Origin of the sequence: Verrucosispora sioxanthis, from assembly GCF_010560025.1 — a bacterium.
Classification (GTDB): domain Bacteria; phylum Actinomycetota; class Actinomycetes; order Mycobacteriales; family Micromonosporaceae; genus Micromonospora; species Micromonospora palythoicola.
Genome location: NZ_SAIY01000008.1, coordinates 114,326 through 168,332, shown reverse-complemented (window position 1 = coordinate 168,332; position 54,007 = coordinate 114,326). Strand labels below are relative to the sequence as shown.

At 71.9% G+C, this 54,007-nt stretch carries 64 protein-coding genes and 2 pseudogenes (2 of these 66 cut by a window edge); 45 read left to right on the top strand and 21 right to left on the bottom strand.

Annotation, left to right across the window (positions count from 1 at the left end; translation table 11 throughout):
- Nucleotides 1-50, top strand: partial view of a hypothetical protein gene (locus ENC19_RS29410; RefSeq protein ID WP_166458961.1) — the end only. It extends 97 nt beyond the left edge of the window; the window shows 50 of its 147 coding nt (coding positions 98-147); its start codon lies beyond the left edge, outside the window; the stop codon is at nt 48-50.
- 211 nt (nt 51-261) lie between these two features.
- A complete protein-coding gene (locus ENC19_RS22340) occupies nt 262-1,029 on the top strand; it encodes a GNAT family N-acetyltransferase (RefSeq protein WP_164449043.1) in 768 nt (255 codons plus the stop codon).
- 37 nt (nt 1,030-1,066) lie between these two features.
- Here ENC19_RS22340 and ENC19_RS22335 read toward each other — a convergent pair whose 3' ends face one another.
- Nucleotides 1,067-1,618, bottom strand: coding sequence for a hypothetical protein (locus tag ENC19_RS22335; RefSeq protein ID WP_164449042.1), 552 nt, complete (start codon nt 1,616-1,618; stop codon nt 1,067-1,069).
- 182 nt (nt 1,619-1,800) lie between these two features.
- Between ENC19_RS22335 and ENC19_RS22330 the strand changes: the two genes are divergently transcribed.
- The 3 genes and pseudogenes from ENC19_RS22330 to ENC19_RS30535 form a co-directional block, all read left to right on the top strand.
- Nucleotides 1,801-2,802, top strand: coding sequence for an RNA polymerase subunit sigma-70 (locus ENC19_RS22330; RefSeq protein WP_373688849.1), 1,002 nt, complete (start codon nt 1,801-1,803; stop codon nt 2,800-2,802).
- Between the two features lie 153 nt (nt 2,803-2,955).
- Nucleotides 2,956-3,477: a hypothetical protein gene (locus ENC19_RS22325; protein WP_164449040.1), complete on the top strand. Its 522-nt coding sequence runs from the start codon at nt 2,956-2,958 to the stop codon at nt 3,475-3,477.
- A gap of 98 nt (nt 3,478-3,575) precedes the next feature.
- Nucleotides 3,576-4,118, top strand: a pseudogene (locus tag ENC19_RS30535) (GNAT family N-acetyltransferase); the annotation flags it as partial.
- A 12-nt stretch (nt 4,119-4,130) separates the two neighbouring features.
- Here the strand turns inward: ENC19_RS30535 and ENC19_RS22315 are convergent.
- The 8 genes and pseudogenes from ENC19_RS22315 to ENC19_RS22285 all read right to left on the bottom strand — a co-directional run bounded on the left by ENC19_RS22315 (nt 4,131) and on the right by ENC19_RS22285 (nt 9,462).
- Nucleotides 4,131-5,147, bottom strand: coding sequence for a sensor histidine kinase (locus ENC19_RS22315; protein ID WP_164449038.1), 1,017 nt, complete (start codon nt 5,145-5,147; stop codon nt 4,131-4,133).
- Entirely contained in the window at nt 5,144-5,854 is a 711-nt protein-coding gene (locus ENC19_RS22310) for a response regulator transcription factor (protein ID WP_164449037.1), read from the bottom strand. The genes ENC19_RS22315 and ENC19_RS22310 overlap by 4 nt, the downstream gene beginning before the upstream one ends.
- 24 nt (nt 5,855-5,878) lie before the next feature.
- Nucleotides 5,879-6,310: a hypothetical protein gene (locus ENC19_RS22305; protein WP_164449036.1), complete on the bottom strand. Its 432-nt coding sequence runs from the start codon at nt 6,308-6,310 to the stop codon at nt 5,879-5,881.
- Entirely contained in the window at nt 6,307-7,521 is a 1,215-nt protein-coding gene (locus ENC19_RS22300) for a molybdopterin-dependent oxidoreductase (protein ID WP_164449035.1), read from the bottom strand. Before ENC19_RS22300 ends, ENC19_RS22305 begins: the two co-directional genes overlap by 4 nt.
- Nucleotides 7,518-8,159 (bottom strand): methyltransferase domain-containing protein, encoded by a 642-nt coding sequence (locus ENC19_RS29625; RefSeq protein ID WP_164449034.1) that lies wholly within the window; start codon nt 8,157-8,159, stop codon nt 7,518-7,520. The genes ENC19_RS22300 and ENC19_RS29625 overlap by 4 nt, the downstream gene beginning before the upstream one ends.
- Nucleotides 8,156-8,437, bottom strand: coding sequence for a hypothetical protein (locus ENC19_RS31105; protein WP_328824336.1), 282 nt, complete (start codon nt 8,435-8,437; stop codon nt 8,156-8,158). The genes ENC19_RS29625 and ENC19_RS31105 overlap by 4 nt, the downstream gene beginning before the upstream one ends.
- Nucleotides 8,438-8,514: 77 nt before the next feature.
- Nucleotides 8,515-8,658: pseudogene (locus ENC19_RS31100) on the bottom strand (hypothetical protein); the annotation flags it as partial.
- A 144-nt stretch (nt 8,659-8,802) separates the two neighbouring features.
- Nucleotides 8,803-9,462: a glycosyltransferase family 2 protein gene (locus tag ENC19_RS22285; RefSeq protein WP_164449033.1), complete on the bottom strand. Its 660-nt coding sequence runs from the start codon at nt 9,460-9,462 to the stop codon at nt 8,803-8,805.
- 123 nt (nt 9,463-9,585) lie between these two features.
- Here ENC19_RS22285 and ENC19_RS31095 point away from each other — a divergent pair, with 123 nt between their 5' ends.
- The 5 genes from ENC19_RS31095 (at nt 9,586) to ENC19_RS22270 (ending at nt 12,852) form a co-directional block, all read left to right on the top strand.
- Nucleotides 9,586-10,377 (top strand): NAD-dependent epimerase/dehydratase family protein, encoded by a 792-nt coding sequence (locus ENC19_RS31095; RefSeq protein WP_328824335.1) that lies wholly within the window; start codon nt 9,586-9,588, stop codon nt 10,375-10,377.
- Complete coding sequence (locus ENC19_RS31090) at nt 10,302-10,634, top strand: NAD-dependent epimerase/dehydratase family protein (protein WP_328824333.1); 333 nt, start codon at nt 10,302-10,304, stop codon at nt 10,632-10,634. The genes ENC19_RS31095 and ENC19_RS31090 overlap by 76 nt, the downstream gene beginning before the upstream one ends.
- A 198-nt stretch (nt 10,635-10,832) precedes the next feature.
- Nucleotides 10,833-11,579 (top strand): hypothetical protein, encoded by a 747-nt coding sequence (locus tag ENC19_RS30530; protein ID WP_235945003.1) that lies wholly within the window; start codon nt 10,833-10,835, stop codon nt 11,577-11,579.
- A 168-nt stretch (nt 11,580-11,747) separates the two neighbouring features.
- Complete coding sequence (locus ENC19_RS30525) at nt 11,748-12,014, top strand: hypothetical protein (RefSeq protein ID WP_235945002.1); 267 nt, start codon at nt 11,748-11,750, stop codon at nt 12,012-12,014.
- 34 nt (nt 12,015-12,048) lie between these two features.
- Nucleotides 12,049-12,852 carry an S-methyl-5'-thioadenosine phosphorylase gene (locus ENC19_RS22270; RefSeq protein ID WP_164449136.1) on the top strand — a complete coding sequence of 268 codons (804 nt, stop codon included), beginning with the start codon at nt 12,049-12,051 and terminating at the stop codon, nt 12,850-12,852.
- Nucleotides 12,853-12,944: 92 nt separating this feature from the next.
- On the opposite strand, the gene ENC19_RS22265 is transcribed toward ENC19_RS22270, so the two are convergent.
- Together ENC19_RS22265 and ENC19_RS22260 are read right to left on the bottom strand one after the other, a co-directional pair.
- The gene (locus ENC19_RS22265; protein ID WP_208020983.1) at nt 12,945-13,526 is read right to left on the bottom strand and encodes a histidine phosphatase family protein; all 582 of its coding nucleotides are present in this window, start codon (nt 13,524-13,526) and stop codon (nt 12,945-12,947) included.
- Complete coding sequence (locus ENC19_RS22260; protein ID WP_164449032.1) at nt 13,523-14,365, bottom strand: PHP domain-containing protein; 843 nt, start codon at nt 14,363-14,365, stop codon at nt 13,523-13,525. The genes ENC19_RS22265 and ENC19_RS22260 overlap by 4 nt, the downstream gene beginning before the upstream one ends.
- A 140-nt stretch (nt 14,366-14,505) precedes the next feature.
- Here ENC19_RS22260 and ENC19_RS22255 point away from each other — a divergent pair, with 140 nt between their 5' ends.
- Entirely contained in the window at nt 14,506-15,225 is a 720-nt protein-coding gene (locus tag ENC19_RS22255; protein WP_164449031.1) for a VOC family protein, read from the top strand.
- A gap of 66 nt (nt 15,226-15,291) precedes the next feature.
- Here ENC19_RS22255 and ENC19_RS22250 read toward each other — a convergent pair whose 3' ends face one another.
- Nucleotides 15,292-15,789 (bottom strand): DinB family protein, encoded by a 498-nt coding sequence (locus tag ENC19_RS22250; RefSeq protein WP_164449030.1) that lies wholly within the window; start codon nt 15,787-15,789, stop codon nt 15,292-15,294.
- 117 nt (nt 15,790-15,906) lie between these two features.
- Between ENC19_RS22250 and ENC19_RS22245 the strand changes: the two genes are divergently transcribed.
- Nucleotides 15,907-16,134 carry a hypothetical protein gene (locus tag ENC19_RS22245; RefSeq protein ID WP_164449029.1) on the top strand — a complete coding sequence of 76 codons (228 nt, stop codon included), beginning with the start codon at nt 15,907-15,909 and terminating at the stop codon, nt 16,132-16,134.
- An 80-nt stretch (nt 16,135-16,214) separates the two neighbouring features.
- Here the strand turns inward: ENC19_RS22245 and ENC19_RS22240 are convergent, their stop codons facing one another.
- Complete coding sequence (locus ENC19_RS22240; RefSeq protein ID WP_309245990.1) at nt 16,215-16,574, bottom strand: VOC family protein; 360 nt, start codon at nt 16,572-16,574, stop codon at nt 16,215-16,217.
- A 91-nt stretch (nt 16,575-16,665) separates the two neighbouring features.
- Entirely contained in the window at nt 16,666-17,004 is a 339-nt protein-coding gene (locus ENC19_RS22235; RefSeq protein WP_164449027.1) for a hypothetical protein, read from the bottom strand.
- A gap of 158 nt (nt 17,005-17,162) precedes the next feature.
- On the opposite strand from ENC19_RS22235, the gene ENC19_RS22230 reads away from it, so the two are divergent.
- From ENC19_RS22230 to ENC19_RS22215, 4 genes are all read left to right on the top strand, one after another.
- Nucleotides 17,163-18,095, top strand: a complete 933-nt coding sequence (locus tag ENC19_RS22230) for an aminoglycoside phosphotransferase family protein (RefSeq protein ID WP_164449026.1) — start codon at nt 17,163-17,165, stop codon at nt 18,093-18,095.
- 57 nt (nt 18,096-18,152) lie between these two features.
- Nucleotides 18,153-18,683 (top strand): GNAT family N-acetyltransferase, encoded by a 531-nt coding sequence (locus ENC19_RS22225; RefSeq protein ID WP_164449025.1) that lies wholly within the window; start codon nt 18,153-18,155, stop codon nt 18,681-18,683.
- A 158-nt stretch (nt 18,684-18,841) separates the two neighbouring features.
- Entirely contained in the window at nt 18,842-19,480 is a 639-nt protein-coding gene (locus ENC19_RS22220; RefSeq protein ID WP_164449024.1) for a DUF4291 domain-containing protein, read from the top strand.
- Nucleotides 19,477-19,620, top strand: a complete 144-nt coding sequence (locus ENC19_RS22215) for a hypothetical protein (RefSeq protein ID WP_164449023.1) — start codon at nt 19,477-19,479, stop codon at nt 19,618-19,620. Before ENC19_RS22220 ends, ENC19_RS22215 begins: the two co-directional genes overlap by 4 nt.
- 67 nt (nt 19,621-19,687) lie before the next feature.
- Here ENC19_RS22215 and ENC19_RS22210 read toward each other — a convergent pair whose 3' ends face one another.
- Nucleotides 19,688-20,095 carry a nitroreductase family deazaflavin-dependent oxidoreductase gene (locus ENC19_RS22210; protein ID WP_164449022.1) on the bottom strand — a complete coding sequence of 136 codons (408 nt, stop codon included), beginning with the start codon at nt 20,093-20,095 and terminating at the stop codon, nt 19,688-19,690.
- A gap of 197 nt (nt 20,096-20,292) precedes the next feature.
- Here ENC19_RS22210 and ENC19_RS22205 point away from each other — a divergent pair, with 197 nt between their 5' ends.
- The gene (locus ENC19_RS22205; protein ID WP_208020982.1) at nt 20,293-21,477 is read left to right on the top strand and encodes a WD40 repeat domain-containing protein; all 1,185 of its coding nucleotides are present in this window, start codon (nt 20,293-20,295) and stop codon (nt 21,475-21,477) included.
- Between the two features lie 16 nt (nt 21,478-21,493).
- On the opposite strand, the gene ENC19_RS22200 is transcribed toward ENC19_RS22205, so the two are convergent.
- Nucleotides 21,494-22,609 (bottom strand): MerR family transcriptional regulator, encoded by a 1,116-nt coding sequence (locus tag ENC19_RS22200; protein ID WP_164449021.1) that lies wholly within the window; start codon nt 22,607-22,609, stop codon nt 21,494-21,496.
- A gap of 102 nt (nt 22,610-22,711) precedes the next feature.
- Here ENC19_RS22200 and ENC19_RS22195 point away from each other — a divergent pair, with 102 nt between their 5' ends.
- Nucleotides 22,712-23,164: a hypothetical protein gene (locus tag ENC19_RS22195; protein WP_166458958.1), complete on the top strand. Its 453-nt coding sequence runs from the start codon at nt 22,712-22,714 to the stop codon at nt 23,162-23,164.
- A 69-nt stretch (nt 23,165-23,233) separates the two neighbouring features.
- On the opposite strand, the gene ENC19_RS22190 is transcribed toward ENC19_RS22195, so the two are convergent.
- Nucleotides 23,234-24,247 carry a hypothetical protein gene (locus ENC19_RS22190; protein ID WP_164449020.1) on the bottom strand — a complete coding sequence of 338 codons (1,014 nt, stop codon included), beginning with the start codon at nt 24,245-24,247 and terminating at the stop codon, nt 23,234-23,236.
- 67 nt (nt 24,248-24,314) lie between these two features.
- On the opposite strand from ENC19_RS22190, the gene ENC19_RS22185 reads away from it, so the two are divergent.
- The 3 genes from ENC19_RS22185 to ENC19_RS22175 all read left to right on the top strand — a co-directional run bounded on the left by ENC19_RS22185 (nt 24,315) and on the right by ENC19_RS22175 (nt 25,845).
- Nucleotides 24,315-24,896 (top strand): TetR/AcrR family transcriptional regulator, encoded by a 582-nt coding sequence (locus tag ENC19_RS22185; protein WP_164449019.1) that lies wholly within the window; start codon nt 24,315-24,317, stop codon nt 24,894-24,896.
- Nucleotides 24,897-24,959: 63 nt separating this feature from the next.
- Nucleotides 24,960-25,457: a metallophosphoesterase family protein gene (locus ENC19_RS22180; RefSeq protein WP_164449018.1), complete on the top strand. Its 498-nt coding sequence runs from the start codon at nt 24,960-24,962 to the stop codon at nt 25,455-25,457.
- Nucleotides 25,458-25,554: 97 nt separating this feature from the next.
- A complete protein-coding gene (locus tag ENC19_RS22175) occupies nt 25,555-25,845 on the top strand; it encodes a DUF427 domain-containing protein (protein ID WP_093408718.1) in 291 nt (96 codons plus the stop codon).
- A gap of 8 nt (nt 25,846-25,853) precedes the next feature.
- On the opposite strand, the gene ENC19_RS22170 is transcribed toward ENC19_RS22175, so the two are convergent.
- The gene (locus tag ENC19_RS22170) at nt 25,854-26,447 is read right to left on the bottom strand and encodes a TetR/AcrR family transcriptional regulator (RefSeq protein ID WP_164449017.1); all 594 of its coding nucleotides are present in this window, start codon (nt 26,445-26,447) and stop codon (nt 25,854-25,856) included.
- Nucleotides 26,448-26,547: 100 nt separating this feature from the next.
- Here ENC19_RS22170 and ENC19_RS22165 point away from each other — a divergent pair, with 100 nt between their 5' ends.
- Entirely contained in the window at nt 26,548-27,570 is a 1,023-nt protein-coding gene (locus ENC19_RS22165) for a zinc-binding dehydrogenase (RefSeq protein ID WP_216592286.1), read from the top strand.
- Between the two features lie 33 nt (nt 27,571-27,603).
- Here the strand turns inward: ENC19_RS22165 and ENC19_RS22160 are convergent, their stop codons facing one another.
- Complete coding sequence (locus ENC19_RS22160) at nt 27,604-28,545, bottom strand: MaoC/PaaZ C-terminal domain-containing protein (protein ID WP_328824330.1); 942 nt, start codon at nt 28,543-28,545, stop codon at nt 27,604-27,606.
- 175 nt (nt 28,546-28,720) lie between these two features.
- Here ENC19_RS22160 and ENC19_RS22155 point away from each other — a divergent pair, with 175 nt between their 5' ends.
- From ENC19_RS22155 to ENC19_RS22120, 8 genes are all read left to right on the top strand, one after another.
- The gene (locus tag ENC19_RS22155) at nt 28,721-29,680 is read left to right on the top strand and encodes an ABC transporter substrate-binding protein (RefSeq protein ID WP_164449014.1); all 960 of its coding nucleotides are present in this window, start codon (nt 28,721-28,723) and stop codon (nt 29,678-29,680) included.
- The gene (locus tag ENC19_RS22150; RefSeq protein WP_328824328.1) at nt 29,677-30,546 is read left to right on the top strand and encodes an ABC transporter ATP-binding protein; all 870 of its coding nucleotides are present in this window, start codon (nt 29,677-29,679) and stop codon (nt 30,544-30,546) included. Before ENC19_RS22155 ends, ENC19_RS22150 begins: the two co-directional genes overlap by 4 nt.
- The gene (locus tag ENC19_RS22145; protein ID WP_164449013.1) at nt 30,543-31,373 is read left to right on the top strand and encodes an ABC transporter permease; all 831 of its coding nucleotides are present in this window, start codon (nt 30,543-30,545) and stop codon (nt 31,371-31,373) included. The genes ENC19_RS22150 and ENC19_RS22145 overlap by 4 nt, the downstream gene beginning before the upstream one ends.
- A 71-nt stretch (nt 31,374-31,444) precedes the next feature.
- Nucleotides 31,445-33,454, top strand: a complete 2,010-nt coding sequence (locus tag ENC19_RS22140; protein ID WP_164449012.1) for a hydantoinase/oxoprolinase family protein — start codon at nt 31,445-31,447, stop codon at nt 33,452-33,454.
- Nucleotides 33,455-33,458: 4 nt separating this feature from the next.
- Nucleotides 33,459-35,021: a class I adenylate-forming enzyme family protein gene (locus ENC19_RS22135; protein WP_164449011.1), complete on the top strand. Its 1,563-nt coding sequence runs from the start codon at nt 33,459-33,461 to the stop codon at nt 35,019-35,021.
- The gene (gene purB / locus ENC19_RS22130; RefSeq protein ID WP_164449010.1) at nt 35,021-36,379 is read left to right on the top strand and encodes an adenylosuccinate lyase; all 1,359 of its coding nucleotides are present in this window, start codon (nt 35,021-35,023) and stop codon (nt 36,377-36,379) included. Before ENC19_RS22135 ends, purB begins: the two co-directional genes overlap by 1 nt.
- On the top strand, nt 36,376-37,125 hold the full coding sequence (locus tag ENC19_RS22125; RefSeq protein ID WP_166458957.1) for an enoyl-CoA hydratase/isomerase family protein: 750 nt from the start codon (nt 36,376-36,378) through the stop codon (nt 37,123-37,125). The genes purB and ENC19_RS22125 overlap by 4 nt, the downstream gene beginning before the upstream one ends.
- Nucleotides 37,122-38,681, top strand: coding sequence for a thiamine pyrophosphate-binding protein (locus tag ENC19_RS22120; RefSeq protein WP_328824325.1), 1,560 nt, complete (start codon nt 37,122-37,124; stop codon nt 38,679-38,681). Before ENC19_RS22125 ends, ENC19_RS22120 begins: the two co-directional genes overlap by 4 nt.
- A gap of 64 nt (nt 38,682-38,745) precedes the next feature.
- Here the strand turns inward: ENC19_RS22120 and ENC19_RS22115 are convergent, their stop codons facing one another.
- Nucleotides 38,746-39,570: an IclR family transcriptional regulator gene (locus ENC19_RS22115; RefSeq protein ID WP_166458956.1), complete on the bottom strand. Its 825-nt coding sequence runs from the start codon at nt 39,568-39,570 to the stop codon at nt 38,746-38,748.
- A gap of 103 nt (nt 39,571-39,673) precedes the next feature.
- Between ENC19_RS22115 and ENC19_RS22110 the strand changes: the two genes are divergently transcribed.
- The 15 genes from ENC19_RS22110 to ENC19_RS22040 all read left to right on the top strand — a co-directional run bounded on the left by ENC19_RS22110 (nt 39,674) and on the right by ENC19_RS22040 (nt 53,644).
- Nucleotides 39,674-41,692, top strand: coding sequence for a hydantoinase B/oxoprolinase family protein (locus ENC19_RS22110; RefSeq protein WP_164449008.1), 2,019 nt, complete (start codon nt 39,674-39,676; stop codon nt 41,690-41,692).
- Nucleotides 41,689-42,669, top strand: coding sequence for a DODA-type extradiol aromatic ring-opening family dioxygenase (locus tag ENC19_RS22105; RefSeq protein ID WP_164449007.1), 981 nt, complete (start codon nt 41,689-41,691; stop codon nt 42,667-42,669). The genes ENC19_RS22110 and ENC19_RS22105 overlap by 4 nt, the downstream gene beginning before the upstream one ends.
- On the top strand, nt 42,662-43,501 hold the full coding sequence (locus tag ENC19_RS22100; protein ID WP_164449006.1) for a DODA-type extradiol aromatic ring-opening family dioxygenase: 840 nt from the start codon (nt 42,662-42,664) through the stop codon (nt 43,499-43,501). The genes ENC19_RS22105 and ENC19_RS22100 overlap by 8 nt, the downstream gene beginning before the upstream one ends.
- A gap of 10 nt (nt 43,502-43,511) precedes the next feature.
- Nucleotides 43,512-43,802 carry a BMC domain-containing protein gene (locus tag ENC19_RS22095; RefSeq protein WP_093408679.1) on the top strand — a complete coding sequence of 97 codons (291 nt, stop codon included), beginning with the start codon at nt 43,512-43,514 and terminating at the stop codon, nt 43,800-43,802.
- A 23-nt stretch (nt 43,803-43,825) separates the two neighbouring features.
- The gene (locus ENC19_RS22090; protein ID WP_164449005.1) at nt 43,826-44,152 is read left to right on the top strand and encodes a BMC domain-containing protein; all 327 of its coding nucleotides are present in this window, start codon (nt 43,826-43,828) and stop codon (nt 44,150-44,152) included.
- Complete coding sequence (locus ENC19_RS22085; RefSeq protein WP_164449004.1) at nt 44,152-44,427, top strand: EutN/CcmL family microcompartment protein; 276 nt, start codon at nt 44,152-44,154, stop codon at nt 44,425-44,427. Before ENC19_RS22090 ends, ENC19_RS22085 begins: the two co-directional genes overlap by 1 nt.
- A gap of 16 nt (nt 44,428-44,443) precedes the next feature.
- Nucleotides 44,444-45,955, top strand: a complete 1,512-nt coding sequence (locus ENC19_RS22080; protein ID WP_164449003.1) for a 2-hydroxymuconic semialdehyde dehydrogenase — start codon at nt 44,444-44,446, stop codon at nt 45,953-45,955.
- Nucleotides 45,952-46,746 (top strand): 2-keto-4-pentenoate hydratase, encoded by a 795-nt coding sequence (locus tag ENC19_RS22075; protein WP_164449002.1) that lies wholly within the window; start codon nt 45,952-45,954, stop codon nt 46,744-46,746. The genes ENC19_RS22080 and ENC19_RS22075 overlap by 4 nt, the downstream gene beginning before the upstream one ends.
- Nucleotides 46,743-47,678 (top strand): acetaldehyde dehydrogenase (acetylating), encoded by a 936-nt coding sequence (locus ENC19_RS22070; protein ID WP_164449001.1) that lies wholly within the window; start codon nt 46,743-46,745, stop codon nt 47,676-47,678. The genes ENC19_RS22075 and ENC19_RS22070 overlap by 4 nt, the downstream gene beginning before the upstream one ends.
- Nucleotides 47,675-48,703 (top strand): 4-hydroxy-2-oxovalerate aldolase, encoded by a 1,029-nt coding sequence (gene dmpG / locus ENC19_RS22065; RefSeq protein ID WP_164449000.1) that lies wholly within the window; start codon nt 47,675-47,677, stop codon nt 48,701-48,703. Before ENC19_RS22070 ends, dmpG begins: the two co-directional genes overlap by 4 nt.
- The gene (locus ENC19_RS22060) at nt 48,700-49,431 is read left to right on the top strand and encodes a 2-keto-4-pentenoate hydratase (RefSeq protein ID WP_164448999.1); all 732 of its coding nucleotides are present in this window, start codon (nt 48,700-48,702) and stop codon (nt 49,429-49,431) included. The genes dmpG and ENC19_RS22060 overlap by 4 nt, the downstream gene beginning before the upstream one ends.
- 20 nt (nt 49,432-49,451) lie before the next feature.
- Nucleotides 49,452-49,865 carry a RidA family protein gene (locus ENC19_RS22055; RefSeq protein WP_164449131.1) on the top strand — a complete coding sequence of 138 codons (414 nt, stop codon included), beginning with the start codon at nt 49,452-49,454 and terminating at the stop codon, nt 49,863-49,865.
- 221 nt (nt 49,866-50,086) lie between these two features.
- Entirely contained in the window at nt 50,087-51,283 is a 1,197-nt protein-coding gene (locus ENC19_RS22050) for an MFS transporter (protein ID WP_164448998.1), read from the top strand.
- Nucleotides 51,284-51,441: 158 nt separating this feature from the next.
- The gene (locus tag ENC19_RS22045) at nt 51,442-52,734 is read left to right on the top strand and encodes a low temperature requirement protein A (protein WP_164448997.1); all 1,293 of its coding nucleotides are present in this window, start codon (nt 51,442-51,444) and stop codon (nt 52,732-52,734) included.
- A 121-nt stretch (nt 52,735-52,855) separates the two neighbouring features.
- Nucleotides 52,856-53,644 (top strand): formate/nitrite transporter family protein, encoded by a 789-nt coding sequence (locus ENC19_RS22040; RefSeq protein WP_164448996.1) that lies wholly within the window; start codon nt 52,856-52,858, stop codon nt 53,642-53,644.
- A 102-nt stretch (nt 53,645-53,746) separates the two neighbouring features.
- Here ENC19_RS22040 and ENC19_RS22035 read toward each other — a convergent pair whose 3' ends face one another.
- On the bottom strand, nt 53,747-54,007 hold the 3' portion of the coding sequence (locus ENC19_RS22035) for a DUF1330 domain-containing protein (protein WP_164448995.1). It continues 111 nt past the right edge of the window; only the last 261 of its 372 coding nucleotides appear in the window; its start codon lies beyond the right edge, outside the window — the gene reads right to left on this strand; its stop codon occupies nt 53,747-53,749.

Genomic DNA, 54,007 nt, shown 5'->3' with positions numbered 1-54,007 from the left:
GAGCGGCGTTCGCCCTGCTGGCCTATGCCTGGCCAGTGATCACCGAATAGGTGCCGGACGTCGTCGGTGCGCACCTGAGCCGGCCTGGCGCGGTCTGCGGCGCCCGGTCGTCCCGTCGCCGGGCGCCTCCGGTTGCGGATACCCGGCCGTCTGTCACGGACACTGTTGATCTGGGTTCAGCCAACGGGGACCGGCTGTCCCCGGTCCCCCTGTGGCCGGTCGCCCTGAGCGGGTAGACGGTGCCGAAGGGAGGCTGAGGTCATGCGCATCCCGCGAGGCATTGTCGACGATCTCCGGTGGAGTATCGTCGCGCCGTCGACCCCTGAGCACGCCGCGGACCGGCTCGTGCTGCGGCCGGCGGAACGCGAGGATCTTCCGGCGACGTCCCGCGCCCATGTCGCGTTGCTTCCGATCGGGCTGTTTCCGTCGCTCGGTGCCCGCTTCGTGCGTCGCTGGCACCGCACGATCCTGACATCGCGGTACGGGGTGGGCGTGGTCGTCATCGACGCCGCTGCCCCGCAGGACGAGATTGTCGGGTTCGTGCTGGGCACCGCCGATCATGCCGGGTACACCGCCGAGTTGGCGAGGGACCGGCGTGCCATGGCGTCCCTCGCCCTCGCCGGCCTGGCCGCGCTGGTTCTCCGGCCCCGGGTCGCCCTGCGTGTCGTGCGGACCCGGTTCCGGCCGTGGGCCCGTCGGGTGTCACGTCGTCGGGCGGCCGTGCGCTCCCGGGAGCGAGCCGAGTCGGTGTCGGCACCACAGGTGGCGGTCATGACCGCGCTGGCGGTGCGACCGGACTGGCGCAAGAGCGGCGTCGGAATGCTGCTGGCCGAGCGGTTCGTCGAGCTGGTCGCCAGCACCGGTGCCAGGTGGGTCGAGGCGCAGACCTCTACCGGACCTCTGGGGGCGACCGGGTTCTACGAGCGTCTGGGGTGGGATGCGGGCCAGGCGCGACCCACACCGGACGGCGACACTGTGCGTACCTACCGCCTGGACCTCGGTGGTGCCGGCTGGACCTCGACGGCCTGACCCGCGCCGGTCGAGGCCCAGCCGGCGTACGCCCCGGTCAGCTCAACCGGAAGGTGACGTTGTCGACGTCGAAGGCCGTGGCGCCGTTGCCGGCCGTCTCGCTGGCGAAGAAGCTGACCGTGGCGATGCGCTCGGTCGCCGCGATCCCGGTCGACATGGAGTACTGTCGCCACTCCGGTCCGCCGTCGAAGGCCAGCGAGAACCGGGTCTTCGGGGGAATCCCGGTGACCGCCAGCCCGACGTTCAGGTAGTCGCCGCGGCTGGTCTCGGTGGTGATGGTCCGGACCCAGAAGCGGACCGTCAGGTCGCAGTTGGCCGGCACCGTGACGGTGGTACGCAGCAGGTCGGAGCGGGTCACGTCCAACCCGCCGAAGGTGGCGTACGCGCGACCGGTGCGCGCGGGGCGGGTCGTGTCGCCGAGCACGACGATGCGGGGGCCGGCCTCCCAACCGTCGGTGCCACGCTCGAACCCCGGGTTCGGGTGGATCTGGCCGGTGCAGGACGGGTCGGCTGCCGGCTGGTCGGCGGGCGCGCTGCCGGGAGACAGCAGCAGGGCGGCGACGAGGGTGGTGGTGATGAAGGCCTTCATCAGTGCTCCCCGTGGTCAAGGCATTCGAGAGTGTCAATCGACGATGCTTCATGGGAGTTGGCGCGTCAAGCCCTTGCCACCCAGGGACCGCGGACCCCGCGACACGCGGACCGAGCCCGGTGATGAGTTGTCGCGCTCGTACCCGTCATACCTACGACGGGACACGACGACGTGAGGATGACGTGATGAACGCGGACACGCGGCCGAAGGAGCTCGGTGTGGGCGGCCTGGGGGACATCGACGAGCCGGCATTCTCGGGGCTGGCGCAGCGGCACCGGCGGGAACTGCACGTGCACTGTTACCGGATGCTCGGGTCGTTCGAGGATGCCGAGGACACCGTGCAGGAGACGTTCCTGCGCGCCTGGCGGCGGCGGGAGACCTTCGCGGGTCGGTCCACGTTCCGGGCCTGGCTGTACCGGATCGCCACCAACGCCTGCCTGGATCTGCTCGCCAGGTGCCGCCCGGAGCCGGCGTCCGGCGGCGAGGTGCGGTGGTTGCAGCCCTACCCGGACCGGCTGCTCGACGAGCTGGCCGCCGGCGTCGAGGACGAGCCGGAGGTCGTCGCCGTCGCCCGGGAGACGATCGAGTTGGCGTACCTGGTCGCGGTCCAGCACCTGGCGCCACGCCCACGGGCCGTGCTGATCCTGCGGGACGTGCTCGGCTGGCCGGCGAAGGACGTCGCGGAGCTGCTCGGCGACTCGGTCCACTCGGTGAACAGCGCGCTGCAGCGGGCCCGCGCGGGCATGCGGGAGCATCTGCCCGCCGAGCGGCAGGACTGGACCGGCGGTGGGGAGGACGCCGGGACGCGGGAGCTGGTGCGCCGCTACACCGAGGCCAGCGTGGCCACCGACATCGACGGTCTCGCCGCGCTGCTGCGCGAGGACGTGCGCTGCTCGATGCCACCCACCCCGGGCCTGCACGTCGGCCGCGACGTGGTGGTCGAGGACTGGATCAGCAGCGGCTTCGTGGGCATGACGGGCCTGCGCGCCGTCGAGACCCGGGTGAACCGGCAGCCCGCCGTCGCCTTCTACCACCTGCGCAAGCGGGAGGGCGCGTACCTGCCGCTGACCATCGACGTGCTGCGGGTCACCGGCGGGGCGATCGCCGAGATCGTCACCTTCCACGACGACCAGTTCCCGCGGCTCGGGCTACCGGACCGCCTGCCCGCCGACGGTACCGAATGAACCGTCTGCCGGACCAGGCTGGACGCCGTGGCCGCGTACCAGCGGGAACCGGCTGCGCCATCAGCTCGACAGCACCGGTGCACCGGTTCGGCCTCACCGGACCGGACGGACCGCAGGTTTCGCTGACCGCCACGCCCGGGTAGCGCAGGGCGCATGAACCGCAATCTTGCCAAGGGCCTCCAGGTTGCGTGGGGCATGCCGGAGTTCCGGGGCGGGTTGCGACACCTCATCGATCTCGACGAGGTGTCGGTGCTGCTGGCCACGCTGTCCGTCCCCGATCACGACCGCGAGGTGGAACGCAGCCTGCTGAGGCTGCTGCGATCCGGTCTCGACACGGTCGAGATCCGCGAGGCCGTGTTGCTGCTGCTGGAGCAGGACGACGTGCGCCGGCCGCTCGTCGCGGCGGTGCGGCCGAGCGTCGAGCGACCGGATCAGGCGGCGGCCATCGCTTCGGCGGCCGAGGATCCCGTGGTGCGGCGCGAGGTGCGGGCGGTGCTGGACAGCGCCAAGGTACGCGAGCTGATCTGGCAGGCGATCGACAACCAGTTCAGCGACAAGCGGCTCGGCCTGATCCGCCGGGCGGCGGTGCTGTTCGTGCGGCATTCGAGCGTCCGGCGCCTCGCCTGGGCCCTGCGCCGACACGGCGTGCTGCGCGCGCTGCGTCAGCGGCCGTGACCGGTGGCGGTGGAGGCGGGCTTCGACCGGCGCGACGCCGACGAGCCGGCGTTTATTCGGCGGCGTCGCGATGGTGCCGGTGGCTACTCTGCCACCTCGTGGGCAGCGCGCACCTTCGCACCGAACGCCTCGAGCTTCGTCCCGTGCGAGACGAGGACATCGACCGCATGCTGGAATACCGCAACCTGCCGGAGGTCACCCGCTGGCTGCTGCGCACCGAGGTCGACCCGGTGTCCTTCCGGGCGGCCTGGCGGCGCGCGGCGCAGGACCCCGACGACCACAGTGTCGCGGTGACCCTGGGCGGCATGGTGATCGGGTCCGTCTCGCTCGACGTGGTCGACGGCATGGGGCAACCCGGCATGCCGGCGCGGACCGAGGCCCAGCTCGGCTACATCTTCGACCCGGCATACGGTGGGCAGGGCTACGCGACCGAGGCGGTCACCGCGATGGTGGCGTACGCGTTCGACCGGCTGGGCGTACGCCGGATCACCGCCGGCTGCTTCGCGGACAACCTGGCCTCCGTGCGGCTTCTCGAAAAGATCGGCATGCGTCGTGAGCAGCACGGAGTCGGCGACTCCTGGCACGCCGAGCTGGGCTGGGTGGACGGCTACACCTACGCCCTGCTCGCCGGGACGTGGCGCCAGGGCAGACCGTCAGGTGGCGGGCAGGCGTACCTCGAACCGGCAGCCTCGGTCGGTGTTGGCGACGTTCACCCGGCCGCCGTGCGCCTCGACGAGACCGCGCACGATGGCCAGGCCGAGTCCGCCGCCACCACCTGAGTCCGCCGCCGCGGGGGTGCGGGCCCGTTCACCTCGGAACGCGACGTCGAAGACCCGGTCCAGGTCCTCACTGGGGATGCCGCCGCAGGTGTCGGAGACGGCCAGCCACACGTTGTCGGTCTCGTGGCCGGCGGCGATGTGCACGCTGCCGTCCTCCGGTGTGTAACGAACGGAGTTGATCAGCAGGTTGCTGACGATCCGGGCGAGTTCGCGCTCCCCGGCCCGGACGTCCGGCCAGCCGCTGTCGGCGGCCACCAGGTGGATCCGGCGGCGGGCGGCCAGCGGCGCGACGCCGGCGATCGCGTCGGACACCACGTCGCCCAACGGCACGGTGGTGGGCATGAGCCGCAGCGCACCGGCGTTGATCCGGGACAGCTCGAACAGGTCGTCGACGAGCTGGGCCATCCGGTCGGTCTCCACCCGGATACGCCGGTGGTAGTCGTCGACGACGGCCGGGTCGTGGATGATGCCGTCCTCGAGGGCCTCGGCCATGGCCCGCAGCCCGGCCAACGGGGTCCGCAGGTCGTGCGACACCCACGCCACAAGTTCGCGACGGCCGGCCTCCAGCCGCCGTTCGCGTTCCCGGGCCGCCCGGGCCCAGACCGCGGCGGCGGCGAGTCGCCTGCCGAAGATGGCGCCGACGGCGAGGCTGATCACCGCCGAGGCGCTGACCGTGACGAGCACGACCCACAGGTCGTGCGCGGACAGGAACATCGCCTGCGCGACGGTGGCGACTCCGGCGACCACGGCGAGGACGGTGACGGTGAGCAGCACCAGGATGTGCACGAGAATCGACCGGCCCCGCAACAGCCGTAGCGCCGCGGCACCGGCCAGGCCGACGACGCCTCCGGCGGCGAGGGCGTAGAGCCCGATGAGCAGCGTGTCGGTCACCGGGCCGCTTCCTCGTCGAGCGGGTCGTAGCGGTATCCGACGCCCCAGACCGTGCGGATCCGCTGCGGATCGGCCGGATCGTCCTCGATCTTCTCGCGCAGCCGGCGGACGTGGACGGTGACCGTCGACTGGTCACCGAACTGCCACCCCCAGACCTTGTCCAGCAGGTCGGTGCGCGACCACGCCCGCCCCGGATGGCGCATGAAGAAGATCAGCAGATCGATCTCCCGGGCGGTGAGCGACAGCGGTGCACCACCCAGGGTGGCGACGCGGCGGGCACTGTCCACGGTCAGCGTCGCGTCGATCAGCTTCGCCGAGACGGTGGGCGCAGTGGGGTGCGCGGCGGTGCGGCGCAGCACGGAGCGGATCCGCAGCACCAGTTCCCGGGGGGAGAAGGGCTTGGTGACGTAGTCGTCGGCACCGACCTCGAGCCCGAGCACCCGGTCGGCCTCCTCACCGAGCGCGGTGAGCATGACCACCGGCAGGTCGGGCAACTGCCGCCGGATCCGGCGGCAGACCTCGAGGCCGTCGATGCCGGGCATCATGAGGTCGAGGACCACGAGATCGGGGCGCTGGGCGGCGATCGCGGCGAGGCCGTCGGCGCCGTCGGCGGCCAGCTGGACCTCGCAGCCGGCCTGCTCCAGGTAACGCCGCACGACGTCACTGACCGTCGGGTCGTCGTCGACCACTAACACCCGGTGTCCCATCCCCATCACGCTAGCGACCGGGCGTCACCGTGCGCCGCTCGGAGGGTCTTTCGGATTCCTTACGGCCTGTCGCCGCCGGACCACGCACACCAGCAGCGTCGTGGCGGCGACGGCGAGCAGGACGGCGACCAGGTTGCGACCGTACGGCAGCGGCAGCACCGAGGTGTTGTCGGCCGCGCGTCCGAACCCCAGGGCGAGGGGGAGTCCCACCACGGTGACCGCAGCGACGGTGATCACGGCCGCCCGGATCGTCGGACGGTACCGGGACGGGACGCGGGTCAGCGCGACACCGACGGCCAGCACCGCCGCCATCCAGACGACGTCGTGCACCACCAGCACCGCGGCCAGGAAGAGCAGTACCCCGCCCGGCGTCAGGTCGGTGTCGGTGAGAGCGCCGACGACGGCGTACGCCATGAGCAGGCAACCGCCGACGACCAGCACGGTCCGGGTCTTCATCCGGTCCCCGCCACGGTGATCCGGCTGAGCCACTTGGTCTGCAGCACGCCGGGCCGGTTGGGCGCGATCAGCCGCGCCGGATAGCCGTGGTCGAGGTGCAGGGGCTCGCCGCCCAACCGCAGCGCGACCAGGGTCAGCGGATCTCCGACGTGTTCCGGTGGCACCGTGCAGGCCCGGTACGCGCCGTCGACCTGCAACGACTCGACCCAGGCCGACGAGCGTCGGGGATCGGCACCCACGAGCGCGACCAGATCGCCCAACCGGACCCCGGTCCACGTCCCGGTGGCGCTCCAGCCCTCCACGCAGGCGATCGGCAGTTCCGCGGTGTACTGCGGAAGCCGGTTGAGGGCGGCGAGGTCCAGGCTGACGCTGCGGCCCTCTCCGGTGACCCGTAGCCGGTACGCCGGGTCGAGGGCCGCGGCGCGCACTCCGGCACCGGCCGCGGTCCGGTTCACCGGTAGGCCCTGCGGTCCGACGTCGGGGTGGCGTGGGGCGAGCACCGCGAGGCCGGTCAACGGTCGGATCGTCTGCCCGACCGTGGTCAGGGTGACCAGCCCGGACGCGGCGGCGACACCGCCGAGCAGCGTGCGCCGGTTCAGCCCGTCCTGCCGTGGCTCGCCGACGGGGCGGACGAGCGCGGCGCGGACCGCCGGCAGGTGCACGCCGATGTGCACCAGCAGCCCACCGACGGCCAGCCAGGCCACCCAGTAGTGCCCGGCGGTGAAGAAGAACGGCATCGGCGCGTACCAGCGGGAGATGTTGAGCACGCCGCTGACCAGCAGGAACAGTGCCGCCGCGACGAGCAGACCGAGGCTCGCGCGTTCGGCCGCGTGGGCGATCGAGCGGACCGGCGGCCAGCTGAACAGGCGGGGGTACACCGACCACAGCTTGGCGCCGAGCAGCGGGATCGAGGCGAGCCCGGTCGCCACGTGCAGACCCTGGGTGAACCGGTAGAGCCCGACCGGTCGGGCCGGCCACCAGAACCAGCCCGGCGGGTGCTGGATCAGGTGGCTGAGCAGACCGGTGGCGAAGCAGATGGCGAACGCCACGCCGAGGGCGACGCCGAGCTGACCGGTCAGCCGGGTCGACCGCAGTCGGGACCGGAACACCCCGGGGCGCAGCGGTCCGCGCCGCAGCGTCACCGGTGGTGCCGGCAACGGTGCCAGGCACCACCGGGTGAGGCGCCGCAGCACCGTCGCGCGGCCGGTCATCGGGGGGTCAGGGTGGCGAACCACCGCCCCGCCTCCGTCCAGGTGTCGAGCACGCGCATCGCGGTGGCGTCGGCCAGTTCGGGAAGGTCGTCGAGCGGTACGCAGGCCCAGGGCAGTGTGCGGTCGGCACCGTCCGGGGTCTGCACCGTCGCGGTTCCGGACCAGGCCGGCGTGCCCGCCGGTGCCAGTTCCGCGTGGAGGCGCCCGTCGACGGCCAGCAGTTGACGACACCGGCGAAGCAGCCGGGGCGGGTCACCGCCGATGCCGATGTTGCCGTCGGCCAGCAGCAGGTGCCGCCAGCGGCCGGCACCGGGCACCGGGCCGAAGACGTCGCGTTGCAGGGCGGCCGCGCCCCGGCGGCGGGCCAGCAGGACCGCGCTGGCGCTGACGTCGATGCCGAGGGCGGGGCGGCCGGCGTGGCTGAGGGCGCTGGTGAGCCGGCCCGGGCCGCAGCCGACATCGAGGGTGTGACCGGTGCAGCAGCCGATCAGCGCGTCGTCTCCGGCGATCGCGTCCCGGCACCAGGCGGCCGGGTCGAAGCGGTAGACCTCGCCGCTGGCGTGCCGGGCCGTGAAGGCGGCCGGGATGCCGGCGGCGGTCCGGTCGACTGCGGTGTCGAAGACCGCGACGGCGTTCACCGGGCGACCGGTGCGGGCTGCGGCACCTCGGCGGCGACGGCGCGGGGCGAACCGGCTGTCCGGCGGGCACAAGCTGGCCACGGCGTGAGCGTCGACGGCGGTGTCCACGTCGGACAGCCAGGGCAGCAGGCGACGCGCAGGCCGCGCCGACGCAGCGCGACCACGGTGCGGTGGCCGGTGGTCGTCGTGGAGGTGGCGATGGTCCGCAGCACGGTGGCGTGACCGGGGTCGCGCAGCCCCAACGTCCACCAGCCGCCGTCGGTGGCCGGGCCGAGCACCGCGCGTCCGGCCCGTCAACCGAGGCGAGCAGATCCTGGGCCGTGTCGAGGTGCTCGACGACGAGCTGCGGGGTGTCCATGCCGATCAACACCGCGGGTGTGCCGGGTGTGCGGGCGTCGGCGAACGCGTTGGCGAGGCGGTCGCCGAGTCGCCGCGCTGGGGAGCCTCGCCCAACCCGGCGGGGCGGGGTGGTCGCCGTCGAGGACGAGCACGCCGGCACCGGCCCGGCGGTGACGGTGTCCAGGGTGTCGGCCAGGGCGGCGGCGGCGACTCCGGGCCGCCTGCTCGGGGGTGCAGGGTGGGCAGAGTCGGCTTGACGCGGCCGGGTGTCGGCGCTTGGCCAGCACCAGAACCTGGGCGGCGCTCACCGGGCCAGCACCGCGCTCATGTCGCGTACGGCGCGGGCGGTGCCGAGCAGGGTGCCGGTCACCTTCGAGCGGGTGCCGGCCGCCCGGGGACCGTAGTCGACGTCGATCTCGACCACCCGCCACCCGGCCCGGTCCGCCGCGATCAGCAACTCCAACGGGTAGCCGAACCGCCGGTCGCGCAGCCCCAACGCCAGCAGGTCGTCGCGGCGTACCGCCCGCATCGGGCCGATGTCGTGGACGTCCAGGCCGGTCGTGCGGCGCAACCGGTGGGCGAGAAAGGCGTTGGCGGCCCGGGCGTGCAGCGGCCACATTCCCCGTCCGACCGGGCGGCGCCGGCCGGTGGCGAGCTGCGCCTGACCGGTGCGTACGCACCCGGCCAGCCGGGGCAGTTGCGTCGGGTCGAAGGAGCCGTCGGCGTCCATCACGCACACCACCCCGTCGATGGGGTCGGCCGCCTCGACACCGGCGTGCACGGCGGCACCGTAGCCGGGCTCGGCGACGCTGATCACCTCCGCGCCGTGGGCCCGCGCCACCTCGGCCGAGCCGTCGGTCGAGCCGTTGTCCACCACGATCGGCCGGTAGCCGGCCGGTATCCGGGCCAGCAGGCCGGGCAGTGCCGCTGCCTCGTTCCGGCAGGGAAGTACCACATCGGTCATGTCGCGGACGCTAACCAGCATCGAGCCGGGCAGGTATTACCAGCCGATGATGAAGTCTTACGAGACGCTGACGGCTGCCCGTCACGGCCGCCTGCGGCGCCCGGCTGGCTCTAGCGTCGGCGCGTGACCCACGTACTCGTCACCGGCGGAGCCGGCTTCATCGGGACCCATGTCGTCGCCGCGCTGCACCGGGCCGGCCATCAGGTGTCCGTCGTGGACGCCGGTCACCCGGGCGCGCACCGCGCACCGCTGCCGGACGCCGTGGCCGGCGCCCCGCTACGCCAGGCCGACCTGCGCGACCGGACCGCCGTCGCCGCCGCCCTGACCGGCGTCGACGTGGTCGTGCACCAGGCGGCCATGGTCGGGCTCGGCGTGGACCTCGACGACCTGCCCGAGTACGTCGGCTGCAACGACCTCGGCACCGCAGTGCTCCTCGCCGAAATGGCCCGCGCGGGCATCCACCGGCTCGTGCTGGCCAGCTCGATGGTGGTCTACGGCGAGGGTGCCTACACCTGCCTCCGGCACGGTGCCGTGCGCCCCGCCGCACGCGCCGCCACCGACCTGGCCGCCCGCCGCTTCGAGCCCGCCTGCTCCGCCTGCGGTGCCGACCTGGAGCCGGGACTGATCGACGAGGAGGCGCCACTGGACCCGCGCAGCGTGTACGCCGCCACCAAGGTGGCGCAGGAGCACCTCACGGCGGCCTGGTGCCGGCAGACCGGCGGCACCGTGGTGGCGCTTCGGTACCACAACGTCTACGGGCCCGGCATGCCGCGCGACACGCCGTACAGCGGCGTCGCGGCGATCTTCCGTTCCGCGCTGGCGGCGGGACGGGCCCGCGCGTGTTCGAGGACGGCCGACAGCGACGCGACTTCGTCCACGTCGACGACGTGGCGGCGGCCAACCTCGCCGCGGTGACCGCCACCGGCCGCCGCACCGGCTGGCGGGCCTACAACGTCGCCTCCGGCCAGCCGGCCAGCATCGGCGAGATGGCCGCCGAACTCGCCCGGGCCGCCGGCGGGCCCACGCCGGTGGTCACCGGCGAGTTCCGGCTCGGCGACGTACGCCACGTGGTCGCCTCACCGGCCCGTGCGCAGGACGAACTCGGGTTCCGCGCGGCGGTCCGCCTCGCCGACGGAGTCCGACAGTTCGCCCACGCACCACTGCGCGGATGAGCACGGCGCCCCTCGCCCGACTGCGGCGTACCACCGGCCGGGCCGACCTGATCGCCGTCGGCGTCGCCGTCGCACTGTTCGCCGCCGCCGCCGGTGTCGGTGGCCTGCTGCACCTGCTGGGACGCCCGGTGCACGCCAGCGCGGCACCGCTGTTCGCGCACTGGCGACCGCATCGTCGGCCCCGGCACCGCGCTGGCGGTGGCGGTGGCCGTCCTGGTCTGCTGGCGTGGACCCGCCCTGGCGGCCCGGCTGCCATGGCGGCGGCTGCTCGTCCTGTCCTACGCCACCGCGCTGGCCTGGACGCTGTCCCTGGCCCTGGTCGACGGCTGGCAACGCGGCATCGCCGGCCGGCTGACCACCCGCCACGAGTACCTGCACGAGGTCCCCGGCGTCACCGACATCCCCGTCATGCTGGGCACCTTCACCACCCGGATCCTCGACTTCCAACCGGACTCCTGGACCACCCACGTGTCCGGACACCCGCCCGGAGCGCTGCTGGTGTTCGTCTGGCTGGACCGGGTCGGGTTGGGCGGCGGCGGCTGGGCGGGGACGCTGTGCATCCTGACGGCGGCGCTCACCGCCGTCGCGGTGCCGTACACCGTGCGGCTGCTCGGCACCGACGACGCGGCGCGCGCGGTGCTGCCGTTCGCGGCGTTGTTCCCGGGAGCGGTCTGGTCCGGCGTGGTCCGCCGACGGCCTGTTCGCCGGGGTGACCGCCACCGGCGTCGCTGTTGGCGTACGGCGTCACCCGGGGCAGCGCGCTCGGCGCGCTCGGCGGCGGCGCTGCTGGGCTTCGGCTGCTACCTCTCCTACGGGCTGGTGCTGATGGTCCCGATCGCGGTGGCCGTGGTGATCCTGGGCCACCGGCACCGGTTCACCGCCGGGTGGGCGGGGGTGCGGCGCTCGTGGTGGGCGCGTTCACGGTCGCCGGCTTCGACTGGCTGACCGGCTACCACCTGGTCGTCGAGCGCTACTACCAGGGCATCGCCAGCCGGCGCGCGTACGGCTACTGGGTCTGGGCGAACCTGGCGATCGTCACCGTCGCCGCCGGCCCGGCGGCCGCCGTCATCCTGCGCCGCGCGGCGGTCGCCCGGTTGGCGGGCGGTCTCGTCGTTGCGGCCGCGCGACGGCCTGCCGCGACCGCAGCACGGCACCCTCGGGCACGCCTGCTGGCTGCTGCCTCTCGCCGCGGCGGCGGCGATCGTCGCCGCGGACCTGTCCGGCTACAGCAAGGCCGAGGTCGAACGCATCTGGCTGCCCTTCACCGGGTGGCTCATGGCCGGTGCCGCGCTGATTCCCGCGAGCGGCCGCCGTACCTGGCTCACCGTGCAGGCAGCGGTGGCCCTCGCCGTCAACCATCTGCTGCTGACCACGTGGTAGGCCGTGACTCGGCCGGAGGAAATCGGAGGTGAGTGTGTCCCCATCCGCGGAAGTCGCCGTCATCGGTGGCTCGGGTCTCTACGCGCTGCTCGACGGTGCCACCGAACACGTTGTCCAGACGCCGTACGGCGCGCCCTCCGACGCGGTGACGATTGCTGAGGTCGGCGGCCGTTCGGTGGCGTTCCTTCCCCGGCACGGCCGCGACCATCGGCATCCCGCGCACCGGATTCCCTACCGGGCCAACCTGTGGGCGTTGCGGTCGCTCGGGGTACGCCAGGTGCTCGCGCCGTGCGCCGTCGGTGGCCTGCGGCCGGACCTCGGGCCCGGCACGTTCGTGGTACCCGACCAGCTCGTCGACCGGACCAGCGGCCGGGTGCAGACGTACTACGAGCAGGGTGCGGTGCACGTCTCCTTCGCCGACCCGTACTGCCCGGTCGGTCGGCGTACCCTGCTGGCGGCTGCCACCGGCCGGTCGGTGCCCGCCCACGACGGCGGGACCATGGTGGTGGTGGAGGGGCCGCGCTTCTCCACCCGCGCCGAATCCCGGTGGTACGCGGCGGTCGGCGGCGCGGTCATCAACATGACCGGCCACCCGGAGGCGGTCCTCGCCCGGGAACTGGCCCTCTGCTACAGCTCCATCGCCCTGGTGACCGACCTGGACGCCGGTGTGGACAGCGGTCACGGAGTGACCCAGCAGGAGGTGTTCCGGGTCTTCGGTGAGAACACCGAGCGGCTGCGCGGGCTGCTGCTCGACGCGGTCGCCGCGCTCCCGGTCGACCGGGGCTGCCCGTGTCCGCACAGCCTGGACGGCATCGCTCTCCCGTTCGAGCTGCCCTGACTGCGGCTCAGCGGTGGAAACCGCGCTCGCCCGGCTCAGCCGGCCTTCTCCTGCCGTAGGGTGGGCGACCGGGTGACGCCGGGCCGGGGAGATCAGACCAATTCGGAGATCTCGGGACGGGTGTGCGGGTCGGTGAAGCGAAGTCGGTAGACCGCGGGCATCGGCATCTGTCGCACCGTGGCCCATTCGACCGGCACGCCGAAGCCGGCCAACGCCCGGCAGATGAAGGTACCGTGGCTGCCGACGAGCACCACCCGGCCGGGGTGGTGCCGGGCGAGCGCCCGCAGGGCGGCGACGGCACGGATGCCGAGCTGCTCGAGGCTTTCACCGCCCGGGCGTGCGTAGGACAGATCCGTCCAGCTCCTGACGTAATGCGACTCCCAGACCTCGGTGAAGGCGAGGCCGTCGTCCCACTCGCGCAGCTCGGTCCGGGTGCGGACGGGCAAACCGAGCGCGTCGGCGGTCGGCTGGACGGTCTGGATCGCCCGCCGGTACGGGCTGGACCAGATCGCCGCCGGTCGCGCCTCGCTGAGCGTCGTCACAAGTTCCTCCGCCTGCCGCAGCCCGCGGGTGGTCAGCGGGCGGGTGAAGTCGTCCGGACCGTCGGCGGTCGGCGGGACGGACCGGGCGTGTCGGACCAGCACGATCTCGGTGGGCGTCCGGATGCCGCTCACCCCCGACCCCAGCGGTCGTGGGGATTCCTGCCGGGTCGGAAGCCGTGCGCCTGCGCCAGCTGAGCGGCCTCGCCGAAGCCGTGCCCGACGAAGGCCGGCAGGTGGGCGTCGCTGCCGAAGGTGATCGCGTCGCCGCCCTCCTCGTGCCACCAGCCGAGCACGGTCGAGTGCAACGGCAACCGGGTGTTGACCTCCAGCGCCCGACCGGACAGCGCGGTCACCCGCAACGCCTCGCGGAACTCGTCCTCGAAGACGCTGGGATCGAACGGGCCGACATCCTCGGTCGGCCAGGAGCGGACCGGATAGTCGATGTGCGCCAGGACGTCGAACGTGTCGCTGGTGGTGACCATGGTGGCGACGTCGGCGAGGTACGCGCGGACCACCTCGTGGGGATCGCGGTGCGGGTAGATCGCCCAGGGCTCGGCGAAGCCGTCCTGATCGGCAAGGGTGTGCAGGGAACCGAGGAGACGGTCGAACCGGCCGGCGGACAGCACCCGCGCGATCTGATCGGCGTGGCGATGGGGTTCACCCAGCTCGAGACCGCTGAGGATGCGCAGCTGGGGGAACCGCTCCCGGCAGCGTTGCACCGCTGCCAGGTATCCGGCGGCGTCGAACGCGGGCGGCGTCAGTATCCCGCTCGGGTCGGCCAGCGAGGTGAGGTGGTCCGAGACGTACGGGCCCTCGGTGGCGACCCGCCACGCGGTGTGGTCCAGATGTTCGGTGAAGGCGATCGCCGGCAGACCGATTTCGACGGCCCGCGCGCACGACCCTTCCATGTCACCGACCCGGGTGTCCCACGACCACTCGCTGTGCACATGGCTGTCCGGGGGCAGTGGCATCGGACGACCTCCGTTGTCGGTGGTGTCGGCGGGTGTCGGGACGCGGTCGGCACCTGCCCGGTCGGCCGATCGGACGGTCGAACCGGACGGTCGGCCATTTCCATGTGCGACGGGCGTCCTGCGCCGCATAGGAAGAAGCCATGGCCAACGAGGTGACCGTACCCCTGCTGCCGTGTCCATCCATCGACGACGTTGTCGCCTTCTATCGGGTGCTGGGCTTCCATCCGACGTACCAGCAGCGCAGACCCAACCCGTACGTCGCGTTGCGGCGCGAAGACCTGCACCTGCACTTCTTCGAGATCGCCGGTTTCGACCCGGAACAGTCGTACGGCTCCTGTCTCGTCCTCACCGCCGACATCGAGGGACTGCACCGGGCGTTCGCCACCGGCATGCGGGCCGCGTACGGCAAGGTGCTGGTGTCCGGGACACCGCGGATGACCCGGCCCAGAGCGCGGAAGAACTACGACGGGCTGAGTGGATTCAGTGTCATCGACCCGGGTGGCAACTGGATCCGCGTCGTGCACAACGTCGAGACCGTCCCCGCGCCGCAGCGCACGTCGACGGGGCGGCTGGCCAGGGCGGTGGCGAACGCCGTCGTGCAGGCCGACTCCCGGGGCGAGCTCCGACAGGCCGTGCGGATCCTGGACAGCGCGCTGGCCCGCCCGTCGTCCGACGACGACCCGGTCGAGCTGGTGGAGGCCCTGGTCTACCGCGCCGAACTGGCCGTGGCGCTGGACGACCCGGAGACCGCGACGGACCTGCTCAACCGCGCGGAACAGATCGTGCTCACCGACGACGAGACCGTACGGGCGGCACCGACGTTCGAGAACGCCGCCGACCTCGCGGCGGCGCTACGCTGACCGGCCGCCGTACGGGTTGTGTCAACGGCCCAGCGGAACCGTTGGACCGTGGGCAGGCAGGGCGGCTCACTCGTGCAGGAGCTGCTCGCGGAGGATGTCGGCGTGCCCGCAGTGCTGAGCGAGTTCGCGCAGCACGTGCAGATACACCCACCGCAGCGGCAGCGGACCGCGCCGGTTGCCGGGCAAAATGTCGTCCAGCCCCAGGGACGACGTCGCCTGGCGTGACGCCGCGCAGGCCTCGCGGTGCGCCTGCTGGACGGTGGCGATCGTGTCGCCGTCGTCCAGGACGAACGATTCGTCCGGCGTCGCCGGGATGCCGATCTCCGCACGTGACCGGCGGGTGACGGCCTCGTCGAACCAGACCTTCTCCACGAAGGTCGCGTGCTTCACCAGACCCAGCAGCGTGGTCCGGGAGACCACCAACGACCGGCGTGCCTGTTCCTCGGTCAGCCCGTCCAGGCAGCTGGTGAGCGCCCTGCGGTGCTCGTCGATGAACGCCTCGAACTGGGCCTTCGCCGGCTGTGCGACGACCTGGTCGGCGAAGGTGGGTGGATAGGACGGCATGCAAGAAGCATCCCATCCCCGGGTCGACTAAGCATCGCCGGTGCCCGAGGCCGACCCGGTCCGGCCGGGCAGCGTAATTCGGTCGCGTGCGGCTTCACCTGCGAGGACGATACGGCGATGCCCGGTGCGCCTGAGGGATTCACCTACCGCCTCCGCAAGAACGGTGACGTGGAACTGCTCCATCACGGCCGCCCCGCCGTGGTGCTTCGGGGCGCCGCCGCGGCCCGGTTCCTGCTCGACGTGCACGAGGAAGATCCGCAGGAGTTGATGGCGCGGCTCACCGGCAACTACCGACGCGGCAACGAGCGGGCGGCCAAGAACCACCCCCGCAACCGACGCCGGTAGAGCGCGTCGGCGCGCGGCTGACATCTTCGGCACCTGCTCCTGGCCGAGGAGCCGGAGTCCGGGAATGTGTAGCCGGGTCGTCAGACGTCGGCTTCGAGGGCGAAGGTGTTGCCGTCCGGATCCTGGAACCACGCGATGCGCCCACCGCCGGCCCGCGCGGTGATTCCCCTGGCGTCATGGTCCAACTGGTCGTACCGGATGATCTCGACGCCGGACGAGACGAGCTCGTCGACGATCTGGTCGATGTCGTCGACGTACCAGGTCGCCAGGGTCGCCGGGCTTTTCCCGGCAGTGACCGACTGGTAGACATTCAGCGCCAGCCTGCCACCGCAACCATAGATGCGGCTGCCGTCGGGGATCTGGGCGCTGGGGCCGGAATGTAATGCCTGAAGGCCGAGCTTGCCTTCGTAGAACCCGATTGCCCGTTGGATGTCAGACACCGCGATCGACGCTCTGAGGTCGTACCTGCTCAACGGCATGAACCACTGTCGCACAGAACCGGGTGGCGCGTTTCGCGGCAGCATCCTGTGCTCATTCGGGATGGCCGACCAGCGGGCTCATCAGCAGGGTCTTGCGTCTCGGGTCGGCGGACAGCCATCCCGTTGCCTGCTCGCCGGGAAGCAGCGCCGTCCAAGGGATCTCCGCACGCGCTCGCGCGCCTCGGCCGATGCGCAGCACGAACCGCCACGGCTCCTGGCCGCTGGGCCCGCACCAGGCCCGGCCACGGATGCACGGTTCGGCGGTCAGCAACTCGTACTGCTCGGCTACCAGACCATCGCACCAGTACCACCGTAGGTGTCGGTCCTCGAAGCCCTGGAACTCCGCGCAGATGCGGAACTCCAGCCGTGCCCAGAAGTCCTGCTCATCCATGGCGGCCTCCACCGACGACCGGCTGCCACCGCACCGTACGCCACGTTCGCGTCAGAGGAGACCCTGGTGGGCGGTGTCATCAGCAGTCCATGATCGATGGGCTACTGTCGCTCGCGTACCGCGCGCTCAGATCCCGATGGTCAGACGAGGACGGTTCAGTGACTGATGTTCCGGATCTCGGCCCCCTGCCGCAGCGCATCGCCGTCGACGCGGAACAGGTGCGTCGGCTCGTCGCCGACCAGTTCCCGCACCTGGCCGACCTCCCGATCGAGCCGGTGGCCAACGGTGGCTGGGACAACTGGACCTTTCACCTCGGCTCCGACATGCTCGTCCGCCTGCCCAGCGCCGCCGAGTACGCACTGGCGGTCGACAAGGAGCATCGGTGGCTACCCATCCTCGCCGATCGGTTGCCGCTGCCCATCCCGATCCCGGTGGCGAGAGGCAAGCCAGACGCGGGCTATCCCCACCCGTGGTCGATCTACCGGTGGCTCGACGGCGAGCCGGCCAGCCTGGACCGCATCGCCGACCCGGTGCGATTCGCGATCGACCTGGCCGAGTTCCTGGCTGCCCTGCAGGCCGTCGACACCGCCGACGGCCCGCAGCCGGGTTTTCACAACTGGTTCCGAGGCGCCACCCTGCGCACCTACGACAAGGAGGTCGAGCGTGCGCTCGCGGAGTTGGGCGACCGCGTCGACGCCGAACTGGTGCGCGAGACCTGGGCGAGGGCACTCGACGCCCGCTGGGACGGTGTCGACCGCTGGTTCCATGGCGATGTCGCCCAGGGAAATCTACTGCTTGCTGACGGCCAGTTGGCGGCCGTCATCGACTTCGGGTCATGCGGCGTCGGCGATCCGGCCTGCGATCTCGCGATCGCCTGGACGTTGCTGACCGCCGAAGGCCGGCAGGCATTCCGCACCCGGCTGTCGGTGGATGACGCGACGTGGGCGCGTGGCCGTGGCTGGGCCCTCTGGAAAACCCTCGCCACCTGCTCGTACACGTTCGACGCAGCAGAGTTCGCGTGCGCGCACCGCATCCTCGCCGAGATCCTCTCCGAGTACGCGGCCAGCACTGTCACCAGGCCTCGCCCGTAACAGTGATACCCGCCCTGGCACTGCCTCGGCCCTGGCCGGAGCACTAGGTTGGATGAGATGCGCACCATCGCGAGCGATCGCCTGCTGCTGCGTCCCTGGCGCGAGGAGGACGCCGACTTTCTCCTGGATCTCGAGTCGCGCTGGGAGGTGGTGCGGTTCCTGGGCGCGCAGCCGACACTCATGAACAGCCGCGAGGACGCCCTCGCCTCGATTACCCGTCGACGCGCCATCGACCATCCGATCCACGGCATCTGGGCCATCACCACGGCGACGGGCGGTCGGCTGGTGGGAAACCTCCTGCTCAAGCCGATTCCCCTGTCGGCCGGCGGATCTGCCGGCGGGCCGAGCGATGTCGAGATCGGCTGGCACCTGCATCCGGACGTCTGGGGGCACGGCTATGCCACCGAAGCGGCGGCGGCGGTCCTGGACGACGCGTTCGACCGGGGTTTGGTGAGGGTCATCGCGGTCACGAACCCGGACAACCGTGCCTCCCAGGCTGTCTGCCGGCGGCTCGGCATGACGCACCTCGGCCGGACGACGAGGTACTACGACACGACCAACGAGCTCTTCGAGAAGCTGGCCGGTTGATCGGCACATCGACCCGTCGCCGGGCTGCACGAGAAGATCGCGGCGAAGTAGCCGGGCCTCCGGCAGGCCGGTACCTCGCGCAAAGCTGGCGTCACGGCTGTGGTCAGCGCGGTGACCAGGGCGCGGAATCAGGTGGATGACGACCGGGCGGATCGGCGATGATCTCGGGCGTGGACGTTCGGGACAGGCAGGTTCGGGCTCGGTACACCGCCGACACCGTCACCGTCTACCAGGCGTACCCGCCGGAGATCGCGGTGCCGGCGCTGGCGGCCGGGCGGTTCGTGGCGCCGTTCAAGCGGGGCCGGATGACATGGATCAAGCCGTCGTTCCTGTGGATGATGTATCGGTGCGGGTGGGCCTCCAAGCCCGGCCAGGAGCGGGTGCTGGCGGTCGAGATCCGGCGCAGCGGCTTCGAGTGGGCCCTGGCGGCAGCCGGCCTGAGTCACTTCGACCGAAGCGTGTACCCGGACCGTGCCGCGTGGACGCGGCGGGTGCAGACCAGTCCGGTGCGTGTGCAGTGGGATCCCGAGCGGTCGCTGCGGCTCGGACCGCTGCCGTACCGGTCGTTGCAGGTGGGGCTGTCCGGCGAGGCGGTCGACCGCTACCTCGACGAGTGGATCGTCGCCATCACCGAGGTGACCGGCCTGGCGCACGCCATACGTGATCGACTTGTCGCCGGCGATGACGCCGGTGCCGCAGCCCTGCTACCTACCGAGCGGGCCTATCCGCTGCCGGCCGAGATCGGGGCCGTGATCGGCGCCGATCCGTCCGGTGCCGCCGACGGCGGCTCGCCATGAGCCACGCCGAGACGCTGCGCGCCCGGTTCCGCGCCCCGGCGGTCGGCCCGCCGCCACCACCCTGGCACCACCCTGCGGCCGCGCCCGACGGCCTGGCGGTCGCCTCCAGTTGCGGCATCACCATTCTCACCCGAGCCTGACCCGGACCTTGGTGAAGTCCTCTTTGGACCTTCCCGAGTGCCGGCCCTGGGCGTCGATCGTCGCTCGCTACGGTGCCGGTTCCAGCACGACGACCGGGATCTGGCGGTTGGTCTTCCGCTCGTAGTCGGCGAAGAACGGGTACGCCGCCTTCTGCGCGCTCCAGATCCGCTCCCGCTCGTCTTCGGTGGCGACCCGGGCGACCAACTCGACCGTGTCCGTGCCGATCTCCGCTCGCGTGCGCGGCTGCGCGAGCAGGTTGTGATACCAGTCGGGGTTGGTGGGCGCGCCGGCCTTGGAGGCGAACACGGCATAGCCACCGTCCACCTTCTGGTACATCATCGGGTGTACGCGGGGCTGGCCGCTCTTGGCGCCGATCGTGTGCAACAGCAGCAGCGGCTGGCCAGCGAAGTGGCCGCCCACCTGCCCGCCGTTGGCGCGAAACTCGGCGATGACCTTGTCGTTCCAGTCGCTCATGTCTTCCCCTCGACCAGTTCCGTACCGGCTCGTTGAGTCCGATTCTGACAGTCCCGCCGCACCATGACACTGACAATCGCCCCTCGACCGTGGCGCCATCCACGCCGCAGCCGGCCGCAGCCGCACTCTTTCCCGCAGCAGCGCGCTGGTTCGATCCGACGGGCTGGGCATCCGCTTCGCGCCGGTACGGTGTGCCGGTGGAAACCTTGGCCCAGGTGCGCTCCGAAGCCACGCTCGATCGGTTGCTCTGCCACCCCAGACTGCCGTTGATCGCCGGCTGGGACGCCGACCGCCCGGCGATCCGGATCTGGGAGTACGCGGTCGGGCAGTTGCGTGAGGTTGGCGGCTTCGGCGCGGACTCGGCCGGCTACGACGCCGTGGGCCATGACCGGTTCGAGCGGACACCGTCTGCCGCCTGGCATCCCGGTGAGCCGCGGCTGGTGGTAGTGGATGGCGCCAGCACGGTCTGCTGGACTCCCTCGGGCACCACTGCGATCGACGGCGTTGCGCCGACCGAGCACCAACGGGATGTGGCGTTCAGTCCGGACGGTCAGAGGCTCTGGCTGTCGCCCGGCGGCGGCGAGGACGGCTGGGGCTCCTCCATCGTTCTCGACATCGCCTCCGGCGCAACCACGGTCGGCCCGCAATGGGACACCGGAGTCGCGGCGCACCCGGGCGGTGGCCTGGTGGCCACCCTGCAGAGCGATCAGGGCGCCACCCTGGTGCTCTTCTGCCGGGACACCGAGGCTGTGCTGCGGCCCATGCGGCGGGCGCTGATCCTCGACTGCGACGGCTACGAGACGCCGATCTTCAGCCCGGACGGGCGGCATTTCGCGGTACGGGGCAACGCCTACGACAACTCACTTGAGCTGTTCGAGTTCCCGTCGCTGCGCCGGGTGCTTGGCCTGGTGCTCGGCGAGCCCAGTCCGGGGTACCCGTACCCGCAGGAGTGGCTGGACGGAATGCACGCCTGGTCGCGCCAGAACGTCGCGTTCGGGCCGGGTGTTCTCTGGATCGGTACGCCGGAGGGTGCCGTCGTCGAGTTCGAGATCGACGGACAACAGGTGACCGAGCACGAGGTGCTACCCGGGTCGAGGGTGACCGCCCTGGCGGCCTTCGCCACCGGCGAGCTGATCGTCGCCGGCGGCGGCACGCTTCTGGTGCTGTCGGGGAGACGGACCAGCCCAGCCGGGGCGTCAGCCGCCGCGGTCGCCGAGTTCCTCGCCGGGACCGTTGAGGCCCCGGTCATCGAGGTGGACCAGCTTGACCTGACCGACGGAATCCGGACCTGGCAGTCGGATGATCTGGAGATGGTCACCGACGCGTCAGACAGCGACCCGTCGTGGCTGCGGATCCGGGCTGCCATGAACGGGCGCAGCTGACCGCGACGCGGAGGCGTCAGGCGACGAGCAGGCGGAGACCGAGCTCTGCCGTGTCGAGGGCGAGCAGGTCTCGGTTGCGCTCGGCCCACCGACCCGAGGACAGGTCGTCACGGAGTCCGCTGACCACCCGCTGCTCGGCCTGCGGTCCGACCCTGGTCCACACCGACACCGCGCGGCGGACGTGTTCGTCCAGGTACGCCTCGGGCCGACGCCAGTACGCCTCGAAGAACCCGTCGACGCAGTCCCACGGCACCAGCACCGGCTCGGCGCGTCCGCCGATCGCGCCGGTGAGGTCGGCCAGGGACGGCCAACCGACGAGCAGGTCAGCGAATTCGGGCAGATAGTCGCGGGTGAGCCAGAACCGCTGCCGCCAGCGGGTGTCGTCGGCGTCGTAGGTGAAGACCACCACGCGGCGGGCCACCCGTCGCATCTCGCGCAGCCCGGCGACCGGGTCGGGCCAGTGGTGGACGGTGCTGACCGCCATCGCGGCGTCGAAGGACTGGTCCTCGAACGGCAGGCGCTCCGCGGCCGCGGCCACGCACGGTGCCGCGCCCGGGGGACGCTGCGCCCGCATGACCGCCGACGGTTCCACTGCTGTGACCTCGCGGTCGGGTGGTTCGTACGAGCCGGTGCCGGCTCCGACGTTCAGCACCGTCCGGGCGTCACCCAGGGCAGCCCAGATGCGCGCGGCGATCCGTGGCTCGGTGCGTCGGGTCGCCGGGTAGGCGGATCCGATGGCGTCGTACAACTGCGTCCCGAACACTCTCAACTGCTCCTCTGGCGTCGTCCTGATTCCCCTGGCTCGTGCGTCCAGTTCCCGGTCGATCGCGCTCACCATGGCGGCAGCGCGATCGCGCTGGTCCAGCAGCAGGCCCCGCAGTCGGCACAGGTGCGCGACCGCGTCGGTGGCCGGATCGTCGACCAGCTCCGCGATCTCCCGCAGCCCGAAGCCGAGCCGCCGGTAGGTGAGCACCTCCCGGAGCCGCTCCACATCGTCGGCGGAGTAGGCGCGGTGCCCGGCCGAGGTGCGGGTGGACGGTTCGAGCAGGCCGATCTCGTCGTAGTGGTGCAGGGTGCGGACGCTGACGCCGGCCAGTTCCGCCACCCGCCCCACGGTCAGGTGCTCCGTCATGGCACTGACTATCGGACATCACGTCGCGTGAGGAACCAGGCTTCACCGCCGCACGATTCTCCGCGCTGCCCACCCGGAAGCCGTCATGCCTACCCTGGTCGCATGGAAGCTCGGAGGGTCAGCGTCTGGCGGAGCCGTTACGTGGTGACGGACCGAGGCCGAGAGATCGCCGTCTGGGACAGCTCGGTGTGGCGCAGCGGTGGCGAGTTCGAGCTGGACGGGCGGCGTTTCCAGGTCCGCTCCAACGCCTGGGGCACCAGGTACACCATGGTCGACGAGGCGGGGACGCTGGTCGCCGCGGCCGACCGGGTGGGTCGTAAGCGGTGGACTGTCGAGGCGGCCGGGCAGACCTACCACTTCCGGCGTGGGTCCATCTGGGGCGGCGAGCAGGAACTGGTCCTCGGCGACACCCGGGTGGGCTCGGTCCGCAAAACCAGCTTCTGGCGCGGTGACGTCGCGATCGAGTTGCCGGGGCTCGCGACGCCGTTGCAGCTCTTCGTGTTCGGCGTGGTCGTCAGCGTGTGGGACGCGCAGGCCGCAGCCGGGGCCGCCTGAGGCTCCGCGACATGGCGGTACGGGCTCAGCGTGGGCGAACCAGGTGAACGGAGTCCACTGCTTGCCGCGTCAGGAGCACATGGCGGTCTGTGCGCGGATACGGCCGTATTCGGCCAGGGCGTGGAAGGCGGCCTTCGGCGTCCACGAACCGTCCGGCAGCACTCGCACGATCCCGCGTGCGGCCAGGTCGTAGTCGTGCGCCGGGTCTTCCGTGGTCGGTAGGTGCCGGTTCGCGAACGTGTACACGAACGCCGCCTGCACACCACCACGCTCGTAGTCGCGCAGCAGGTCCAGCAGGTAGCGGGCCTGGCCCTGTTCGTCACGTTCCAGTTCGGTGGTGAGCTTCGCGGCGCGGCCGTGCTCGTCGTATGTCACCGGCTCCGTCGCGCCCGCCACGTCGGCCGCGCCGTGGAAGGTGCAGCAGCCGAACTCGGTCACGGCGTACGGCTTGCCCTGCCCCACCGCTGCGGCCAGGGTCTGCGGAAACACTGCGGCGTTTGTGGCGTCACGGTAACCGGCGTCGCTGGCGCTGATGTCGAACGGTGTCCAGTCGACACCCTCCAGCGGGATCGAGGCGTAGCCGACTAGGCCGCCGAACCGTTCCCGCACCGCGGGCACCACCTTGGCGAGGAAGTCGTGTACGGCGGCTCGGGCAACCGGGACCGCCTCCCGCATCCGCATCGGATCTGCGAACAGTGCCATCCGCTCGGCCAGGTCACGACCGGGCAGGAAACCGTCGGTGAACAGGGAGATCTCGGAGCCGGTGAGGAACACGACCGAGGCGCCGGCGCGGCGGAGCCGCTCGGCCCGCTCGGCGCCGTCGAGCAGGAACGCCATGAGTTCGTCGCGGTCCAGGCCGTTGGTGAAGGGGGAGTACCACACCTCGAGCCCCGCCTCGGCGGCGAGTCGTGCGGCCAACTCCAGTCGATCCTGGACACCGCCGGTGAGGCGTACCGCGTCGCAGTGCAACTCCTCGCGGATGACACGCAGGTCGCGGCGCACCGTCTCGGGGTCGAACGGCTCGTGGGTGGTGGACCCGGCGCTGACGAAGCCGGTGTCGTAGTTCATGCCGTAGACGCGCACGGGTAGCTCTCCTCGCCTTTAGGGTACGTGGCGTACCTTATACGGTACGTCCAGTACCCTGCAAGGCATGGGCACCAGACGCCGGGGCGAGGAACTGGAAGGGGCGATCCTCCAGGCGGCGGCGGAGGAACTGCGCCGGTCCGGCTACGCGGGGATGACCATGGACCGGGTCGCCGCCCGGGCCGGCACCAACAAGAACGCCATCTACCGCCGATGGCCGCACCGGGCGGCGTTGGGCATCGCCGCGTACCGCCACCTCTCCGACGTCGCGATGCCGCACCCCGACACCGGCACGTTGCGGGGCGACGCGCTTGAGATGCTGCGGAAGGCGAACGAGACGTGGTCCTCGCCGCACGGAGCGGTCCTGCGCAGCCTGCTGGCCGCAGCGGCGGACGACCCGGCGCTGCTCGACCTGATGCGCGAGCGATCAGGCGCCGACACCATGGACCGCGCCTGGCTGACCATGCTCGACCGGGCGGTCGCCCGCGGTGAGGCACCGCCGACGGCCGTGCACCCGAGGGTCGCGGCAACGCCGATGATGCTGCTGAGAGCCGAGTACGCGATGCGCGGCACCCCGTCGGTCCCCGACGAGACCCTGGTCGAGATCGTCGACGAGGTCTTCCTGCCGCTCGTCCGCGGTCGCGTCTGACCCCCTCGACGGCGGTGGGCCGACGCGGGCTGACCGGGGCCGGGGCGGGGCTACGCTGACCGGGTGCGGTTGGTCATCATGGCAGACACCCACCTGCCGAAACGCGCCCGGGACCTGCCGCCCGGGCTGTGGGCCGCCGTCGACGCCGCCGACCTTGTCATCCACGCCGGCGACTGGGTCGGCGTCGAGCTGCTCGACGACCTGGAGCGGCGCAGCGCCCGGCTGATCGGCGTACACGGCAACAACGACGGTCCGGACCTGCGGGCCCGACTGCCGGAGATCGCCCGCGCGGACGTCGCCGGGGTGCGCCTCGCGGTGGTGCACGAGACCGGGCCGGCCAGCGGCCGGGAGCGGCGGTGCGCGGCTCGCTTCCCCGATTGCGACCTGCTCGTCTTCGGCCACTCCCACATCCCCTGGGACAGCGAGGCCCCCGGTGGCCTGCGGTTGCTCAACCCCGGCTCGCCGACCGACCGGCGCCGCCAGCCCTACGCGACGTACCTCACCGCCGAACTGGCCGACGGTCGGCTCGACGCCGTCCGGCTGCACGAGGTCCCGCGCTAGCGCCGCGTCCTTGGACGTCGATGGCGAATCCACCGGTCAACCGTTGCCGACGAGGCGCCAGCGGCTGCGGGGGCGCGGGCCGACCTAGTCTGGGAGCATGCCGAAAGCCATCTGGAACGACCTGGTGATCGCCGAGAGCCCGGACACCGTCGTGGTCGAGGGCAACCACTACTTTCCCCGTGCCGCGCTCCGCGACGACCTGCTGCGGGACTCCGACACCCACACGGTCTGCCCGTGGAAGGGCACCGCGTCGTACTACACGCTGGAGCACGACGGGCAGACCAGCGTGGACGCGGTCTGGTACTACCCGCAGCCGCTGCCCGAGGCCGAGATGATCCGCGACCGGGTCGCGTTCTGGAAGGACGTCAAGGTCGTCGGGGACGACTGACCTCGGGCTCATCGTCGCGTGCCGTCCCGTCCGCCGGTCCGGAGGCTGGCGCGAACGAGGCCGCGTGCCAGGTCAGTGCTTTCCGCGAGGGTGTCGAGGGCGAGTGGTTGGGTGGCGAGAGCGCCCTCGTGTAGCACCAGGAGCCGGGTGGCGAGGGGAGCGGGGTGTGCGCAGCCCGCCGCGGTGGCGAGTTCCCTGAAGAGATCCAGCAGCCAGTGCTTCTGGTCCGCGGCGACGCGGTGGGCGGGATGCGCCGGGTCCGGGAGTTCGGCCAGCGCGTTGACGAAGGCGCACCCTCGGGTGTTCGTCCTGCCCCAGGTCCGCAGCGCGGCGAACGGTGCGGTGACCGCCTCGACCGGATCGGCGCACGCGTCGACGGTGTCGCGGACGAGCGTGCGCCAGCGCTGGTCGCGCTCGGTGAGATAGGCGGTCACGAGGTGGTCCTTCGAGCCGAACTGGTTGTACAGGGTCCGTTTGGTCAGCCCTGAGTGCTCGGCGATGAGATCCACGCCGACGGCGGTGATCCCACGCTCGTAGAAAAGCTCCTCGGCGGCCGCCAGAATGCGCTGGCCAGCCGGGGTGCGGGACCGCTCTTCCGGCATGCGGGGCTCCTCTTCACCGATCGCTGTACGCTGGGTGGTTCACAGATCAGTGTAATTCTGGAGGGGGCAGCTGATGGCGGTACCTACAACAATGCGTGTCATGCGGATCGCCCGGCACGGTGGACCGGACGTGCTGACCAAGGCGGAGGTGCCCGTGCCCTCCCTGGCGGCGGGGGAGGTGCTGGTCCGGGTCAGCGCGGTGGCGCTGAACAACACCGACCTGTGGACCAGGGAGGGCGCCTACGGTCGCCCGGGGGACCCGACGGCGTTGTCGGGCTGGCGGGGGCCGATCGAGTTTCCCCGCATCCAGGGCGCCGACGTGGCCGGCCGGGTCGTGTCGGTGGGCCCCGGCGTGGACGCCGGCCTCGTCGGCCGCCGGGTGGTCGTCGATCCGGCGATCTACGACGCCGACGGGCCGGACGCGAACCCGGTCGGCCTGATGGGCAGCGAACGCGACGGTGGCTACGCCGAGTACGTGACCGCACCGGCGAGGCAGGTGCACGACATGACCGACTCGCCGCTCGCGGACGACCAACTCGCCGCGTTGCCGACCGCGTACGGCACGGCGCTAGGCATGATCGAGAGGGGCCGGCTGTGGGCCGGGGAGACCGTCCTGGTCTCGGGCGCCTCCGGCGGCGTGGGGCTGGCGCTGGTGCAGATCGCGCGGGCACGCGACGCGCGGGTGCTGGCCATCAGCAGCGGAGAAAAGATCGCCTCGGTGCGCGCGGCGGGGGCGCACGACGTGGTGGACCGCGCGAAGGACGTCGTCGAGCAGGTCCGCGCCATCGCCCCGGACGGCATCGACGTGGGGCTCGACGTCGTCGCCGGCGACCTCGTGAGCGAGGGCCTGCCCCTGTTGCGCGACGGTGGCCGGTGGGTCATCGCCGGTGCGCTCGGCGGCTACCGGGTGGACTTTGACGTGCGCCGCCTCTACCTGCACAACGCGCAACTGATCGGCTCCGCGATGCACACCCCCGCACACTTCGAACTCCTGATGGACCTGGCCCGGCGGGGTGAGATCGCACCCGTCATCGCGACGACCTTCCCGCTGCATCAGGCCGCTGACGCCCAGGAGGAACTCGCCCGTCGGCAGCACGTGGGAAAGATCGTCCTGGTCCCGTAGGTCCGTCAGCGGCGACATCCTGCCGGTCGGCCTTCACGCCGGTCGGCGGTGCAGCTCCAGGACGCCCCGGTCGAGGACCAGCCGGCCCTGACCGTCGACCGCCTGGAAGAGCGCACCACCCGGCCGCCGCCACACCAGCACGGTGAGGGTGTCGCCGGGGAACAGTGGTGCGCTGAACCGGGCGCTGATCCGGTGGATCAGGTCGGGATCCCCGTCGGCCACCGCGTGCAGCAGCGTCCGGGCGGCGAAGCCGTACGTACACAGCCCGTGCAGCACCGGACCGGGCAGCCCGGCGGCGCGGGCCACGGCCGGATCGGCGTGCAGCGGGTTGCGGTCGCCGCTGAGCCGGTAGAGCAGGGCCTGATCGGCGCGGATCCGGTGATGGGCGGTGTGGTCGGGCTGTCCCGCCGGCCGCTGCCCGGCGGTGACCGGCGCGCGCGGTCCGCCGAAACCGCCGGCGCCGATGACGAACATGGCCCGCTCGACCGTGGCCAGCGGAGCACCGTCGATGCCGTGGATCTCCGAGCGGTGGTGGACCAGGGCCCCGCTGGTCTGGTCGTACACGCCGGTGACGGTGGCGGTGACGCGGGCCTGACCGGCGGGCGGAAGCGGTCGGTGCAGGGTCAGGGTCTCGCCGGCGTGCCGGACGACGGCCGGTTCGCCCAGCCGTGGCGGTTCGGCGGCGAGCAGGGTGGCGAAGGTCGGGAGCGCGGCGGGCCGGTGGCCGGTGGAGTTCTCGGTGGTGAACCGGAGTTCGTCGGTGGGGTCGGCCTGTCCGGCGCCGACGCCGAGGGCGTAGAGGATCGTGTCGCTGACGGTCCACGCCCGCTCGGTCGTCGTTCGCGGGTAACAGTTCGGTGATCGGACGCGGGCCGCCTTCGCCCGTCCGACACGTTCCGTTACTAGATCGGGCGGCGTCCTTTCTGGCCGAGATTTCGGATTCGCCGCATCAACTGGGTTGTTCAGGCACTCCACGGTCGGTGTCTCCTCGATGCGAGGCAAGCGAGCTGGGGCCGCCCGGCCGAATCTGGCTACTGTCTGTGTCGAGAGGCCATTGGCCGAAAGTCTTGACGTTGTAAACCGCCTCACAGTAGCGTCCCATATTAAGCAACCAAGACCACAATATGAGCCGCTGAAGTCTGGGGTAGCCATGAGAATGCGAGTGCGGGCCGCGGCCGCAGCCCTGTTGATGACCGTCGCCGTGGCGGGGTGTTCCGAGAACCAGTCCTCCGGGGAGCCCGACGGCGACACCGCCGCCCCGTCCGCCGCCGTCAACTTCGGTGTCGGCGTCGACCCGGCGTACTCGCCGATCTACCTCGCCAACCAGGAGAACCTCTTCGAGCAGGCCGGCCTCAACGTGACCGTCACCCAGTACCAGGAGGGCACCGGCGGGCTCGACGCCATCCTGGCCAAACAGGGCCAGGTCACCGCTAGCACCGAGTCGAGCCTGCTCAACCGGGCGACCCGGGGCGACATCAAGGGACTCGCGGTGTTCTCCCAGTCGCCCAGCTTCATCAAGCTCGTCGCCCGGTCCGGCATCACCGACGTCGCCGGCATCAAGAAGTACGGCGTCGTGCCGGGGACCGTGAACGAGTACGCCACCAACAAGGTGCTCGACAGCGAGGGCATCAGCCGCGACGCGGTCGAGTTCGTCAACGCCTCGCCCGCCGAGATGCCGGCACTGCTGCAACGCGGCGACGTCGACGGCTACATCATGTGGGAGCCGTGGCCGTCGCGTGGCGTCGCCAACGGCGGCACGGTGCTGCTGACCAGCGGGGACATCGGGTACGTCTACAACCTGATCATCGGCGTGGACGGCGCCTGGTACGAGGCCAACAAGGAAACCGCCAAGAAGGTCGTCGACACCATCGCCGAGGCGTGCGAGCAGATCACCGCCGACCCGGCCAAGGCCGGCACGGTCACCGAGGCGGCGATCAAGGTTCCGGCGGCCGAGGCGCAGTCCCTCCTCGAGGGCGTGCAGTGCCAGGTTCGGGACTTCACCGACGAGGACATCGCCCGCTACAACGAGATCGCCCAGTTCCAGCAGGAGAGCAACATCGTGGACCAGAAGGCCGACCCGGCGGCGGTCATGGTCAGGGGAGTGGTGTGAACCGCTCCGGCTCCCCGGTGTCCGTACGCGACGTCGATATCCGCTTCGACGACTTCGTGGCGGTCCGCCAGGCGAACCTGGACATCGCCGGTGGGGAGTTCGTCTGCCTGCTCGGCCCGAGCGGCTGCGGCAAGTCGACGCTGCTCAACGCGATCGCCGGATTCGTCAAGCCGGTCGGTGGGGAGGTGACCTGCGCCGGCGCGCGGGTCACCGGCCCCGACGTGTCGCGCGGCGTGGTGTTCCAGAGCGCCGAGGCCCTCTTCCCGTGGCTGACCGTACGCCAGAACGTCGACTTCGGTCCGCGCATGCGCGGCGTCGGCAAGGCGCAGCGAGCCAGCGCGGTGGACCGCTACCTGGCCATGGTCGGACTCAGCCACAGCGCCGACCGGTTCCCCGGCCAGCTCTCCGGTGGCATGCGCCAGCGCGCCCAGCTGGCCCGGGTGCTGGCCAACGAACCGTCGGTCGTGCTGATGGACGAGCCGTTCGGCGCGTTGGACGCGCAGACCCGGCTGGTGATGCAGGTCGAACTCGACCGGATCTGGCGGGAGACCGGCGCCACCATCGTGTTCGTCACCCACGACATCGGCGAGGCGATCCTGCTCGGCGACCGGATCGTCACCATGACCGCCGGTCCGGCGGCGGCGATCAAGAACGTCTACCCGTGCGAGCTGCCCCGGTCCCGCGACCTGACCGACCCGGCGAGCGCCGCGCTGTTCCGTCGGTTGCGCGAGGACATCGGCGCCGAGGTGGCCCGGACCCTGCGCGCCCAGGGCCTCGACGAGGGGCACGACGGGCCGGATGCCGGGCAGGACGCCAGCGGCAACGGCGGCCGGGCCGCCGACGATGACAGGAGGACGCGACGATGAGCGTGGACGTCCGTACCGTCGCGGAGCGGACCGCCCGGGCCGAGCCCGGTCCGGCCCGTCGACGCCGGACCCGCCCCCGGCTGACCCGGGTCGGGCTGTCGGTCCTGTCGGTGGCACTCGGCATCGTCATCTGGGACCTGGTCAGCCGCAACTACACCGCGTTTTTCCTGCCGTCACCGTTGCTCACCTGGCGCGGCGCGGTCGAGCTGGTCCAGGACGGCACGCTGTGGAGCTCGGTGAGCGCCTCGTCGACCCGGATCCTGACCGGTTGGGGACTGGGCGTGGTGATCGGCGTACCGGTCGGGCTGCTGATGGGCTGCGTGCCGTGGCTGCGGCTGATGCTGGACCCGTACATCCAGTTCTTCCGGTTCGTGCCGCCGATCGCCTTCGTCACGCTGGCGATCATCTGGCTCGGTCCGGGCGAGGCGTCGAAGGTCGCCCTGATCTTCTACACGACCGTCTTCATCGTCGCGCTCAACACGCTGGCCGGGGTCCTGTCGGTCGACGAGCTGCGGCTGCGGGCGGCCCGGGCCCTCGGCGCCGGTCCGGCCCGCACCCTGGTCTCGGTGGTGCTGCCCTCGACCGTGCCACACGTGGTGACCGGCGCTCGGCTGGCCATGGGCAACTCCTTCCTGACGATCGTCTCCGCCGAGATCGTGGCGGCGCAGAGCGGCCTCGGTTCGCTGATCTGGACCGCCCGCAACTACGCCAAGACCGAGTGGGTCTTCGTCGGCATCATCGCCCTGGGCGTGCTCGGCTACCTCTTCGACTGGATCCTGCGGGCCGTCACCAGCAGAACCCTGCGCCGCTACGGCGTCACCTTCTGACCGGGCCGCCCCCGGCGACCCGGCCACGTCCCGCCCGACTCGGCGCACCCACCACTACCGAAAGGCTCGCCATGCTGTGCATCGGCGTCGACATCGGTGGCACCTTCACCGACGTCATCGTGTACGAGCCGGCCACCGCCCGGCTCGCCGAGGCCAAGACCCTCTCCACACCGGACGACCCGGCGGCGGCCATCTTCGAGGGCCTGGCCAAGCTCGGCGTACGCCTCGACGAGGTCGACCGATTCGTCCACGGCACCACCCGGGTCACCAACGCGCTGCTGGAAGGGTCCGGCGAGCCGGTCAGCGTGGTGGCCACGGAGGGCTTCCGTGACGTGCTGGAGATGGGGTTGGGGCACCGGCCGCAGCTCTACAGCGTCAAGGAGGCGGGGCGGGCGCCGTTGACCCCGCGTCGGCTGCGGCACGTGCTGCGGGAGCGGATCGGCGCCGACGGCAGCGTGGTGCGGCCGCTGGACACCGCTGACCTCGACGCCGTGCTGGACCGGGTGGCCGCCGCCGGGCCGAAGGCGGTCGCCGTCTGCCTGCTGCACTCCTACCGCAACCCGGCGCACGAGCGGGCGGCGGCGTCCCGGCTCGCCGAGCGCTACCCCGGTCTGGTCTGCACGATCTCCTCCGACGTCGTGCCGGAGCAGGGCGAGTACGAGCGGTTCACCACCACCGTGCTCAACGCGAGCGTCCGGTCGACGGTCGCCGACTACCTGCGCGGGCTCGGCACCACGCTCGCGGCCGGCGGCTACGCCCAACCTCTGTCGATCATGACAAGCAGCGGTGGGATCGTCTCCACCGAGGAAGCCGGCCGGCTGCCGATCAACCTGGCGCTGTCCGGTCCGGCCGGCGGAGTGGCCGCCAGCGTCCACGTCGCCGGACTGGCCGGCTATCCGAACGTGATCACCTGCGACATCGGTGGCACCAGCACCGACGTCTGCCTGATCAAGAACGGCACCCCGTTGATGACGAACGACGGGAAGATCGCCGGCTACCCGAACCGCACCTTCCAGGTCGAGATCAACACGATCGGTGCCGGCGGCGGCTCGATCGCCTGGCGGGACCTGGGCGGTGAACTGCGGATCGGACCACGCAGCGCCGGCTCGACCCCCGGCCCCGCCGCGTACGGCCGGGGCGGCACCGAGCCGACGACCACCGACGCGCACCTGGTCGTCGGCCACCTCGACCCGCGGCAGAGCCTCGGCGGCGAGGTACGCCTCGACGTGGCCGCGGCCCGGGCCGCCGTGGGCCGGCTCGCCACCGAGTTCGGCCTCGACGACCTGGCACTGGCCCACGGCATCATCACCATCGCCACCACCAAGATGACCAGTGCGATCAAGGAGATCTCGGTCGCCTGCGGTCACGACCCTCGGGACTTCGTGCTGATGCCCTTCGGCGGTGCCGGCCCGATGCACGCCACCGTGCTCGCCGACGAACTGGGTATCCGCCGGGTGCTGGTGCCACCGGTGCCGGGCAACTTCTCCGCGCTCGGCTTCGTCACCGCCCAGGCCCGGCACGACTACGTGCGTACGGTGCTGGTGCCCGCCGACGAGGCGGGGCTGGGCGCGGTACGCGCCGTGGCGGCCGAACTGCGTGACGTCGCGCGGGCACAGCTCAAGGCGGAGGACGGTGTCGAACCCGATCAGGTCACCTTCGGCCTGTCGGTCGGCATGCGGTTCCGGGGGCAGTCCTTCGACCTCGCCGTACCCGTCGAGGAGGTGCCGGCGACCGCCGAGGAGCTTGTGGCGATGTTCCACGCCGCCTACGCCGAGCGGTACGCGTACGCCCGGTCCGGGCACCCGGCCGAGATCGTCAACTGCCGGCTGACCGCGTTCGGTCCCCGACCCGCCGTCCGCTTCGCGCCCCCGGCCGGTGCGACGCCTCGACCCGGAAGCACCCGGATCTACGGTTCGGACGGCTGGGTCGACGCCACCGTCTGGCGGCGTACCGAGCTGACCACCGGCGGCGCGGTGCAGGGCCCGGCGGTCATCCGGGAGAACGGCAGCACGACGGTGGTCGGCGCCGGCTGGACCGCCGGCGTCGACGACCACGGAAATCTGCTGCTCGTCAAGGAGTGACCCGGTGATCCCCTTCGCCCTCGACGCCCTCGTCCTGGACCGCGCCGCCCGGGAAGCGGACCGCCCGCTGTACGCCTTCGACGAGCGGAACGAACCGGTGTCGGCGGGTGAGTTCGCCGACCTGGCCGGCCGGGCAGCGGCGGTGCTGGCCACGCTCGGGGTCGGTCGTGGCGACCGGATCGCGGTGTGGGCCGAGAACAGCCTGGGTTGGCTGGTCCTGCTCGCCGCCGCGGCGTGGCGGGGTGCCGCGCTGGTGACCCTGCATCCCGGCCTGAGCACCCCGGAGCTGAGCGCGGCGCTGGCCCGCAGCCGTCCGCGTCGGCTGTTCGTGGCCAACCAGGTCCGCGACCGCGACGGCCCGGCCACCGCCGCGCAGGCCGTCGCCGGGCTGCCGCCGGGCAGCCGTCCCGACGGCTGGTACGCCTTCGGCGACGACCTGGCCGTACTGCCCGGCTGGACCGACGCGGCCCCGGCCCCGGCGGTGACCCCGGACGCCACCCTGAACATCCAGTTCACCTCGGGCTCGACCGGTCCGGCCAAGATGGTCTCGCTCAGTGCCCGCAACCTGATCGTCAACGCGCGGTGGACGGCCGACGCCGCCGGACTCGGCGCCGGCGACCGGATCGCCTCGCCGCTGCCCCTCGCGCACGCGGCCGGTCTCGGCAGTGGCGCCGTGCTGGCCCTGGTCACCGGGGCGCTGTGGGTGTCGGTCCGCCGGTTCCGGTCCGGCCCGGTGCTGGCCCAGGTCGCCCGGCACCGGTGCACCGTGCTCCAGGCCGTACCGACGATGGCCACGATGCTCGCCGACACCGTCGAGGCCGAACCGGACCGGTTCGACCTGTCGTCACTGCGGGTCGGCTTCCTCGGCGGGGCGCCCTGCGCGCCGGCGCTGCTCGCCCGGACCCGGCGGGTGCTCGGGCTGGACCGCGTCGCCGTGATCTACGGGCAGACCGAGGCCGGACCGACGATAAGCGTCGACCCCGGTGACGGAAGCTGCGGCGACCCGGGCGAGACGGTCGGCCGGATCGTGCCGGACCTGTGCGCCGTCGTCGTCGCCCCCGGCACCCGGACCGAGGTGCCCGCCGGCCGACCCGGTGAGCTGCTGGTGCGCGGCGAGTCGGTGACCGCCGGCTACGTCGACGACCCGACCGCCACCCGCGCCACGGTCACCTCCGACGGCTGGCTGCGCACCGGGGACCTGGGCGCGCTCGGCGCCGACCGGATCTTCACCCTCACCGGCCGGGTCAAGGAACTGATCATCCGAGGCGGCGAGAACGTCAGCCCGGCGGAGGTGGAGGCGGTGTTGCTCGACGATCCTGCCGTGGCCCAGGTGTGCGTACTGGGCGTGCCGTCGCCACGGTGGGGCGAGGAGGTCGGTGCCCTCGTCGTCGCCGTCGCGGGCACCGAGATCGACCCCGACCGGCTCACCGGGGTGGCGACCGCCCGGCTGGCCCGGCACAAGGTGCCGACGCTGATCCGTACGGTTCCGGGCCTGCCACTGCTGCCGTCCGGCAAGGTCGACCGGCGCGCCGCGCTCGACCTGCTCGCCGGTGAGGAGGACCGCTGATGCAGCTCGGCTCGTGCTTTCTGGACTCGTTGACCGTCACCAGTTTCTTCGGCAACGCCGAGATGCGTGGGATCTTCAACGACCGCCAGCTCATGCAGTCCTGGCTCGACGTCGAGGCGGCCCTGGCCCGTGGCCAGGCCGGCCTCGGCCTCATCCCGTCGGCGGCGGCTCAGGCGATCACCGACGCGGCCCGGCTCGACCGGCTCGACACCGCGGTGCTCGCCGCCGGGGCCGCGGACACCGTGCACCCGCTCGTGCCGCTGGTCCGGGCGCTGACCGACGCCTGCTCCGGCGACGCCGGCCGCTACGTCCATCTCGGCGCCACCACGCAGGACGTGATGGACACCGGCTTCGTGCTGCGCGCCCGGGCCGGCCTGGACGTCGTCCAACGCCAGGTCGACGACCTGGTGCGGATCCTGCGCCGGCTGGCCCTGCGCCACCGGGCCACCCCGATGCCGGCCCGCACCCACGGCCAGCAGGCGCTGCCGACCACGTTCGGCCTGCGCTGCGCGGTGTGGCAGAGCGAGCTGCAACGGCACCGGGCCCGGCTGGCCCAGCTGCGCGAACGACTGCTGGTGACCAGCATGGGTGGGGCGGCCGGCACGATGGCCGGGTACGGACCGCAGGCGTTCGCCCTGGAACGCGCGGTGGCCGACGAACTCGGTCTCGGTGTCGCGGACACCCCGTGGCACGCCACGTCGGACCGGTTCGTCGAGTGCCTGATGGTCCTCGGGCTGGTCGCCGCCAGCGCCGAGAAGCTGGCCCGGGAGGTCTACTTCCTCGGTCGTACCGAGGTCGGCGAGGCGTACGAGCCGCAGCGGGCGACCCAGGTCGGCAGCAGCACCATGCCGCACAAACGCAACCCGATCCGGTGCGAGGCGGTGATCGCCGCCGCCGGTACGCTGCGCGCCCAGGTGCCGCTGGCCCTGCAGACCATGGTCGCCCAGGACGACCGTGACATGGGCGTCGGCATGACGCTGTGGAAGCTGCTGCCGGAGTGTTTCATCCTCATCGGCGGTGCCCTGGAACGGCTGATCGAGGTCTTCGGTGACCTCGGCGTCAACCCGGACCGGATGCGGTCCAACCTGGACATCACCGGCGGGCTGGTGCTGTCCGAGGCGGTCATGCTCCGCCTGGCCGAACCGCTGGGCCGCGAGCAGGCCCACCACCTGGTGATGCGGATCGTCCGCGACAGCCTGGAGCAGAACCGGCCGTTCGCCGAGGTGCTGCGGGCCGATCCGCAGGTGGCCGCCGCCCTGCCCGGCACCTCCCTGGCCGGGTTGCTCGACCCGGTGTCGTACGTCGGCCATGCCGCCGCGCTGGTCGACCGAGCCCTTCTGACCTCGGAGTCAACATGACAGGTGACCAGTCCGTGCTGGTGCACCGCTCGGGCCGGTTGGCCCGGGTGACGCTGCACCGGCCGTCCCGGCGCAACAGCTTCGACCTGCGCATGCTCGCCCGTCTCGAGGACGTGCTGCACGAACTCGGCCGCGACCGCACGGTCGAGGTGGTGGTGCTCACCGGCGACGGCACGGTGTTCTGCGCCGGCACCGACCTGCACGAGCTGGCCGGCCTCGACGCCGAGACCACCATGTACGTCCAGCGGCGCACCGCCGAGCTGGTGGAGCGCTGGTACCGGCTGGAGCAGACCACCGTCGCGGCCTTCAACGGCCCGGCGATCGGCTCGGGCGCCGTCCTCGGGCTCGCCAGTGACCTGCGGGTGGCCGCCGACAGCGCCTACTTCACCTTTCCGGAGGTGACCTTCGGCATCCCGCTGACCTGGAGCGGCATGGCGATCCTCGCCGATCTGGTCGGCGCCGACCTGGCCAAGCGCTGGCTGCTGCTCGGCGAGCGGGTGGAACCGGCCGACATGCTGGCGCTGCGCCTGGTCACGGCCGTCGTCGACGTCGACGGACTGCCGGCCGCCGTCACCGGCATCACCGACCGGCTGCTCGCCACTTCGGCGGTCGGCCGGTCGATGACCAAACGTGCCGCCCGGCTGGCCGGTCCACGGTTCGACGCGGTGGCCAACGACTCGTACCTCGGCGCGCTGAGCGTGGCGCTGCGCCCGCCCGGCGGCTACCTGGACGGGGGTGCGCGGTGAAGGTCTTCGAGGCGATCGCCGACGCGGTGGTCGCGCACGGTGTCGACACCGTCTTCGGCCTGCTCGGCGACGCCAACATGTTCCTCGTCGCCGACCTGGTGAACCGGCACGGTGTGCGGTTCGTCGCGGCGCGCAACGAGAACGCCGCGGTGATGATGGCCGACGGGTACGCCCGCACCACCGGCCGGTGCGCGGTCGCCACCGTCACCCAGGGGCCCGGGCTGGCGGTGGCCGGGGCGGCGCTGACCATCGCCCGGCAGGCCCGCACCCCGTTGGTGCTGATCGCCGGCGACACCCCGCCCGGCGACCCGCTGCACGTGCAGCACTTCGACCAGCAGCCGTACGCGTTGGCCACCGCGGGCACCTTCGTGCCGGTCACCGCCGCCCGGACCGCGGTCCGCGATGTCGGGTTGGCGTTCCGGGCGGCCCGCGAGCTGCCCGGCCCGGTCGTGTTGAACGTGCCGATCGACCTCGCCGACGAGGCGGTGCCGGCCGGCGCGGTCGTGCCGGTGCCGGTGCCACCCCGGGCGCCGCGACCGCTCGGGCCGAATTCCGACGACGTCGACGCGCTGGCCCGCCGGCTACGTACGGCGCAACGCCCGGTGCTGCTCGCCGGCCGGGGCGCCGAGTCGGCCGCTACCGCGATCCGGGAACTCGCCGACCGCAGCGGGGCCCTGCTCGCCACCACGCTGATGGCCGCCGGCCTGTTCACCGGGCACCCGTACGACCTCGGGGTGGCCGGCGGGTTGTCGCGCCCGCTGACCCGGCGGGTGCTGGCCGGGGCGGACCTGGTGGTCACCTTCGGCGCCGGGCTCAACCGGTGGACCGCCGACCACGGTGCCCTCTTCCCGGACGCGGTGGTGGTCAGCGTGGACGTCGACCCGGCGGCGATCGGGGCCCGCTGGCCGGTGGCCGCCGGTGTGCTCGGCGACGCGGGTGAGACGGCCCGGGCGGTGTCGGCGGTGCTGGCGCCGGTGCGCCGGCCGTGCTGGCGCAGCACTGACCTGTCGGCCGAGTTGGCGGCCGCCGACCCGTTCGCCGGCCTGGCCGTCGAGTCCACGGCGGACCGGATCGACCCACGCGCGTTCATCCGGATCTGCGCCGGCCGGCTGCCGCGCGAACGGACCACCGTCGTGGGCGTCGGTCACTTCGGCGGCTGGCCCAACCTGCTGCTCGACTCGGCCGCCACCGACCGGTCGTTCGTCGCGCCCTGGGAGTTCGGCAGCATCGGCGTCGGGCTGCCGTTCGCGGTGGGTGCCGCCGTGGGTCGTCCCGACCGGCCGGTGGTCGCCTTCGAGGGCGACGGCAGCCTGCTCACCGGGCTCGGCGAGTTGGACACTCTGGCCCGGGTCGGCGCGCCGGTGCTGCTGGTGCTGCTCGACGACGCCGCGTACGGCGCGGAGGTGCGCAAGCTCGCCCCGCGCGGGTCGACCCGGACCTTGCCCGGTTCCCCGAACGGGACCTCGCCGCGGTGGCCCGCGCGCTCGGGGTGCCGGCGTGGACCGTCACCGACGAGGCGGGCGCGCAGGCCGCCTTCGACGAGGTGCTGCCGCTGACCGGGCCGGCCGTGCTGCACGTGCGGGTACGCCCCGACGTGGTGCAGGAGAAGTTTTGACCGGGTCAGTCGCCCCAGACGTCGCCGAAGCCGTACCCGAGCTGCCGGGACAACTCGTCGGCGGTCCGGCAGGCCGCCGCGGCGAGTTCCGCCACCCGTGCCTCGTCGAGCCGGAAGATCGGGCCGGACACGCTTATCGCGCCGGTGACCCGGCCGTGGCGGTCGCGGACCGGCGCGGCCACGACCCGCAGTCCCTCCTCGCTCTCCTGGTCGTTGAGGGCCCAGCCCTGCTGCCGGACGGTCGCCATCCGGGCGACGAACGTGTCCAGGTCGGTGATCGTGTTGGCGGTCAGGGCGGTGAACGGTGCGCTGGCCAGCGTGCTGCGCAGGTGCGCCTCGTCCTGGTCGATCAGCAGGGCCTTGCCGGCGGCGCTGCACCACAGCGGGATGCGGCGGCCGAGCCGGGAGACGAGCTGCAGGTTGCGGGTGCCCTGCACGACGTGGATCGAGATCGCGTCGAGGCCCTCCAGGACCGACAGGTTGACGCTCTCGCCCTCCTCCTCGGCCAGCCGGTGCACCAGGGGGCGGGCGACGGCGTGCAGGTCGAGGCCGGCGAGGTAGCGGGCGCCGAGTTCGAAGACGGTGACCCCGAGGCGGTAGTTCCCGTTCTCCTCGTTGCGCTGCAGGAAACCGGCGTCGGCGAGGGCGCGGAACAGCCGGCTGGCGGTCGACTTGTGCAGACCGAGTTCGCGGCTGACGTCACTGACCTTGCGCTCGGTGTCGGTGCCGCGGAAGGCGAGCAGCACGTTGAGCGCGCGGTCCAGCGCCTGCGTGCCGGACTCGCGGGGGGCCGGTCCGTCCTCCGGGCCGGGGTCAGTGGCGTACGACATCTTGCTTCCCACCCTCTCGGTTGCTAGGTTTCATAATATAACCCTAGGACCACAATATGGTCCAGTCCACCGGGATCGAGCCGGAACCCAGCGAGGCATCCGCATGACTGTGAACCCGATCGACCTGGAAGTCGTCACCGAAGGTCTCATCTCGATCGTCCGGGAGATGCGACAGACGATCTTCCGTACGGCGCACTCGCCGGTGATCGCCGACGCGCAGGACTTCTCCTGCGCGCTGTTCGACCCGCAGGGTCAGATGGTCGCCCAGGGCCGGGACATGCCCGGTCACGTCATCGCCATGCCGGCCTCGGTCGCCGAGATCTTCGCCGACTTCGCCGACGAGATGCGCCCCGGTGACCTCTACATCGTCAACGACCCCTACCGCGGCGGCAGCCACCTCAACGACGTCACCCTGATCAGCCCGGTCTTCGTCGACGGGAAGCTCTTCCTCTTCCCCTGCGTACGCATGCACTGGGCGGACATCGGCGGGATGACCCCCGGCAGCGTCTCCGGCCAGGCCACCGAGATCCTCCAGGAGGGGCTGCGGATCCCGCCGATCAGGCTGATCGAGCAAGGTCGGCCCAACCGGGCCGCGTTCGACATCGTGTTCGCCAACGTGCGGATGGCCGAGGAACGCCGCGGCGACCTCGAATCCAGCATCGCCGCCTGCCACACGGCCGAACGCCGGCTGCGGGAACTCGTCGCCCGGCACGGCGTCGACCTGATCGGCGAATCCGTCGCGGCCAACATGGACCGGACCGAGCAGCGGCTGCGCGCCATGATCCGGGCCCTGCCCGACGGCACCTACCGCTACGAGGACTACCTTGACCTCTACACCGACGGCCGGTACGACGCCGCCATCGTCCGCTGTGCGCTCACCGTCGACGGCGACGAGATCGAGGCCGACTTCCGCGGCTCGTCGGGCCAGGTGGCGGCCGTGGTGAACTCCTCGCGGGCGATGACCGTGGCGGGCGTCTTCATCGCGGTCAAGTCGGCACTGGACCCCGGTGGCCTGGTCAACCACGGCGCGTTCCGGCCGCTGCGGGTGCTCACCGAACCCGGCACCGTCGTGCACGTCAGCTACCCGGCCCCGGCCAACGCGCACAGCGAGGTCCGCAAGCGGGTCATCTCGGCCGTGATGGCCGCCCTCAGCCAGGTGGCACCCGACCTCATCGCCGCCGACCAGTTCGGCACCACCTTCCAGAACCTCATCGGCGGCGTTGACGAGCACACCGGGCGGCCCTACCTCTACTACGACTACCCCGCCGGTGGCAACGGCGGATTCCTCGAATCCGACGGGCCCAGCGCGATGAACCCGGTCGACCTCGGCGACATCTCCACCATCCAGTCCGTCGAACGGCTGGAGACCGAGATCCCGATTCTCATCGAGGCGTGCGAGCTGCGGACCGGCTCGTGCGGCGACGGGGTACGTCGCGGCGGGCTCGGCAGCCGCCGGGAAACCCGCCTGCTGGCCAGCGGTGGCGCCTACTCGGTGCAGACCGACCGGACCACCGTCCCGCCGTACGGGCTGCGCAACGGCGGACCCGGCGCACCGACGGTGACCCACATCCGGCGCGCGGACGGCGAGCGCGTCGACTTCGCCACCCCCGGCAAGGTCGCCGGCTTCCCGATGCGCGCCGGTGACGTACTAGTCATGGAGTCGGCGGGCGGTGGCGGCTGGGGCGACCCGCTGGAACGGCTGCCCGAGGACGTCGCCGAGGACGTCGCCCAGGAGTACCTGACCGTCGTCGAGGCCCGGCGGCGCTACGGCGTCGAACTCGACCCGGCCGGCGACGTCGACGCCGCCGCGACCGTCGCCACCCGGCAACGGTTGCGCGACGAACGGCGCTGGCTGCGGACCACCGTCACCGCCAACCCGGCCTACACCGGGCAGCGGGGGCGGCGACGTCTGGCGTACGTCGCCGCCGACAGCGACCTCGCCGAGGGCACCCTCGTCGAGGTGCACGGCGCACACCCGGCCCCGCTGCGGGCCTGGATCCGGCACGACGCGGCACTGGCCGCTGACGAACTCGCCCTCGACGACGACGGGCTGCGGATTCTCGGCACCGCCCCGCACGACCGAACCTACGTGCGGGTGCTCGCCGGGGAAGGATGGTCATGAGCAAGGTCTTCCGGGTGCCGCTGCCGCCGACCCGGGGCGGCGCCACCACCGCCGCACGGGCACCACAGCCGACCGCCACCCCGCCGCGCTGCGGCATCGTCGCCGGCTGCCTCAGCCCACACCCACCACACCTGATCTACGCCGAGAACCCGCCGCAGAACGAGCCGCGCTCCACCGGCGGCTGGGAGACGCTGCGCTGGGCGTACGAGCGGCTGCGGACCCGCATCCGTGAGGTGCACAAACCGGACGTGCTCATCGTGCACGCCCCACACTGGATCACGATGGTCGGTCACCACGTCAACTGCGTACCGAACCCGCGCGGCATCTCCGTCGAGCCGATCTTCCCGCACCTGTTCCGCTACCGCTACGACTTCCGTACCGACGTCGAACTCGGTGAGGCGATCGCCGACGAGGCCGCCGGACTCGGACTTGTCACCCGCACGCTGCGCGACCCCCGGGTACGCGTCGACTACGCCACCATCGGCGCGCTGCACCTGGCGAACCCGGCCTGGGACATGCCGGTGGTCTCGCTGTCGGCCAACAACAACCCGTACTTCTACTCCGACGCCTCGCTGGAGGAGATGGAGGTGCTCGGCGAGGCCACCCGGCGGGCGGTCGAGGCCACCGGCCGGCGGGCCGTCCTGCTCGCCTCCAACTCGCTGTCGCACCTGCACTGGCACGAGGAACCGGAGCTGCCCGAGGACATGGAACGGGAACACCCGTACAACAACCACCAGTACCGGTGGGACATGAAGCTGCTGGAGGCGATCCGGTGCGGGCCCACCGCACCGTTGCGCGAACTCATCCCCGAACACATCGAGGCCACCGCCTCGGAGACCAAGGCCGGCAGCCTCACCTGGATGCTCGCCGCGATGGGCTGGCCCAAGGTCGGCGGTGACGTGCTCGGCTACGGCACCATCATCGGCACCGGCAACGCGGTGGTGGAGTGGCTGCCCGAGGGGAGCCACCATGGCTGACCGGACCGGGATCCTCGCCGGGGCGCTGCTGCCCGGCATGCCCCAACTGCTCGCCGACCAACCGGCACCGAGCTGGTCGGCGCTCGCCGACGCGGCCCGGGACGTCGGTGCCCGGCTGCGCCGCCTCGAACCCGACGTGGTGCTGCTGCTGTCGACGCAGTGGTTCACCGTCCTCGGTCACCAGTTCCAGTGCGACCCCAACCCGCGCGGCCAGCACGTCGACGAGAACTGGTACGCCTACGACTACGGCCTGCTCGACTACGACCTGCGGTTCGACGTCGACTTCACCGAACGGTGGGCCGCGCGGGTGCAGGCCGGCGGAATGCAGGCCCGGCGGACCCGCTACGACGGGTTCCCGATCGACACCGGCACCATCGTCACCTCCGCCCTGCTCGATCCGGAGCGAAAACTGCGCTGGGCGCAGGTCTCCTGCAACCTCTACGCCGACGCCGAGACCCTCGCCGACGTGGGTCGGGCCGGTGCCGCCGCCGCCCGCGACGCCGGCCTGCGCGCCGCCGTCGTCGTGGTGACCGGGATGTCCTCCGGGCTCATCCAACAGTGGATCGACCCCGGCCAGGACCGCATCGGCGCACCCGGCCACGAGCAGTGGAACACCCGGATCCTCGACCTGCTCACCGCCGGCAAGGTCGACGAGGTCCTCGCCGTGCGCGAGGAATTCGCCCGGCAGGCGCAGGCGGACAGCCAGTTCCGGGCACTCGCCTTCGCCACCGGTGCCGAGGCGGCCATCGGTCCGGCGCACCTGCACGCCTACGGCCCGATCTGGGGCACCGGCGGCGCCGTCGTGTCCTGGAACCTGCCAGACCACCACTAGAGGAGAGAGCATGCGGAACATGGCCGTGGGCTTCGTCGAAGCCGAAGGTTTCACCCCCATCTTCGACGCCGTCGACGCGATGGTGAAGGCCACCGAGGTCGAGGTGACCAAGGTGGTCCGGCTCGGCGGCGGGATCGTCGCCGTCGCCGTACGCGGTGACCTCGCGACCGTCGAGGAAGCCGTCGACATCGGCGAGGAGACCGCCCGGGCCAAGAGCCGATCGGTGCGTTCGATCGTCTTCGCCAGCCCCTGCGACGCCGTCAGCGCGCTGGCGGCCGACCCCCAACTCGTCGGCAACTGACCCACCGGTAAGGAGAATCAGACATGTCCTCCGACATCGCGATCGGAATCGTCGAGACCCGCGGCGTCGTGGCCCTCTCGGCCGGCATCGAAGCCATGATCAAAACCGCGGACGTACGGTGCGTCGGCGTCGAACGGGTCACCAGCGGCTACCTGGCCGTCGCCGTACGCGGCACGCTCGCCGCCGTACGGCAGGCCGTCGCCGCCGGCGAGACCGCCATCCGCGCCCACGGCGAGCTGCGCAGCTCGCAGGTCTATCCCAAGCCGCACCCGAACACTGCGGCGCTGCTCGACAACCCGGAAACCGCCCGGATCCGTGAGGTCATGGCCGCCCTGCCCGGAGCGAGCTGATGGTGCTCGGTGAGGTCGTCGGCAAGGTGTGGGCCGACCGGATCCTGCCGTCGTTGCAGGGCCGGCGGCTCGTCCTGATCCGGGTCCGGCCGGACGGCCCCGACCTGGTGGCGGTCGACCCGCTGAACGTCGGCGTCGGCACCACCGTGCTTGTCGTCACCGACGAGGCCGCCGCCGCGGTGGCCGGCGAGCCCACCGTGGACGCCGCTGTCGTCGCCCTGGTCGCCGAGACCGGGACCGCCGAGGCCGCCGACACCGCGTCCATCACCGCCTGACCGAAAGGTACGCCTGATGACCGACGGGCTCTGGTCCCCCAGCCTGCTCGCCGGCCGGCCGGCCGGCGAGCCGACCGTGCTGCCGAACTTCGTCAACGGCGAGTTCGACACGTCCGGCCCGCACTTCGCAAAGGTCTCCCCGGTCACCGGAGACACCATCCGGTACGTCGCCGAGGCCGACGAGTCCACCGTGGACGCCGCCGTCGCCGCGGCCCGGTCGGCGCTACGTGGACCGTGGGGTCGGATGGGGGAGCGGGAGCGGGCTGCGGTGCTGTACCGGGTCGCCGACGAGCTGGAGCGTCGGTTCGCCGACCTGGTGGCGGCGGAGGTCGGTGACACCGGCAAGGCGATCACGCAGGCGCGGACCCTCGACATCCCACGCGGCGCGGCGAACTTCCGGACCTTCGCGGAGATCGTCTCGACCGCGCCGACGGAGTCGTTCACGACGGCGACACCGAGCGGCGGACGGGCGCTGAACTACGCGGTGCGCAAACCGGTCGGCGTGGTGGCGGTGATCGTGCCGTGGAACCTGCCGCTGCTGCTGTTGACGTGGAAGGTCGCCCCGGCGCTGGCCTGCGGTAACGCGGTGGTGGTGAAGCCGTCGGAGGAGACGCCGTCGTCGGCGACGTTGCTGGCGGAGGTGATGGCGGCCGCCGGGGTGCCCGACGGCGTGTTCAACGTCGTGCACGGGTTCGGGCCGGGCTCGGCGGGGGAGTTCCTGACCCGGCATCCGGGAGTGGACGCGATCACGTTCACGGGCGAGTCGGCGACCGGCGGTGCGATCATGCGGGCCGCAGCCGACGGGGTGAAGGCGGTGTCGTTCGAACTGGGTGGCAAGAACGCCGGTCTGGTCTTCGCGGACGCGGACCTAGATACCGCGGTCGCCGGCTCGGTCCGGTCGTCGTTCACCAACGGTGGTCAGGTGTGCCTGTGCACGGAACGGCTGTTCGTGCAGCGGCCGGTGTTCGACGAGTTCGTGACCCGGCTGGCGAAGCGGGCCGACGAGTTGGCGTACGGCTGGCCCGCCGACGAGGCGACGGTGACCATGCCGCTGATCTCCCACCAGCACCGCGACAAGGTGCTGGGCTACTACGACCTGGCCCGCGCGGAGGGTGCCACCGTGCTCGCGGGCGGCGGTGTCCCCGAGTTCGGCGACGCCCGCGACGGCGGCGCGTACGTCCAACCGACCGTGCTGACCGGCCTGAAGCCCGACGCCCGGGTCAACCGGGAGGAGGTCTTCGGTCCGCTCTGCCACGTGGCGCCGTTCGAGGACGAGGACGAGGCGTTCGCGCTGGCCAACGACAGCGAGTACGGCCTGGCCGGCACCGTGTGGACGCGGGACGTCGGCCGGGCGCACCGGGCCGGTGCGCGGATCGACGCGGGGATCGTGTGGGTGAACACCTGGTTCCTGCGGGATCTGCGCACGCCGTTCGGTGGTGTGAAGGCGTCGGGCGTCGGCCGCGAGGGCGGCGTCCACTCGCTGAACTTCTACTCGGAACTGACGAATGTCTGTGTGGATCTGTCATGACTGATGTCGCCCGGGCCGCGGCCCTGCTGCGCGCCGCGTACGAGACCGGGAAACCCGTGCCGCCGCTGCGCGGCGAGGTGCTGCCGACCGGGGATGTCGACGCGGCGTACCAGGTGCAGCAGGCGCAGGTCGTCGCGTGGGAGGCGGCCGGCCGCCGCCGGGTCGGCGCGAAGGTCGGCCTGACGTCCGCGGCGGTGCAGCAGGCGTTCGGCGTCTTCCAGCCGGACTTCGGGGTGTTGTTCGCCGACATGGCTGTCCCGGACGGCGCCGAGATCGACCGCGGTCGGCTGCTGCAACCTCGGGTGGAGGCCGAGGTCGCGTTCGTGCTGGGTGCGGACCTGCCGTTCGAACAGGTGACGGTCGCCGACGTGATCCGGGCGACCGACCACGTGCTGCCGGCGATCGAGGTCGTGGACTCCAGGATCGCGGGCTGGGACATCTCGATCGTGGACACCGTCGCCGACAACGCCTCGTCGGGCCTGTTCGTGCTCGGTGACCAGCCCCGCAGGCTGTCGGACGTGGACCTGCGGCTGGCCGGGATGGTGCTCGAACACGCGGGCGAGCCGGTGTCGGTGGGGGCCGGTGCCGCCTGCCTCGGCAATCCCGTGCACGCGGTGGCCTGGTTGGCGCAGACGCTGGCCGTCGCGGGCGCGCCGCTGGTCGTCGGCGACGTGGTGCTGTCCGGGGCGCTCGGGCCGATGGTGCCGGTCACCGCCGGCGCGTCCTACGAGGCACGGATCTCCGGCCTGGGTTCGGTCCGGGCCTGCTTCGAGGTGGGGGAGACGGCATGACCACGGGCGTGGCGGTGATCGGGTCGGGCAATATCGGCACCGACTTGATGATCAAGGTGTTGCGGTTGTCGGAGTCGTTGCGGATGGTGGCGATGGTCGGGGTCGATCCGAACTCCGACGGCCTGGCCAGAGCCCGCCGGCTCGGGGTGGCCACCACCGCCGACGGGATCGACGGGCTGCTGGCGATGCCGGAGTTCGCCGACGTGCGGGTGGTGTTCGACGCGACGTCGGCAGGGGCGCACCACCGGCACGCCGCGCTGTTGCGGGAGCACGGCCGGCTGGTGGTGGACCTGACCCCGGCCGCCGTCGGCCCGTACGTGGTGCCGCCGGTGAATCTGGACGAGCATCTGGACGAGCCGAACGTGAACATGGTGACCTGTGGCGGTCAGGCCACCGTCCCCGTCGTCGCGGCGGTCGGCCGGGTGACGCCGGTGCGGTACGCCGAGATCGTGGCCTCGATCGCGTCCAGGTCAGCCGGTCCGGGGACGCGGGCGAACATCGACGAGTTCACCGAGACGACGGCACGGGCCATCGAGGTGGTCGGCGGTGCCCACCGCGGCAAGGCCATCATCGTGTTGAACCCGGCGGAGCCACCGATGATCATGCGGGACACGATCTACTGCCTGTGCCCCGACCGGGACGTGGACCGGGCGGCGGTCGCGGCGTCGGTCGAGGCGATGGTGGCCACCGTCGCCGGATACGTGCCCGGCTACCGGCTGAAGCAGCGGGTGCAGTTCGACGAGGTCGACGCGTACGTGCCCGCGTTGGGTGCCCGGTTCGCCGGGGTGCAGGTGTCGGTGTTCCTGGAGGTGTCCGGAGCCGGGCACTACCTGCCGGTGTACGCCGGGAACCTCGACATCATGACCTCGGCCGCGCTGCGCACCGCCGAGCGGATGGTGGCCTCCCGGGTCGGACGGGAGGTGTCCGCGTGAGCGGGCTGTACATCCAGGACGTGACCTTGCGCGACGGCATGCACGCCGTGCGGCACCAGTTCACCGTCGACCAGGTCCGGACCATCGCCGCGGCCCTCGACGCGGCCGGTGTCGCGGCGATCGAGGTCGCGCACGGCGACGGACTGGCCGGGTCGAGCGTGAACTACGGGCACGCAGCCGCCTCCGACGCGGACTGGATCGCCGCGGCGGCGGAGACGGTCACCACCGCGAAGCTGACCACCCTGCTGCTACCCGGCATCGGCACCATCGCCGACCTGAAGGCCGCCCGCGACCTTGGGGTGACAAGCGTACGGATCGCCACGCACTGCACCGAGGCGGACATCTCCGCCCAGCACATCGGGTGGGCGCGCGACAACGGCATGGACGTGTCCGGGTTCCTGATGATGGCGCACATGACCGACCCGACGGCGCTCGCGCAGCAGGCGAAGCTGATGGAGTCGTACGGCGCCCACTGCGTCTACGTCACCGACTCCGGTGGCCGGCTGCTGACCCGGGACGTCGCCGAGCGGGTCGACGCGTACCGGCAGGTGCTCGACCCGGGCACGCAGGTCGGTATCCACGCCCATCACAACCTGTCCCTCGGCGTGGCGAACAGCGTCGCGGCGGTCGAGCACGGCACCACCCGGGTGGACGCGTCCCTGGCGGGGCACGGCGCGGGTGCCGGGAACGCGCCGCTGGAGGTCTTCGTCGCCGTGGCCGACCTGCACGGGTGGGACCACGGCTGTGACGTGTTCGCGCTGATGGACGCCGCCGACGACCTGGTCCGGCCGATGCAGGACCGACCGGTCCGCGTCGACCGGGAAACGCTCACCCTCGGCTACGCCGGGGTCTACTCCAGCTTCCTCCGGCACGCCGAACGGGCGTCGCAGCGCTACCGGGTCGACGTCCGCTCGATCCTGGTCGAACTGGGTCGCCGCGGCATGGTCGGCGGGCAGGAAGACATGATCGTCGACGTCGCCCTCGACCTGGCGACCGCCACCACCGGCACCGGAGGAAACCGATGAGCACCGTCGACCAGCTCGCCGTACGCCTCGACGACGCGGTGACCAGCCGCATTGCGATCCCGTCGTCGGGTGCCGGGACCGGGCTTGACGTGCCGACCGCCTACCGGGTGCAGCAGGCGGTGGTCGACCGCCGGCTGGCCCGTGGCGAACGTGCCGTCGGGTTGAAGCTGGGGCTGACCAGCCGGGCCAAAATGACGCAGATGGGCGTCGACGAGGTCATCTGGGGCCGGCTCACCGACGCCATGCGGATCCCGGACGGCGGCACCGTCAGGCTCGACGACCACATACACCCGAAGGCCGAACCGGAGGTCGCCTTCCTCGTCGAGGGCGGTGCCGTCACGGCGGTCGCCCCGGCGATCGAGGTCATCGACTCCCGGTACGTCGACTTCCGCTTCACGCTGCCCGAGGTCATCGCCGACAACACCTCGGCCAGCGGCTTCGTGCTCGGCGCCTGGCAGCCGATACCGGACGGCATCGACAACCTCGGCGTGCTGCTAGAGGTCGACGGGCGAGCGGTCCAGGTCGGTTCGACGGCCGCCATTCTCGGCGATCCCCGCCGGGCGCTGTCGGACGCCGTCCGGCTCGCCGACGTCAACGGTGTGGACCTGGCCGACAACTCGATCCTGCTCGCCGGTGCGGCGACGGCCGCCGTACCGTTGCGCGCCGGATCGTACGTGCGGGTCACCGTCGAGCGGCTCGGCACGGCGTCGCTGCGGGTCGGGTCGTGACCGACGGCGGCGAGGCGACCATGCGCCACGAGGGAGTCGTGCCGGGCATGGCCACGCCACGCGGCCGGTTCCCGCACGTCAAGCTCGCCGGCGACCTGATCTTCGTCTCGGGTACGTCGAGCCGCCGGCCGGACAACACGATCGCCGGCGCGACGGTGGACCCGATGGGCGTCACCGACCTCGACATCCGCGCCCAGACCCGCGCCGTCATCGACAACATCCGCGACATCCTGCACTCGGTCGGAGCGGACCTCACCGACCTCGTCCAGCTCACCACCTACCTGGTCAACATGAACGACTTCGGTGGCTACAACGAGGTCTACGCCGAGTACTTCGACGAGACCGGCCCGACCCGCACCACCGTCGCGGTGCACCAGTTGCCGCACCCGCACCTGCTGATCGAGATCCAGGCGGTCGGCCGGCGTCGGTCCTGACCACCGCCGGTCTGCGGCGCGACCCGAGGTAGTGGATACCATCATCCTAGGATGCCTTAGCGGTTGTGGGTGGTGTCACGCCAGGTGGCGCAGACCGGGATACCTGCGCGAAGTTGGGCCGGGGCACGGCAACGGGTCATCCGCGACGGCCGGAAGGGGCGGTGGCGCGGCCCTGGGTCCAGGCACCAAGCTGATCTCCAGTGGCAAGCGGAGGAGCGCTGATGACGTCACGACCCGGCATGCAGCGGGCGCTGATCGCCGCCGTCCAGGTGCTCGGCCTGGCGGTGTGGTTCTCGGCCTCCGCCGTGGTGCCGGCGCTACGCGAGTCGTGGCAGATCAGCGCCGCCGCATCCGTCTGGCTGACCGCGTCAGTGCAACTCGGCTTCGTCGCCGGTGCCGTCACCTCCACCGTGTTGAACCTGGCGGACCGGATCAGGCCACACCTGTTGATGGCCGGCAGCGCGACGCTCGCCGCCGCCTGCACCGGCGTGTTCGCCCTCACCGTCGACGGGTTGGCCGGGGCCATCCCGCTGCGCTTCCTCACCGGGGTCTTCCTGGCCGGGGTGTACCCGGTCGGCATGAAGCTGACCGGGTCCTGGGCGCCGCCGGCCCGCCGGGGGCTCGCGTTCGGCGTCATGATCGGCGCGTTGACCCTCGGCTCGGCGCTGCCGCACCTGATCGGCGGGCTGGGCGACCTGCCATGGCGCGGCGTGATGGGCACCGCGGCCGGTTGCGCGCTGCTCGGCGCGGTGCTGGCCGTGACCCTGGTGCGGGAAGGTCCGCAGTTCGCCCCGGGCACGCCGCCACGCCCGCACCCCCGGTACGCCCTGGCGATGTTCGGCCAGCGTGGTCCCCGCCTGGTGAACCTGGGCTACTTCGGACACATGTGGGAGCTGTACGCGCTCTGGACCTGGCTGCCCAGCTTCCTGATCGCCGGCACGGCGGCCCGGACCGGTGACGGCGACGCGGACGTCAGCCTGCTCGCGTTCCTGGCCATCGGGGTCGCCGGGGTCGCCGGATGCCTGGTCGGCGGCTGGGCCGCCGACCGGTTCGGGCGACCCCGGGCCGCGTTCACCGCCCTGGTGGTCAGTGGCGCCTGCTGCCTGGCCTCACCCCTGTTCTTCACCGCGCCGCCCGGCGCCGTCGTGCTGCTGGGTGTGGTGTGGGGTGCCGCGGTGATCGCGGACTCCGGCGTCTTCTCGACCGCCCTGAGCGAGGTCGCCGACAAGCGGTACGTCGGCACCGCGCTCACCGCGCAGACGGCCATCGGTTTCGCCCTGACCGTCGTCACCATCCAGCTCGTTCCCGTCCTGGCCGACGCGGTCGGCTGGCGCTGGGCGTTCCTGCTGCTCGCCCCGGGCCCGGCCGTCGGCGCGCTCGCGATGCGCGCGTTCGGCCGCCAGCCCACCCGCGCCTGAGCGAGTCGCCCACTCCGAGCGGAGGCGGGGGGACACCCTCGACCGGATCATGTCGAACCACGCCGGTGGGGGCCACCGGGGCAGCCGAGCGGACGCCGCACTCCGGTAATCGGTACGAATCAGAGTTCGGCTGAGGTCGTTTCGCGCAGAATGACCGGGTGAGCGCTCCACCGCAGCTGCGCCGGTCCCGTTGGCTCAGGCCGGTCATGCCCGGCTCTCGGGTCACCCGATTGGAGCTCTTCTTCGACCTGATCTTCGTCTTCGCGTTTCTCAACGTGGCCGGCCTGGTGTCCGTCGAGGTCACCACGCAGGCGGTGCTGTCCGGCGTGGTCGTGCTGGCTCTGCTCTGGTTCTGCTGGACGACGTTCGCCACGCTGGGCAACCTGGTCCGCGCCGACTACGGACTGCTGCCGCTGCTCGGGTTCGGCGTCATGGCCGCCGCTTTCGTGCTGGCCATCGCCATCCCCCAGGCGTTTCTCAACCAACCGGACGACCTGACCGGTCCGGTGGTGTTCGCCGTCGCCTACCTGGTCCTGCGCGGGCTGACCCTGGTCACGTTCCTGTACGCGCTGAGCGCCGCCGACCGCAACCGCCGGCAACTCGTGGTGATCAGCGTTCCGGCGGTGGTGGCAGTGCTTGTCGGGTTGGCGGCCACCGCGAGCAACTGGGCACCGGCCGAGGCCGTCGTCGACGTGCGTCTCGCGCTGTGGGTCGCCGCCCTGCTGGTCGAGTACTCGGTCGGCCTGTTCCTGCCGTACGCCCGTTGGGCCGTCGCCTCGGCCGGGCACTGGGCGGAGCGGCACTCGCTGATCGTCATCATCGCCCTCGGGGAGGCGGTGATCTCGCTCGGGCTCGGTCCGGGCCGGTTCGACCGACTCGCCCTGACCGCGCCGGTGATCACCGGGTCCGTGCTCGGTATCGCGTTGCTGGCGACGCTGTGGTGGCTGCACTTCGACACTCTGCTGCCGAGCGTCGAGCAGGCGATGCACGGCACCCGGGGCCCCGAGCGGATCGCCCTGGCCCGCGACGTCTTCTCCTACCTGCACTTCGTGACCATCGTCGCGATCGTCGGGACCGCCCTCGGGCTGAAGCTCGTCCTCGAAGTCGTGGCCGTGGGCGAGGCCGGACCGCTGCCCTGGCCGGCCGTGTCCGTCCTGTACGGAAGTGTCGCCCTCTATCTGTTGATGGGGGTGGCCGTCGCGGCGCGTACGTTCCGTCGGCTGCGCTCCACCGCCCTGGCTGCGGCGGTCGTCGTCAGCCTGCTGGCGGTGCCGGCGGCCGCGCTGACCCCCCTCGTGGCGCTGGCTGTGCTGGTCGCGGTCTGCGGTGTCCTCGTGGTGATCCAGCGATACAGCGCCGCTGACGCGCGGGCGCGGATCAAGGCGTCGCTCCACGCGGAGGAACGGGTGGTCGAGGAGGCCACCAGTGAGTGGCGCCGCCAACATCTCTGACCCGGCAACGCTGATCCGACGTCGAGCCCGCGGCGACGACGCGCGCTGCTGTCACGACCCGGTCGAGGCGACGTGCCCGACGAGGGTGATTTGGTGACGATCTCGCGGGTACCCGGTCGGGATGGCACGAGCACCTTCGCCGGAGGACATCTACGACAGCGCCCGCGCCGAGGGCGAGCGGCGACTGTCCAGCAGCGCTCTGGAGCAGGCCTCCACCGGGTTCATCGCCGGGGTCACCATCGTCTTCGGCATCGTGGCGCTGGGCGTGGCCCGGGAACTCGCCGCACCCGACTTCGCCTCCGGCGTGGGGCAGCTTGTCGGCGCCCTGGCCTTCGGCATCGGTCTGGTCTTCGTCGTGGTCGGGCGCACCGAGTTGTTCACCGAGAACTTCTTCGACCCGGTCGCCGCCGCGGTGGCCCGTCGGCGGCTCGTCGCGCTGTGGCCGTTGGCCCGGCTGTGGTTGCTGGTGCTCGTCATGAACTTCGTCGGCGGAGCGGTGATGGCCGCCGTGTTCACCGTCCACGGCACGCTGCCCGGTCGCGCCCACCACACCCTCGCCCTCGTCGCCGAGGAGATCGCCGCCAAGGGGGGCTTGGCGACCTTCACCCGGGGTATCGCCGCCGGCACCCTGTTGACCCTGCTGTCCTACCTACTGCACGCCGTCGCATCGGCGGGCAGCCGGATGCTGCTGGCGTACGTGGTGGGGTTCTTCCTCGCCCTCGGCCCGTTCGACCATGTCGTGGTCTCCGGGCTGCAGCTGCTGTTCGGTATCTGGCTGGGCGCCCCGGTCTCCTATCCGGATCTCGGGCTCAACATCGTCCTGTCCGGTGCCGGAAACCTCCTGGGTGGCCTGCTCCTGATGACCCTGACCCATGCTGTCCAGGTCAAGGGCAGCGGCCGAGGTCGGTGATCGGCCTGTCCCGTCCCACGCCGTCGCCGGCACCACGCACGGGCGCGGGCAGTTGTCGGGGGCGGCTGCTCGGCCGGTGTCGACCGCCGGGCGCTCACCCGCTCAGCTGCTGCCCCAGGGCGTGGTCGGTTGCAGGACGGCTTCCTGCAGGGCGACGGTTCGCCAGGTGGTGACCTGCTGGTACTCCGGGTCGGCGACCATCCGGCTGAACGCCGCGCGGCTGGGATACCGCACCAGCAGCACCGCGTCCCACTCCTGGCCCTGCTCCGCGACCAGGGCCGGCCCGCCGTCACCGGCGTAGAGCACCTTGCCGCCGTACCGGGGGAGAAAGGTCTCGCGCAGCGCGGCGGCGTACCGCTCGTA

Coding starts and splice junctions, on each gene's coding strand:
- ENC19_RS22340 (WP_164449043.1), top strand. CDS start 262: ATGCGCATCCCGCGAGGCATTGTCGACGATCTCCGGTGGAGTATCGTC.
- ENC19_RS22335 (WP_164449042.1), bottom strand. CDS start 1,618: ATGAAGGCCTTCATCACCACCACCCTCGTCGCCGCCCTGCTGCTGTCT.
- ENC19_RS22325 (WP_164449040.1), top strand. CDS start 2,956: ATGAACCGCAATCTTGCCAAGGGCCTCCAGGTTGCGTGGGGCATGCCG.
- ENC19_RS22310 (WP_164449037.1), bottom strand. CDS start 5,854: ATGGGACACCGGGTGTTAGTGGTCGACGACGACCCGACGGTCAGTGAC.
- ENC19_RS22305 (WP_164449036.1), bottom strand. CDS start 6,310: ATGAAGACCCGGACCGTGCTGGTCGTCGGCGGTTGCCTGCTCATGGCG.
- ENC19_RS22300 (WP_164449035.1), bottom strand. CDS start 7,521: ATGACCGGCCGCGCGACGGTGCTGCGGCGCCTCACCCGGTGGTGCCTG.
- ENC19_RS22285 (WP_164449033.1), bottom strand. CDS start 9,462: ATGACCGATGTGGTACTTCCCTGCCGGAACGAGGCAGCGGCACTGCCC.
- ENC19_RS22260 (WP_164449032.1), bottom strand. CDS start 14,365: ATGCCACTGCCCCCGGACAGCCATGTGCACAGCGAGTGGTCGTGGGAC.
- ENC19_RS22255 (WP_164449031.1), top strand. CDS start 14,506: ATGGCCAACGAGGTGACCGTACCCCTGCTGCCGTGTCCATCCATCGAC.
- ENC19_RS22250 (WP_164449030.1), bottom strand. CDS start 15,789: ATGCCGTCCTATCCACCCACCTTCGCCGACCAGGTCGTCGCACAGCCG.
- ENC19_RS22245 (WP_164449029.1), top strand. CDS start 15,907: ATGCCCGGTGCGCCTGAGGGATTCACCTACCGCCTCCGCAAGAACGGT.
- ENC19_RS22235 (WP_164449027.1), bottom strand. CDS start 17,004: ATGGATGAGCAGGACTTCTGGGCACGGCTGGAGTTCCGCATCTGCGCG.
- ENC19_RS22225 (WP_164449025.1), top strand. CDS start 18,153: ATGCGCACCATCGCGAGCGATCGCCTGCTGCTGCGTCCCTGGCGCGAG.
- ENC19_RS22220 (WP_164449024.1), top strand. CDS start 18,842: ATGATCTCGGGCGTGGACGTTCGGGACAGGCAGGTTCGGGCTCGGTAC.
- ENC19_RS22215 (WP_164449023.1), top strand. CDS start 19,477: ATGAGCCACGCCGAGACGCTGCGCGCCCGGTTCCGCGCCCCGGCGGTC.
- ENC19_RS22210 (WP_164449022.1), bottom strand. CDS start 20,095: ATGAGCGACTGGAACGACAAGGTCATCGCCGAGTTTCGCGCCAACGGC.
- ENC19_RS22200 (WP_164449021.1), bottom strand. CDS start 22,609: ATGACGGAGCACCTGACCGTGGGGCGGGTGGCGGAACTGGCCGGCGTC.
- ENC19_RS22195 (WP_166458958.1), top strand. CDS start 22,712: ATGGAAGCTCGGAGGGTCAGCGTCTGGCGGAGCCGTTACGTGGTGACG.
- ENC19_RS22185 (WP_164449019.1), top strand. CDS start 24,315: ATGGGCACCAGACGCCGGGGCGAGGAACTGGAAGGGGCGATCCTCCAG.
- ENC19_RS22175 (WP_093408718.1), top strand. CDS start 25,555: ATGCCGAAAGCCATCTGGAACGACCTGGTGATCGCCGAGAGCCCGGAC.
- ENC19_RS22170 (WP_164449017.1), bottom strand. CDS start 26,447: ATGCCGGAAGAGCGGTCCCGCACCCCGGCTGGCCAGCGCATTCTGGCG.
- ENC19_RS22165 (WP_216592286.1), top strand. CDS start 26,548: ATGCGGATCGCCCGGCACGGTGGACCGGACGTGCTGACCAAGGCGGAG.
- ENC19_RS22155 (WP_164449014.1), top strand. CDS start 28,721: ATGAGAATGCGAGTGCGGGCCGCGGCCGCAGCCCTGTTGATGACCGTC.
- ENC19_RS22145 (WP_164449013.1), top strand. CDS start 30,543: ATGAGCGTGGACGTCCGTACCGTCGCGGAGCGGACCGCCCGGGCCGAG.
- ENC19_RS22140 (WP_164449012.1), top strand. CDS start 31,445: ATGCTGTGCATCGGCGTCGACATCGGTGGCACCTTCACCGACGTCATC.
- purB (WP_164449010.1), top strand. CDS start 35,021: ATGCAGCTCGGCTCGTGCTTTCTGGACTCGTTGACCGTCACCAGTTTC.
- ENC19_RS22125 (WP_166458957.1), top strand. CDS start 36,376: ATGACAGGTGACCAGTCCGTGCTGGTGCACCGCTCGGGCCGGTTGGCC.
- ENC19_RS22115 (WP_166458956.1), bottom strand. CDS start 39,570: ATGTCGTACGCCACTGACCCCGGCCCGGAGGACGGACCGGCCCCCCGC.
- ENC19_RS22110 (WP_164449008.1), top strand. CDS start 39,674: ATGACTGTGAACCCGATCGACCTGGAAGTCGTCACCGAAGGTCTCATC.
- ENC19_RS22105 (WP_164449007.1), top strand. CDS start 41,689: ATGAGCAAGGTCTTCCGGGTGCCGCTGCCGCCGACCCGGGGCGGCGCC.
- ENC19_RS22100 (WP_164449006.1), top strand. CDS start 42,662: ATGGCTGACCGGACCGGGATCCTCGCCGGGGCGCTGCTGCCCGGCATG.
- ENC19_RS22095 (WP_093408679.1), top strand. CDS start 43,512: ATGCGGAACATGGCCGTGGGCTTCGTCGAAGCCGAAGGTTTCACCCCC.
- ENC19_RS22090 (WP_164449005.1), top strand. CDS start 43,826: ATGTCCTCCGACATCGCGATCGGAATCGTCGAGACCCGCGGCGTCGTG.
- ENC19_RS22085 (WP_164449004.1), top strand. CDS start 44,152: ATGGTGCTCGGTGAGGTCGTCGGCAAGGTGTGGGCCGACCGGATCCTG.
- ENC19_RS22080 (WP_164449003.1), top strand. CDS start 44,444: ATGACCGACGGGCTCTGGTCCCCCAGCCTGCTCGCCGGCCGGCCGGCC.
- ENC19_RS22075 (WP_164449002.1), top strand. CDS start 45,952: ATGACTGATGTCGCCCGGGCCGCGGCCCTGCTGCGCGCCGCGTACGAG.
- ENC19_RS22070 (WP_164449001.1), top strand. CDS start 46,743: ATGACCACGGGCGTGGCGGTGATCGGGTCGGGCAATATCGGCACCGAC.
- ENC19_RS22060 (WP_164448999.1), top strand. CDS start 48,700: ATGAGCACCGTCGACCAGCTCGCCGTACGCCTCGACGACGCGGTGACC.
- ENC19_RS22055 (WP_164449131.1), top strand. CDS start 49,452: ATGCGCCACGAGGGAGTCGTGCCGGGCATGGCCACGCCACGCGGCCGG.
- ENC19_RS22050 (WP_164448998.1), top strand. CDS start 50,087: ATGACGTCACGACCCGGCATGCAGCGGGCGCTGATCGCCGCCGTCCAG.
- ENC19_RS22040 (WP_164448996.1), top strand. CDS start 52,856: ATGGCACGAGCACCTTCGCCGGAGGACATCTACGACAGCGCCCGCGCC.